This is a genomic window from Weissella viridescens (genome assembly GCF_001437355.1).
GTDB classification, from domain to species: Bacteria; Bacillota; Bacilli; order Lactobacillales; family Lactobacillaceae; genus Weissella; species Weissella viridescens.
This window is the reverse complement of the sequence record NZ_JQBM01000005.1, coordinates 1-57,671: the sequence shown is the minus strand read 5'-3', so window position 1 is coordinate 57,671 and position 57,671 is coordinate 1. Positions and strand designations below refer to the sequence as shown.

The 57,671-nt window shown below is 42.0% G+C and carries 56 protein-coding genes and 1 pseudogene (1 of these 57 running past the window's edge); 56 read left to right on the top strand and 1 reads right to left on the bottom strand.

The annotated features are described in order from the left end of the window. From IV50_RS07055 to IV50_RS06960, 20 genes and pseudogenes are all read left to right on the top strand, one after another. Positions 1–418, top strand: partial view of a DUF1054 family protein gene (locus tag IV50_RS07055; RefSeq protein ID WP_057747021.1) — the 3' portion only. Its footprint begins 200 nt before the window's first position; only the last 418 of its 618 coding nucleotides appear in the window; its start codon lies off the left edge, out of view; it ends in the stop codon at positions 416–418. Between the two features lie 19 nt (positions 419–437). Next, a complete protein-coding gene (locus tag IV50_RS07050) occupies positions 438–2,489 on the top strand; it encodes a DNA topoisomerase (protein WP_057747019.1) in 2,052 nt (683 codons plus the stop codon). A gap of 158 nt (positions 2,490–2,647) precedes the next feature. After that, entirely contained in the window at positions 2,648–3,610 is a 963-nt protein-coding gene (locus IV50_RS07045) for a GRP family sugar transporter (protein WP_057747017.1), read from the top strand. Between the two features lie 171 nt (positions 3,611–3,781). Further along, entirely contained in the window at positions 3,782–5,125 is a 1,344-nt protein-coding gene (locus tag IV50_RS07040; RefSeq protein WP_057747015.1) for a glucose-6-phosphate isomerase, read from the top strand. 139 nt (positions 5,126–5,264) lie between these two features. After that, entirely contained in the window at positions 5,265–5,831 is a 567-nt protein-coding gene (gene efp, locus IV50_RS07035) for an elongation factor P (protein ID WP_057747013.1), read from the top strand. A 111-nt stretch (positions 5,832–5,942) separates the two neighbouring features. Beyond that, positions 5,943–6,377: an Asp23/Gls24 family envelope stress response protein gene (locus IV50_RS07030; RefSeq protein ID WP_057747012.1), complete on the top strand. Its 435-nt coding sequence runs from the start codon at positions 5,943–5,945 to the stop codon at positions 6,375–6,377. Next, positions 6,367–6,801 carry a transcription antitermination factor NusB gene (gene nusB, locus IV50_RS07025; RefSeq protein ID WP_233119708.1) on the top strand — a complete coding sequence of 145 codons (435 nt, stop codon included), beginning with the start codon at positions 6,367–6,369 and terminating at the stop codon, positions 6,799–6,801. Before IV50_RS07030 ends, nusB begins: the two co-directional genes overlap by 11 nt. A gap of 195 nt (positions 6,802–6,996) precedes the next feature. After that, positions 6,997–7,536, top strand: coding sequence for a translation initiation factor IF-3 (gene infC, locus IV50_RS07020; RefSeq protein ID WP_057747008.1), 540 nt, complete (start codon positions 6,997–6,999; stop codon positions 7,534–7,536). A 25-nt stretch (positions 7,537–7,561) separates the two neighbouring features. Continuing rightward, positions 7,562–7,756, top strand: a complete 195-nt coding sequence (gene rpmI, locus IV50_RS07015; protein WP_057747006.1) for a 50S ribosomal protein L35 — start codon at positions 7,562–7,564, stop codon at positions 7,754–7,756. A 70-nt stretch (positions 7,757–7,826) separates the two neighbouring features. Beyond that, positions 7,827–8,240, top strand: a pseudogene (rplT, locus tag IV50_RS08005) (50S ribosomal protein L20); the annotation flags it as partial. Beyond that, a complete protein-coding gene (locus IV50_RS08035) occupies positions 8,235–8,387 on the top strand; it encodes a HeH/LEM domain-containing protein (RefSeq protein WP_374111334.1) in 153 nt (50 codons plus the stop codon). The pseudogene rplT and the gene IV50_RS08035, both read left to right, overlap by 6 nt. A gap of 747 nt (positions 8,388–9,134) precedes the next feature. Beyond that, on the top strand, positions 9,135–9,548 hold the full coding sequence (gene rpsL, locus IV50_RS07000) for a 30S ribosomal protein S12 (RefSeq protein WP_057747000.1): 414 nt from the start codon (positions 9,135–9,137) through the stop codon (positions 9,546–9,548). A gap of 16 nt (positions 9,549–9,564) precedes the next feature. Next, the gene (gene rpsG, locus IV50_RS06995) at positions 9,565–10,035 is read left to right on the top strand and encodes a 30S ribosomal protein S7 (RefSeq protein ID WP_057746999.1); all 471 of its coding nucleotides are present in this window, start codon (positions 9,565–9,567) and stop codon (positions 10,033–10,035) included. Positions 10,036–10,166: 131 nt separating this feature from the next. Further along, the gene (gene fusA, locus IV50_RS06990; RefSeq protein WP_057746997.1) at positions 10,167–12,287 is read left to right on the top strand and encodes an elongation factor G; all 2,121 of its coding nucleotides are present in this window, start codon (positions 10,167–10,169) and stop codon (positions 12,285–12,287) included. Between the two features lie 215 nt (positions 12,288–12,502). Then, complete coding sequence (locus IV50_RS06985) at positions 12,503–13,573, top strand: ABC transporter ATP-binding protein (protein ID WP_057747087.1); 1,071 nt, start codon at positions 12,503–12,505, stop codon at positions 13,571–13,573. Beyond that, positions 13,566–14,375 carry an ABC transporter permease gene (locus IV50_RS06980; RefSeq protein ID WP_057746995.1) on the top strand — a complete coding sequence of 270 codons (810 nt, stop codon included), beginning with the start codon at positions 13,566–13,568 and terminating at the stop codon, positions 14,373–14,375. The genes IV50_RS06985 and IV50_RS06980 overlap by 8 nt, the downstream gene beginning before the upstream one ends. After that, positions 14,372–15,187: an ABC transporter permease gene (locus IV50_RS06975; RefSeq protein WP_057746993.1), complete on the top strand. Its 816-nt coding sequence runs from the start codon at positions 14,372–14,374 to the stop codon at positions 15,185–15,187. Before IV50_RS06980 ends, IV50_RS06975 begins: the two co-directional genes overlap by 4 nt. Before the next feature lies 1 nt (position 15,188). Then, positions 15,189–16,286, top strand: coding sequence for an ABC transporter substrate-binding protein (locus tag IV50_RS06970; RefSeq protein WP_057746991.1), 1,098 nt, complete (start codon positions 15,189–15,191; stop codon positions 16,284–16,286). Between the two features lie 13 nt (positions 16,287–16,299). Continuing rightward, entirely contained in the window at positions 16,300–17,097 is a 798-nt protein-coding gene (locus tag IV50_RS06965; protein WP_057746989.1) for a peptidylprolyl isomerase, read from the top strand. A gap of 196 nt (positions 17,098–17,293) precedes the next feature. Further along, positions 17,294–18,013: an MIP/aquaporin family protein gene (locus IV50_RS06960; protein WP_057746987.1), complete on the top strand. Its 720-nt coding sequence runs from the start codon at positions 17,294–17,296 to the stop codon at positions 18,011–18,013. 46 nt (positions 18,014–18,059) lie between these two features. Here the strand turns inward: IV50_RS06960 and IV50_RS06955 are convergent, their stop codons facing one another. Then, on the bottom strand, positions 18,060–18,413 hold the full coding sequence (locus IV50_RS06955) for a hypothetical protein (protein ID WP_057746985.1): 354 nt from the start codon (positions 18,411–18,413) through the stop codon (positions 18,060–18,062). A gap of 491 nt (positions 18,414–18,904) precedes the next feature. On the opposite strand from IV50_RS06955, the gene IV50_RS06950 reads away from it, so the two are divergent. The 36 genes from IV50_RS06950 (at position 18,905) to IV50_RS06775 (ending at position 57,400) form a co-directional block, all read left to right on the top strand. Further along, a complete protein-coding gene (locus IV50_RS06950) occupies positions 18,905–19,276 on the top strand; it encodes a phage holin family protein (RefSeq protein ID WP_057746984.1) in 372 nt (123 codons plus the stop codon). 29 nt (positions 19,277–19,305) lie between these two features. Further along, positions 19,306–20,265 carry an HPr(Ser) kinase/phosphatase gene (gene hprK, locus IV50_RS06945; protein WP_057746982.1) on the top strand — a complete coding sequence of 320 codons (960 nt, stop codon included), beginning with the start codon at positions 19,306–19,308 and terminating at the stop codon, positions 20,263–20,265. A 12-nt stretch (positions 20,266–20,277) separates the two neighbouring features. Then, complete coding sequence (locus tag IV50_RS06940) at positions 20,278–21,294, top strand: NAD(P)H-dependent glycerol-3-phosphate dehydrogenase (protein WP_057746980.1); 1,017 nt, start codon at positions 20,278–20,280, stop codon at positions 21,292–21,294. A gap of 6 nt (positions 21,295–21,300) precedes the next feature. Continuing rightward, positions 21,301–22,176, top strand: coding sequence for a UTP--glucose-1-phosphate uridylyltransferase GalU (galU, locus tag IV50_RS06935; protein ID WP_057746978.1), 876 nt, complete (start codon positions 21,301–21,303; stop codon positions 22,174–22,176). A 159-nt stretch (positions 22,177–22,335) separates the two neighbouring features. Then, the gene (gene trxB, locus IV50_RS06930) at positions 22,336–23,274 is read left to right on the top strand and encodes a thioredoxin-disulfide reductase (RefSeq protein ID WP_057746976.1); all 939 of its coding nucleotides are present in this window, start codon (positions 22,336–22,338) and stop codon (positions 23,272–23,274) included. A gap of 3 nt (positions 23,275–23,277) precedes the next feature. Next, a complete protein-coding gene (locus tag IV50_RS06925) occupies positions 23,278–23,463 on the top strand; it encodes a hypothetical protein (protein ID WP_057746975.1) in 186 nt (61 codons plus the stop codon). A gap of 130 nt (positions 23,464–23,593) precedes the next feature. Further along, complete coding sequence (locus tag IV50_RS06920) at positions 23,594–23,860, top strand: phosphocarrier protein HPr (protein WP_057746973.1); 267 nt, start codon at positions 23,594–23,596, stop codon at positions 23,858–23,860. Between the two features lie 89 nt (positions 23,861–23,949). Beyond that, positions 23,950–25,683: a phosphoenolpyruvate--protein phosphotransferase gene (ptsP, locus tag IV50_RS06915; RefSeq protein WP_057746971.1), complete on the top strand. Its 1,734-nt coding sequence runs from the start codon at positions 23,950–23,952 to the stop codon at positions 25,681–25,683. 91 nt (positions 25,684–25,774) lie between these two features. Then, positions 25,775–26,551, top strand: a complete 777-nt coding sequence (gene tpiA / locus IV50_RS06910; RefSeq protein ID WP_057746968.1) for a triose-phosphate isomerase — start codon at positions 25,775–25,777, stop codon at positions 26,549–26,551. 117 nt (positions 26,552–26,668) lie between these two features. After that, complete coding sequence (eno, locus tag IV50_RS06905) at positions 26,669–28,003, top strand: phosphopyruvate hydratase (protein ID WP_057746967.1); 1,335 nt, start codon at positions 26,669–26,671, stop codon at positions 28,001–28,003. 158 nt (positions 28,004–28,161) lie between these two features. Next, positions 28,162–28,398, top strand: a complete 237-nt coding sequence (gene secG / locus IV50_RS06900) for a preprotein translocase subunit SecG (protein ID WP_057746965.1) — start codon at positions 28,162–28,164, stop codon at positions 28,396–28,398. A 96-nt stretch (positions 28,399–28,494) separates the two neighbouring features. After that, positions 28,495–30,837 (top strand): ribonuclease R, encoded by a 2,343-nt coding sequence (gene rnr, locus IV50_RS06895; protein WP_057746963.1) that lies wholly within the window; start codon positions 28,495–28,497, stop codon positions 30,835–30,837. A 24-nt stretch (positions 30,838–30,861) separates the two neighbouring features. Then, complete coding sequence (gene smpB / locus IV50_RS06890; RefSeq protein WP_057746961.1) at positions 30,862–31,326, top strand: SsrA-binding protein SmpB; 465 nt, start codon at positions 30,862–30,864, stop codon at positions 31,324–31,326. A 131-nt stretch (positions 31,327–31,457) separates the two neighbouring features. After that, complete coding sequence (locus tag IV50_RS06885; protein ID WP_057746959.1) at positions 31,458–32,906, top strand: ABC transporter substrate-binding protein/permease; 1,449 nt, start codon at positions 31,458–31,460, stop codon at positions 32,904–32,906. Then, positions 32,906–33,643 (top strand): amino acid ABC transporter ATP-binding protein, encoded by a 738-nt coding sequence (locus tag IV50_RS06880; RefSeq protein ID WP_057746957.1) that lies wholly within the window; start codon positions 32,906–32,908, stop codon positions 33,641–33,643. The genes IV50_RS06885 and IV50_RS06880 overlap by 1 nt, the downstream gene beginning before the upstream one ends. A gap of 74 nt (positions 33,644–33,717) precedes the next feature. After that, positions 33,718–34,386 (top strand): uracil-DNA glycosylase, encoded by a 669-nt coding sequence (locus tag IV50_RS06875; RefSeq protein ID WP_057746955.1) that lies wholly within the window; start codon positions 33,718–33,720, stop codon positions 34,384–34,386. 94 nt (positions 34,387–34,480) lie between these two features. Next, a complete protein-coding gene (gene pta, locus IV50_RS06870) occupies positions 34,481–35,467 on the top strand; it encodes a phosphate acetyltransferase (protein ID WP_057746953.1) in 987 nt (328 codons plus the stop codon). 98 nt (positions 35,468–35,565) lie between these two features. Continuing rightward, on the top strand, positions 35,566–36,051 hold the full coding sequence (tsaE, locus tag IV50_RS06865) for a tRNA (adenosine(37)-N6)-threonylcarbamoyltransferase complex ATPase subunit type 1 TsaE (RefSeq protein WP_057747085.1): 486 nt from the start codon (positions 35,566–35,568) through the stop codon (positions 36,049–36,051). Continuing rightward, positions 36,035–36,553: a GNAT family N-acetyltransferase gene (locus IV50_RS06860; protein ID WP_057746951.1), complete on the top strand. Its 519-nt coding sequence runs from the start codon at positions 36,035–36,037 to the stop codon at positions 36,551–36,553. The genes tsaE and IV50_RS06860 overlap by 17 nt, the downstream gene beginning before the upstream one ends. 3 nt (positions 36,554–36,556) lie before the next feature. After that, positions 36,557–37,096 carry a 3'-5' exonuclease gene (locus IV50_RS06855; RefSeq protein WP_057746949.1) on the top strand — a complete coding sequence of 180 codons (540 nt, stop codon included), beginning with the start codon at positions 36,557–36,559 and terminating at the stop codon, positions 37,094–37,096. Positions 37,097–37,109: 13 nt separating this feature from the next. Then, a complete protein-coding gene (gene murB, locus IV50_RS06850) occupies positions 37,110–38,006 on the top strand; it encodes a UDP-N-acetylmuramate dehydrogenase (protein ID WP_057746946.1) in 897 nt (298 codons plus the stop codon). An 18-nt stretch (positions 38,007–38,024) separates the two neighbouring features. After that, a complete protein-coding gene (locus IV50_RS06845) occupies positions 38,025–40,091 on the top strand; it encodes a Na+/H+ antiporter (RefSeq protein ID WP_057746944.1) in 2,067 nt (688 codons plus the stop codon). A 9-nt stretch (positions 40,092–40,100) separates the two neighbouring features. Then, entirely contained in the window at positions 40,101–40,928 is an 828-nt protein-coding gene (gene cdaA / locus IV50_RS06840; protein ID WP_057746942.1) for a diadenylate cyclase CdaA, read from the top strand. Between the two features lie 3 nt (positions 40,929–40,931). Beyond that, entirely contained in the window at positions 40,932–41,921 is a 990-nt protein-coding gene (locus IV50_RS06835) for a CdaR family protein (RefSeq protein WP_057746940.1), read from the top strand. 2 nt (positions 41,922–41,923) lie between these two features. After that, positions 41,924–43,282, top strand: a complete 1,359-nt coding sequence (gene glmM, locus IV50_RS06830) for a phosphoglucosamine mutase (protein WP_057746938.1) — start codon at positions 41,924–41,926, stop codon at positions 43,280–43,282. A gap of 68 nt (positions 43,283–43,350) precedes the next feature. Next, positions 43,351–43,668 (top strand): hypothetical protein, encoded by a 318-nt coding sequence (locus tag IV50_RS06825; protein WP_057746936.1) that lies wholly within the window; start codon positions 43,351–43,353, stop codon positions 43,666–43,668. A gap of 236 nt (positions 43,669–43,904) precedes the next feature. After that, the gene (locus tag IV50_RS06820; protein WP_057746934.1) at positions 43,905–44,804 is read left to right on the top strand and encodes an aspartate carbamoyltransferase catalytic subunit; all 900 of its coding nucleotides are present in this window, start codon (positions 43,905–43,907) and stop codon (positions 44,802–44,804) included. Position 44,805: 1 nt separating this feature from the next. Beyond that, positions 44,806–46,095 carry a dihydroorotase gene (locus tag IV50_RS06815; protein WP_057746932.1) on the top strand — a complete coding sequence of 430 codons (1,290 nt, stop codon included), beginning with the start codon at positions 44,806–44,808 and terminating at the stop codon, positions 46,093–46,095. A gap of 9 nt (positions 46,096–46,104) precedes the next feature. After that, positions 46,105–47,187, top strand: a complete 1,083-nt coding sequence (locus tag IV50_RS06810) for a carbamoyl phosphate synthase small subunit (RefSeq protein WP_057746930.1) — start codon at positions 46,105–46,107, stop codon at positions 47,185–47,187. Beyond that, positions 47,180–50,359 (top strand): carbamoyl-phosphate synthase large subunit, encoded by a 3,180-nt coding sequence (gene carB, locus IV50_RS06805; protein WP_057746928.1) that lies wholly within the window; start codon positions 47,180–47,182, stop codon positions 50,357–50,359. Before IV50_RS06810 ends, carB begins: the two co-directional genes overlap by 8 nt. A gap of 55 nt (positions 50,360–50,414) precedes the next feature. Then, positions 50,415–51,131, top strand: a complete 717-nt coding sequence (gene pyrF / locus IV50_RS06800; protein ID WP_057746925.1) for an orotidine-5'-phosphate decarboxylase — start codon at positions 50,415–50,417, stop codon at positions 51,129–51,131. A 3-nt stretch (positions 51,132–51,134) separates the two neighbouring features. Next, entirely contained in the window at positions 51,135–51,779 is a 645-nt protein-coding gene (pyrE, locus tag IV50_RS06795; protein WP_057746923.1) for an orotate phosphoribosyltransferase, read from the top strand. Between the two features lie 127 nt (positions 51,780–51,906). Continuing rightward, positions 51,907–53,151: a glycosyltransferase family 4 protein gene (locus IV50_RS06790; RefSeq protein WP_057746921.1), complete on the top strand. Its 1,245-nt coding sequence runs from the start codon at positions 51,907–51,909 to the stop codon at positions 53,149–53,151. Further along, entirely contained in the window at positions 53,144–54,166 is a 1,023-nt protein-coding gene (locus IV50_RS06785; RefSeq protein ID WP_057746918.1) for a glycosyltransferase family 4 protein, read from the top strand. Before IV50_RS06790 ends, IV50_RS06785 begins: the two co-directional genes overlap by 8 nt. After that, positions 54,166–55,185 (top strand): lysylphosphatidylglycerol synthase transmembrane domain-containing protein, encoded by a 1,020-nt coding sequence (locus tag IV50_RS06780; RefSeq protein ID WP_057746917.1) that lies wholly within the window; start codon positions 54,166–54,168, stop codon positions 55,183–55,185. The genes IV50_RS06785 and IV50_RS06780 overlap by 1 nt, the downstream gene beginning before the upstream one ends. A gap of 64 nt (positions 55,186–55,249) precedes the next feature. Next, positions 55,250–57,400, top strand: a complete 2,151-nt coding sequence (locus IV50_RS06775; protein ID WP_057746915.1) for an LTA synthase family protein — start codon at positions 55,250–55,252, stop codon at positions 57,398–57,400. Positions 57,401–57,671 lie beyond the last annotated feature (271 nt).

The window sequence follows — 57,671 nt, the reverse complement described above, 5'->3', positions numbered from 1 at the left end:
GGTGGCATTTGCCCCAAATAAGCGTGGGTACAAGATGCTACCACATTTTGAATTAGGGCTTTGGGATGATTGTTTGTATTTATATTTAAGCTTTTTAGAGAATTTGAAGCAGGATGCAACGCAGCAAGCCTTGTGGACTGAACGTATCCAGGCGCAACAAAGCCATTTTTTAGATTTGCCACAAAACTTTGTTATTAGCCCAAACCATATGGAACCTGCGGTCATATCTTTGGATGCCACCAATTTTGAACGTACCGTGATGCAATTCGGGCAGAAAAAGCATACCGAATTTTCAGTTGGTCTTAGAATTGCAAAAGGGGACCCTCGCTTTGGGACGGCTGATTTGGATTATGCTCTGTGTGAGGCACTTCGAAAACTACAAAACGTATATGAATGCATAAGAGTACAATCAGAATAAATGAAAAAGGATGTTGAAGATGCCTAAATATCTTATTCTGGCGGAAAAACCGTCAGCAGCTAAAAATTTTGCAAAGGCATTAGGAGGTTCGGCAGGACATTTCGCTGATTTTGATTACCGGATTATGAACCTACGCGGACATCTCATGACTTTTCGGGAGCCAGAGGAGATGGTTCCTGAAACGTTAGCCAAAAAATATAAATCATGGAAGTTAGCCGATATGCCTTGGCAACTCAATGATTTGAATTGGCAAAGGACCTATATTCGTACCCGAACAAAAGGAACAACAAATAAGCAATTGCTTGATCAAATTAAAGCAGAACTTAAACAAGGCTACGATGGCATTATTATTGCGACTGATACAGATCCATCCGGTGAAGGTGATTTACTTGCCTTTGAAGCAATTGATGCAATGAAGTGGCAAGGGGCAGTTCTTCGAGCTAACTTTATGGATGAAACGCCGCAATCAATTCAACAGGCAATGCGTCAGTTAGTCCCTATTGCCGATAAATGGCAATATGGCCCATACCTTAAAGGTGAGAGTCGCAGTCGATGGGATTTTGCGTCGATGCAGTTAACTCGGATTGCGACAACTTTAGTGAAAGGGGCCGGCTATGCTGTTGTAGCCCGAGAAGGGCGTTTAAAGTCTGTTATCATTTGGAAAATTTATGAGCAATGGCAAAAGATTAATGCCTATGTCCCAGTGCCTTATTATGAAGTAAAGTTTAAAGATCCCGCGGGGCATGTCTTTGCGCGTAAGGTGGATCCTAAAGCTGAGCAAATTGCATGGCGGCACGCGCAACGCAGTGAAGGTGAAGCTGACGTGGCAACTTACCATGAGAGTGCCGTAGCCAATGAGAAACACACGACGAAACGCCAAGCGCCACCTAAATTAATCGATTTGGCAGGGTTGGCAGCACTACTTGCGCCTCAAGGTTTATCGGCAAAGCAGGTTTTGAGCACGTATCAAAAGCTGTATGAAGCACAATATGTTTCTTATCCGCGTACCGAGGATCGCAATGTAACTCCTGAACAATTCAATGAACTTTTGCCGGCAGTTGATCAGATTGCGGATTTAGTTCAAGTTGATCGCCAACTGCTAAGTCATCGCCAACCACGTAAAACCCATGTGAAGCCACAGGGGAGTCACGGGGCTAACCGACCAGGGACTAAGGTACCGGTTTCACTGGATCAGCTGGAGAAGTATGGCCCTGGTGCGCGCCAGATTTATACGACGTTAGCTAAGAACTATTTGGCGATGCTGGCGGAAGACTATGTTTATGATCACGTGACAGCAGATTTATTAGACTATCCTGATTTTAAGACAGCTTTTAATGTGCCGATTGCGTTGAATTATAAGGCAATCTTTAATGTTGAGACGGATGATACAGAGAGTCAAAGTGCGACCTTGGGGCCGACGGCCCAACCAGAGTTAGCTGAGGGAAAGAATCCCAAACCACAAACGCCAACAACTAAATGGATTATGGCTTTCTTGGAAAAGAATAATGTGGGGACTGGGGCGACCCGTGTCTCAACTTTGTCCGATATGAGTCAAGGTACAAAGGGGATGCTAAACGAGTCACGGGGTAAATTAACGCCGACTCAAACCGGAAACATCTCAGCGATAATGGTAGAAAATACGTGGATTGCCTCGCCTAAAATAACGAAACGGCTTTTTGAGATGATGGACGAAGTGGAACAATTTAAGATGCCGATGGCGCAGCTATTGGATTCCGTGACGCAGGTGATTGCCCACGATATGCCACAAATGGAAGCGAATGTTGCCAATCTGACCCAACGTCTTGGACCACCACCAAAGAAACGTAAAGTCAAAGCGAAGCCAAAAGCGGAACAAGTGACAGGAATCTTTAAGGGGCAAGAAGTGCATTTTGCAAAAACTTGGGGGAACCATACATTCACTGAGACGGAAATAGCAGATTTATTAGCGGGTAAAACAATTACTTTTGAAACGACCACCAAACAAAAAAAGCCTTTTACAGCAAAAGGTCAGTTAGGAAAAAGAACATTTCGCGGAAATGAATACACGGGTTTCAAACTATTGAAAGCATAAAATAGAGGTCTAAAGTGGTGCTGTAGTGCTACTTTAGACCTTTTTATATTTTTTATGATTGGTTTTATGAAAACGCTTGCATAAGCAATTTTCATATGCTATTATTATTCATGTACCAAAGAGAACGATTTATTTAGAAATTTTGAGGAGAACTAATTATGGCAATTTTAATTGCGTTGATTCCAGCTTTAGCTTGGGGATCAACAGGTATTATTACAACAAAGATGGGTGGATCAGCCGCTCAAGGAACATTAGGAATGACATTGGGGGCCTTAATCTTTGGTCTTTCAACTTTGCTCTTCTACGTGATTCCATCAGCAGGGCTTGATTTTGCCTTTAACCCGCGTGTTTGGGTGGTTGGTTTTGTTTCAGGTTTGTTCTGGGCGATTGGAACGGCTGGACAATTCGTTGCGTTCAAGAAATTAGGGGTATCAGTTGGTAACCCAGTTTCAACTGCTAGTCAAATTGCCTTAAACGCATTGATGGCCGCTTCTGTTTTGGGAGAATGGACGAATGGAAAGATGTGGTTCTTCGGACTACTAGCCATTATCGCGGTTGTTATCGGAGCCGTTTTGACATCATTGCCAGATCCTAACTCTAAGGCAACGCCAAATCCTGAAGCTGATCCTAAAGGTGGTTACATGGCGATTGCCCTTTCATCATTGGGATTCATGATGTACTTCGTCTTCCCTAACTTGTTGAATAAGTTTGGCTTTATCTCAGATGCCGTTCACGGAGCACCTCATGGTAGTGGCTTGCACTACATGACTGCGATTGTTGGACCACAATCAATTGGACAAGTGATTGGTGCCTTGATTATTGTTGTCTTCGTTATGCATCAAGGTAAGACAATGTGGCAACCAGCAACCTTCCGTAACATCCTTACAGGATTGGTTTGGGGTATCGGTAACATTGCAATGTTCATCTCAGCTGCAAATCCACAAATCGGACAAGCAACTGCAGCAACTTTGTCACAACTAGGAATCATCGTTGGAACATTTGGTGGAATTTACATCTTGCATGAGAAGAAGACATCTCGCCAAATGCTTTATATCTCAATTGGAACAATCTTAGTTGTTGTTGGATCAATTATCATTTCAAACTTGAGTAGCTTAGCTTAATAATAACCAAAGCACTGAATGATTTCAGTGCTTTTTTATTATCCTGCGTGTAGGTGGGGGTGTGCTAAAATAAAGGGTGAAGTTAGAAATTCTTACAGGAAAACGATTTCTTTTTAATCAGAACATGTTATAATCGGTATATACCAATTTGAAAAGGAGTGTTAAGACAATATGACGACACTAAAATTTGATGCAAGCAAGTTATCAACCTTCGTAAATGATGATGAACTGCAATTGATTCAACCAATGGTTGATGCAGCTGATAGCCTACTACATAAGGGAACTGGCGCTGGTTCAGATTACTTAGGCTGGCTTGATTTGCCTGTTGATTATGATCAGGATGAATTTGCGCGAATTAAGCAAGCTGCACAAAAGATTCAATCAGATTCAGAGGTCTTGGTTGTGATTGGAATCGGTGGATCATATCTTGGCGCTCGTGCCGCAAATGATTTTTTGAATGATTATTTTGATTCAGCTTATCCAGCTGATCAACGTAAGATGCCACAAATCGTTTTTGCTGGTAACTCAATTTCACCACAATATGTTAATTCATTAATCAAGTTGATTGGTGACCGCGACTTTTCAATTAATGTGATTTCAAAATCTGGAACGACAACAGAACCAGCGATTGCTTTCCGCGTCTTCAAGGAACTGCTTGAAAAGAAGTATGGTGAAGCCGAAGCGCGTGAGCGTATTTACGCAACTACGGACGCCCATAAGGGTGCCTTGAAGCAAACGGCTGATGAAGAAGGTTATGAAGAATTTGTTGTGCCAGATAGTGTTGGGGGACGTTTCTCAGTCCTTACAGCAGTTGGCTTGCTACCAATCGCAGCAGCTGGACACGACATTGACCAACTAATGGCTGGGGCAGCACAAGCCCGTGCTGATTATTCAGACACCGATGTCACAAAGAATGATGCCTATGCATATGCGGCTTACCGTAACATTCTTTATCGCAAGGGATATACAACTGAATTACTTGTAAACTATGAACCAACGTTGCAACAATTTAGCGAATGGTGGAAACAATTGCAGGGTGAATCAGAGGGTAAGGACGGTAAGGGTATCTTCCCAGCGTCTGGAAACTTCTCAACTGACTTACACTCATTTGGACAATACATTCAAGATGGTCGTCGCAACCTCTTTGAAACTTTGGTGCGCATTGATGCGCCAGTTTCAGATGTGACAATTCCTGTCTCAGATGCTGATGATGGATTGGGTTACCTTGAAGGTAAGACAATGTCATACGTTAATAAGACTGCATCTGATGGCACATTGTTGGCCCACGTCGATGGTGGCGTACCAAACATGGTTGTTGAATTGGATCAACAAAATGAGTTTGCCTTGGGTTATATGATTTACTTCTTTGAGCTAGCCGTTGGTATTTCAGGTTACCTCAATGGGATTAACCCATTTAACCAACCAGGGGTTGAAGCTTACAAGTCAAATATGTTTGCCTTATTAGGTAAGCCAGGCTACGAAGAGAAGACTGCCGAGCTGCGCGCCCGTCTATAAAGCTAAATTAAAGATGTTAAAAACCCGTCCCAAATGGAATGGGTTTTTATTCATGATAAAAAATAAGTTCTGCCTGTTCCAAGACGAAAGAACTTATGGTAATATTAGACGAAAGACAAAAATTGAGGAGATTTCAATCATGGCAACTATTGGTATGAATGATTTAAAGACTGGTTTGACAATCTTGTACAACCAATCAATCTGGCGTGTGTTGGAGTTCCAACACGTTAAGCCTGGTAAAGGTGCAGCGTTCGTGCGTTCAAAGTTGAAGAACTTGCGTACAGGAGCTGTTAACGAAGTAACTTTCCGTCCTGGAGATAAGTTTGAAACAGCTAACATTGTTTCAGCTGATATGCAATATTTGTATGCTGAAGGTGATTCACACGTCTTCATGGATACAGAAACTTACGAACAAGTTGCAATTCCAGATGATAAGATTCAAGATGCATTAAAGTTCTTGCTTGAAAACATGGTTGTACGTGTGACAACTTATGATGGCGAAATCTTAGATGTTGAAGTGCCAAAAACAGTTGAATTGACTGTTGCTGAAACACAACCTGGTATCAAGGGTGCGACAGCAAATGGTGGTGGAAAGCCTGCAACAATGGAAACTGGTTTGGTTGTTACTGTACCTGATTTCATTAATGCTGGCGATAAGCTAATCATTAATACTGATGATGGTGGATCATATTCATCACGTGCTTAATCATGCCGGTGAGTTGGACTTACCGTAACGTTAAGGACAGCACAGTGATATGATAAGTGATAGTGCCGACCGGTTGCCGGCCGGCACTTTTATGTTTTAAGGAGGAAATCCATGGCAGAAGAAACAATTGTATTAGACCAACCAACTGGTACCGAAGGCACAACTCGTGTAAACGTACGTGTCCTAGATATCATCGCTGCCCTTGCAACACAAGAAGTTGAAGGTGTTGCAAGGTTGCGTGGATCATTTTCTGATCGTGCTCAAGAAGCCTTTGGTCGCCGTGTGCGTGGTAAGGGTGTTGAAGTCGTTCAAGATGATGCCGGCTTGACTATCGATTTGTACGTTTATCTTAACTACGGGGTGAGTGTGCCAAAGTTGGCGGTACAAATCCAAGAACGAGTTAAGATGCAAATTGCAGCCATGACCGAACTTTCAGTTAATGCTGTTAATGTGCATGTTGAGGGGATGATTTCACCTAAGGTAGCCAGCACAATTGATCCAAATAACCTATTTGGAGAAGAAGAGACGCTGGAGGATGGCCAATAGTATGACGACTTTAAATCGACACCAAGCCCGGCAAGCGGCATTCCAAACTTTATATAGTTTAGGAATCAACCCGGATGCTGACATTGATACGGTGCTACGTCAGGTATTATCAGGTGATCCAGAAGTTTTGTGGGAAGGCGACTTGCCACAAGATGTTGGGACACTTGTGACTGCAGTCCGAGATCATCAAGATGAGCTAGATTTACAAATCTCAGATTACTTGGCTGATGGTTGGACAATTGATCGTTTGAATGTTGTTGATCTTGCTTTGATGCGCTTAGCTATCTATGAAGGTCAGTCAACCGAAACACCAAAAAATGTTGCCATTAACGAAGCATTGCAATTGGCCCATGAATTTACCAATGATGATTCACGTAAGTTTATCAATGCGGTCTTGAATAAGGCCTTGACGGAAGAACAATAATCATATATAATCAATATTTGTTAAGAAATAAAGTAACGGCAACCCGCTGTTCACCTTGGTAAGCGTACTTATCGGGTTAATCATTTATAACTATCTATTAGTTTTGATGTTTACAGCGGGTTATCGTATGCAAATACGGTAAGCCGCTTTTATTATACATTTATTTCATGCCAAGTTTTATCGGAGGTAAGGACCATAGCAAACGCACGTCAACCACAACAACAACAGCAAAAAGATTTAATCAATGATCGTATCCGCGCTCATGAAGTTCGTTTAATTACGGATGATGGTGATCAAGGTGTCATCCCAAAGGATGAAGCCCAAAAGATGGCCGATGACGCAGAACTTGATTTAGTATTGGTGCAGGCAACCGCCAAGCCACCAGTTGCAAAAATCATGGACTACGGTAAGTTCAAGTTTGATTCTCAAAAGAAGCAACGTGAGCAACGAAAGAATCAAAAAACTGTTAGTGTTAAAGAGATTCGTTTAAGTCCAACAATTGATGACAACGACTTTAATACCAAAGAAAAGGCTGCAACTAAGTTCTTGGAAAAGGGTAATAAGGTTAAGGTTTCAATTCGTTTCCGTGGGCGTGCTATCACGCACAAGGAAATCGGACGAGAAGTAATGAACCGATTTGCCGAAGACTTGCAAGGAATTGCAAAAGTTGAAGCAAGAGCAAAGATGGAAGGGCGCAGCATGTCTATGGTGCTTGCACCCAAAGAAACTAAGTAACTAAACCAGTTTGGAGGAAAATACAATGCCAAAGTTTAAGACACACCGCGCTTCAGCAAAGCGTTTTAAGAAGACTGCTAATGGTGGTTTGAAGGGTGCCAACGCGTACACATCACACCGTTTCCACGGTAAGACAAAGAAGCAACGTCGTCAATTGCGTGGGACTTCAATGATGAACCACACAACTTTGAAGAACTACGTTCACATGATGGGACGTTAATCTGTACTTTTGTACATTTTCGAAATCTAAATTAGCTATTTTATAAAAAGAATTACTGGAGGAATTATCCATGCGAGTTAAAGGTGGAACAGTTACGCGCGCACGCCGTAAAAAGATGATCAAGTTGGCCAAGGGTTACCGTGGTCAACGTAGCATTAACTATCGAGTTGCCAAGGAACGTGTTTGGAAGGGTTGGACATACGCCTTCCGTGACCGTAAGCAAACAAAGCGTAACTTCCGTAAGTTGTGGATTGCACGTATTAACGCTGCAGCCCGTATCAACGGTTTGTCATACTCAAACTTCATGCACGGTTTGTCATTGATGGGTACAACTGTTAACCGTAAGATGCTTGCTGACCTTGCTATTACTGATCCTGAAGCATTCGCTGCTTTGGCTGAATCAGCAAAGAAGGCATTGTCAGAAGCTGGTAAGCACGTTGCCACAAAGACACCTGCTACATCAGAAAAGACTGTTACAATCAACGCAGCTGCTCCTAAGGCAGCTAAGAAGTCTTCAGATGCAAAGCCATCAGAAAAGAACACTGTTGCAGAAATCAAGGAATACTTGACTGCTAACGGTATTGACTTCCCAGCATCAGCTAAGAAGGCTGAATTGTTGGCATTGGTTTAATAATCAATTAATGCACTTACCTTTCGGGTGAGTGTATTTTTTTATATAAGCGAAGCAGTTAACGTCCACCCAATGGCTAGACTCGGGACGAACGGGGCCTGACGTTGGCGATAATAGAGAATTTGAAGGGCAAACTGAACGCAGCAAGCAGCATTTAACCAAGTAAACCACATAAGGTTGGGAGCAACGCATAAGCCGCAAGCGAGAACGTCAAAATCACCGTAACCAATCCAGTTTTCATGACTAATGTGATTAAGTAAAATGGCGCATAAATACCCGAAAAGTACAAAAAGACAGGTTTTTGGGTGTATTAAAAAGGCTAGGACCAGACTCGGTATGAGCCAAAGGCTATTAATTAATTTTGTAGAAAAATCTTGGCGACCTAAATAAAATAAAGTTATTAAAAAAACGTAAGTGATACAAATTTGCATAAGCTTGCTCCTTTCGTGACGTAGATATAGACGCTATTTAAACGCGTATTCACACTTTTGACACGCCCGGGATTGTGTGCAAAATGAATCGCTTAAGACCGCTCTTAAATTGCATAGAAAAAACTTGCATCTGATTCGAATAGATGATATATTATTGATTGTGCTTTAAGTGAGCAAGGGTGTTTACGTGTTCAACGTGACGTGCTGAACTCTTAAACGAAAAGTACCATTTATGCATTATTACGCGTATTTAAGCGATACGCCTGGTAATGTGGACTAGACACTATATAGAAAAATTGAAAGGGGACTCTAGGACATGCCTACTATTAACCAATTGGTTCGTAAGTCTCGTAAGTCACAGAGCACAAAGTCAAAGTCACCAGCTTTGAACTTTGGTTATAACTCACAATTAAAGAAGGCCACTCGTGTTTCTTCTCCACAAAAGCGTGGGGTTGCAACCCGTGTTGGAACAATGACACCAAAGAAGCCTAATTCAGCTTTGCGTAAGTATGCACGTGTACGTCTTTCAAACTTGATTGAAGTTACTGCATATATTCCTGGTATCGGTCACAATCTTCAAGAACACTCAGTTGTCTTGATTCGTGGTGGTCGTGTTAAGGACTTGCCTGGGGTACGTTACCACATCATTCGTGGTGCCCTTGATACAGCCGGTGTTGAAGGACGTATGACTTCACGTTCTAAGTATGGAACTAAGCGTCCAAAGAAATAAGGGGAGGACATAAATAATGCCACGTAAGAGTTATACAAAACAGGCTGAAGTTTTGCCTGATCCAATTTATAATTCAAAGCTTGTTTCACGTTTGATCAACCGTTTGATGATTGATGGTAAGCGTGGAACTGCTTCAACAATTTTGTACGATGCTTTTGATCGTATTAAGCAAGAAACTGGTGAAGAACCTTTGACAGTTTTCGAAGAGGCTATGAACAACATCATGCCTGTTTTGGAAGTTAAGGCTCGCCGTATCGGTGGATCTAACTACCAAGTTCCAATCGAAGTTCGTCCAGAACGTCGAGTAACACTTGGTCTTCGTTGGTTGGTTCAATACGCACGTTCGCGTGGAGAGCACACAATGGACGAACGCCTTGCTAAGGAAATTATGGATGCTGCCAACAACACTGGTGCATCTGTTAAAAAGCGTGAAGACACGCACAAGATGGCTGAAGCCAACCGTGCCTTTGCACATTACCGTTGGTAATATTACAAAATTTGGCTACAGCCCAATAACAGGCTATAGCCATTTTTGTGTATTTTGCGGTATAATGGTTACAAGACAGATTGATGTCGTTTTCTGACGTTAATCGTTAAATTTAAGGAGATATTATACTCATGGCTAACAAGCGTGAATACCCACTTAACCGTACGCGTAATATCGGTATCATGGCCCACATCGATGCTGGTAAGACAACTACAACTGAGCGTATTTTGTACTACACAGGTAAGATTCATAAGATTGGTGAAACTCATGATGGAGCTTCACAAATGGACTTCATGGATCAAGAAAAGGAACGTGGAATCACAATCCAATCAGCCGCTACAACTGCTGTTTGGCATGGTTTCCATGACCAATACAAGAATGATCCATTCCGTATCAACATCATCGACACACCAGGTCACGTGGACTTCACAATCGAAGTTGAGCGTTCATTGCGTGTGCTAGACGGTGCCGTTGCTGTTTTGGACGGTTCTGCTGGTGTTGAACCACAAACTGAAACTGTTTGGCGTCAGGCTGAAACTTATGATGTTCCTCGTATTGTTTTCGTTAACAAGATGGACAAGATGGGTGCCGACTTTGGTATGTCAGTTGATTCATTGAAGGATCGTTTGGATGCCAACGCTAAGGCTGTTCAATGGCCTATCGGTGCTGAAGATGACTTCGCTGGAATCATTGACTTGATTACTAAGGAAGCTTGGTACCCAACAACAGAACTTGGTGAAGAATGGGAAGTTCGCGACATGCCTGCTGACTATGCTGACCTTGTTGAAGAAAAGTATAACGAATTGGTTGAAGCCATTGCTGATGTTGATGACGAAATCATGGACAAGTACCTTGGTGGAGAAGAAATCTCTGCTGATGAATTAAAGGCTGCTATCCGTCGTGCAACTTTGAACTTGGAATTCTACCCTGTCTTTGCTGGATCAGCATATAAGGATAAGGGTGTCCAAATGGTATTGGACGGTGTCGTTGACTACCTACCATCACCTTTGGAAGTTAAGCCATATGTTGCTACAGATCCTAAGACTGGTGAAGAAGTTGACTTGACCGCTAACGACGAAGATCCATTCGCCGCTTTGGCCTTTAAGGTTATGACTGACCCATTCGTTGGACGTTTGACATTCTTGCGTGTCTACACTGGTAGTTTGGAAGCTGGTTCATACGTTATGAACACTTCACGTGACAAGCGTGAACGTGTTGGACGTTTGCTACAAATGCACGCTACTAGCCGTACTGAAATCCCTGAAGTATTCTCAGGTGATATCGCTGCTGCGATCGGTTTGAAGGCAACGACTACTGGTGATTCATTGACTGCACCAGATCGTCCATTGGTTCTTGAATCAATGGAATTCCCTGATCCCGTTATCCAATTGGCTATCGAACCTGCTACTAAGGCAGACCAAGATAAGATGTCAAACGCTTTGCAAAAGTTGGCCGAAGAAGATCCTTCATTCCGTGCCGAAACTAACGAAGAAACTGGTGACACTTTGATCTCAGGAATGGGAGAACTTCACTTGGATATCATCGTTGATCGTTTGAAGCGTGAATTCGGTGTTGACGCCAATGTTGGTGCACCTCAAGTTGCTTACCGTGAAGCATTCACTAAGACTGTTCAAGCTCGTGGATACTTCAAGCGTCAATCTGGTGGTAAGGGACAATATGGTGATGTTTGGATTGAATTCTCACCTAACGAAGAAGGGGCTGGATTCGAATTCGAAGACGCCATCGTTGGTGGAGCTGTTCCTCGTGAATACATCCCTTCAGTTGAAGCTGGATTGCGTGATTCAATGAACGCTGGTCCTATCGCCGGATTCCCATTGGTTGATTTGAAGGCTAAGTTGTATGATGGATCATACCACGATGTCGACTCATCTGAAGCTGCCTTTAAGATTGCTGCTTCATTGGCATTGCGTGAAGCTGCCAAGACTGCTGGTGCCGTTATCTTGGAGCCAATCATGCGTGTTGATATTACTGTTCCTGAAGACAACTTAGGTGATGTTATGGGACACGTTTCAGCCCGTCGTGGTTTGCTTGAAGGTCAAGAACAACGTGGAAACTCAATGATTATCCACGCTAAGGTTCCTTTGTCAGAAATGTTCGGATATGCAACTACTTTGCGTTCATCAACGCAAGGTCGTGGAACTTTCCAAATGCAATTCGATCACTACGAAGCTGTTCCTAAGAACGTTCAAGACGAAATTGTTAAGAAGTATGGAAAGCATGACGAAGACTAAGCTTTTGCTTAGGGCTTCTCAGCTTTAAATAAAACCCCGTAAGGTTATGCCTTGCGGGGTTTTATTGTGTTCTAAAGTTAAAGCAATCATAATTTTTTACGGACTAGTCATAAAAACATTTCGCTCAAAATAGAAATTTTGTATAATTTAAGGCATGCGAAGAAAGGTGGTGGAGACAAGTGACTCAACCAATAATCGAGTTTAAGAATGTTGCCATGCAATATGGTGATACAACTGTTTTAAAGTCCATTGATTTAGAAATTGAACAAGGTAAATTCTATACCTTACTAGGATCATCTGGTTCCGGAAAGACAACCATTTTACGTTTGATGGCGGGCTTTTTGACACCGACTTCTGGAGATATTTATTTTAAGGGTCAACGGATTAATGATGTCCCACCTGAGAAACGCCAAATTAATACTGTTTTTCAAAATTATGCCCTATTCCCAAATATGAATGTTTATGAAAATGTTTCGTTTGGAATGGTATTAAAAGGAAAGAAGAAAAGCGATATCAAGGCAAAGGTATCGGAAATGCTCGCACTGGTAAAACTCTCTGGCTATGAAGATCGTGAGATTTCAGAGCTTTCTGGTGGACAACAACAGCGTGTTGCGATTGCTCGCGCCTTAGCAAATGAACCTGAGGTTTTGGTGTTAGATGAGCCTCTTTCGGCCTTAGATTATAAATTGCGTAAGACGATGCAGTATGAACTACGAGATATTCAGCAACGTCTTGGCATTACGTTTGTTTTTGTGACGCACGATCAAGAAGAAGCGCTGGCGATGTCGGACTGGATTTTTGTAATGAATGATGGGAAAATCTTGCAAAATGGGACGCCGGTTGATATTTACGACGAACCGATTAATCACTATGTTGCTGAATTTATTGGTGAATCAAACATTATTCCTGGGGTGATGCGTCAAGATTACGTTGTTTCATTTGCAGGTAAGGAGTTTGAAAATGTCGACGCCGGTATGCGACCAAATGAACCAGTTGAAGTGGTATTACGTCCTGAGGATCTGGATTTAGTTGATGTTGCAGACGGTAAGTTGACTGTTACGATTGATGATGAATCCTTCCGGGGTGATTATTATGAAATTACCGCACATGATGATGATCAAAACCCATGGCAAATTCAAGCCACGAATTCTGCAACGATCGGTAAACGCTATGGTTTGTATTTTGATCCAGAAGATATTCATATTATGCGTTTGAATGAATCCGAAGAGGATTTTGATGCGCGTCTTGAACAATATGAAGATGAGGAGGATGCTGACAATGAGTGAAAAAAGGACGATTAATTTTAGTGTGCCGTATTATCTTTGGCTCGTCCTCTTTGTGATTGCACCGGTTATCCTCTTAGTCTTTCAATCATTTACAAACTTGCATGGTCAATTTACTTTGGCTAACTATAAAACGTATTTTGGTTCTGGAACCTATTTACGGATGACCTTTAATTCGGTGTTCTTTGCGCTTGTTGTCACCTTAATTACCTTAGTCATCAGTTATCCAATGGCCTTGATTATGAGTCGTTTAAAACATGCTCAGTTCTGGTTGATGCTAGTCATTCTGCCCACGTGGGTGAACTTATTGCTCAAAGCTTACGCCTTTATCGGTCTATTCGCACAAAAAGGGACCATCAATGACTTTTTGACTTTTATTGGGGTGGGACCACAACAAATGATGTTTACCAATGGTGCATTCTTGACCGTGGCAGCCTACATTGAAATACCATTTATGATTATGCCAATTTTCAATTCATTAGTTGAGATGGATCAATCGTTAGTCAATGCTGCGCGTGATTTGGGTGCTACCAAATGGCAAACCTTGTGGCGTGTTATTGTTCCATTGTCAATGAATGGCGTGCGTGCTGGTGTTCAGGCTGTTTTTATTCCGACATTATCACTTTTCATGATTACACGTCTGATTGGTGGGAATCGGGTGATTACACTTGGTACTGCGATTGAAGAGCACTTCATGGTTACGCAAAATTGGGGCATGGGTTCGACCATCGGTGTTGTTTTGATTGTTGCGATGGCCATTACTATGTATGTTACCCGTGATCGTAAACGAGGAGGTAAAGCATGAAGAAATTAAAACCTAGCTATCTTTATTTAGCCTTTGTCTTTGCATTAATGTACCTACCTATTTTCTACCTCATGTTTTATTCATTTAATGCGGGGAGTTACATGAATGGTTTTGCGGGATTTTCACTGAAACACTATGCAACGTTGTTTTCGGATTATCGCCTGATGGGGATTTTGGCAAACACCTTTATTATTGCCTTACTGTCTGGTTTGTTTGCCACACTAATTGGTACATTTGGCGCTTTGGCGATTTATCGGACACGACGGATTGGCTTGAAAAATACGCTACTTTCTTTGAATAATATTTTAATTGTGTCGCCGGATGTCATTATTGGGGCAAGTTTTTTAATTTTGTTTACATTGATTGGTTTGAAGTTAGGCTTTTTCTCGGTTCTTTTGGCACACATTGCTTTCTCAATTCCGATTGTCGTGCTGATGGTTTTGCCACGGTTGAATGAGATGAATCCGGCGTTGATTGATGCTGCCCACGATTTAGGTGCCACTGACTTTCAAGTTCTGAGTCGAGTTATTTTACCTTACGCGTGGCCAGGAATTTTAGCAGGCTTCTTTATGGCAATAACGTATTCCTTGGATGATTTTGCAGTCACTTTTTTTGTGACCGGAAATGGTTTTTCAACTTTATCTATCGAAATCTATTCGCGTGCGCGGCAAGGAATCGACTTGTCTGTTAATGCGTTATCAACCCTTATGTTCTTAGTATCGTTGGTTCTGGTCGGAGTGTATTATTACATTTCATTGCGAACGAATAATGGTAGTAAGAAAAAGCGTCAGATGCGAACGGCGGTGCGTTAAGATGAAAAAATTAATGCATTTAAGTTTAGCGATTCTGATTGTTGTTGCGGCCTTGTTTGGTATGCGAACTTGGTTTACCCACTTGGAGAACAAATCCGTCGGGAACTCTGATCAACCACAAGGAAACCGGACCCTAACTATTTATAATTGGGGTGACTACATCGATCCAAGTATATTGAAAGCATTTCAAAAAGAAACGGGTTATCGTGTCGATTACGAAACCTTCGATTCCAATGAAGCGATGTACACAAAGGTTAAACAAGGGGGGACACATTATGATATTGCCATCCCTTCTGAATACATGGTTGAGAAGATGCGCCAGGATAATATGTTAGAACCACTTGATCATCGCAAGTTGACAGGCCTAAAAAATTACGATCCGACTTTTATGAATGAACCGTTTGATCCTAAAAATAAATATTCTGTGCCATATTTTTGGGGAACTTTAGGAATTGTCTATAATGATAAGTTTATTAAGCCAGGTGAGATTAAGTCTTGGAACGATTTATGGCAACCTAAGTACAAACAACAAATTATGTTGGTTGATTCTGCACGAGATATTATGGGGATGACCCTGGCGTCGAATGGTGAATCCGTTAATACCAAGAGCCTCCCAGAACTTGCTGCGGCTCGGGGGAAATTAACCACCTTGATGCCAAATGTGAAAGCAATTGTTGCTGATGAAATAAAAACATACATGGCGCAAGATGAGGCAGCTCTGGCAGTGGATTATTCAGGTGATGCAGCTGAAATGATGAGCCGTAATAAGCACTTGCACTATGTGGTGCCCAATGATGGAGGCAACCTCTGGTTTGATAATATCGTTATCCCGAAGACCGTTAAAAATAAAGATGCGGCGTATGCCTTTATTAATTATATGAGTCGACCTGATATCGCAGCAAAGAATGCTGAATACGTTGGTTACGCCACACCAAATCAAGCTGCTTGGCAGCGTTTACCACGTACGACGCGTGAGAATCCATCGTGGTATCCATCTAAAGCAGTCTTGTCAAAACTTGAAACTTATCAAAACCTTGGCCCAACTTGGACGCAAAGGTATAATGATGATTTCTTAGAGTTTAAGATGACGAATCAATAACAGTGAGGCAAATATGAAAAAAATAAAACCAGAAGTCTGGATGGCGGTCGCGGTCGCCGTGCTAATTGCGTTATTTATTGGTGTTAGCGCTTATCACAATCAGCAACAAGCGCAACAACAACAGCAGGCAAAAAAATTAACGAAAAAGCAAATTCAGGCACAAAAGGCAAAACTAGACAAGTTAGCATTACCACAACTGCAAAAAGGTGTTGCAAGTAACGAGTCAGAGGTGCGGATTGAAACGACTGCTGGACCAATTACGGTTAAATTATTTAACCAAGAAGCGCCATTGGCCGTTCAAAACTTTATGACCCATGCCAAACAAGGTTATTACGATGGGACGAATTTCCACCGAGTTGTGAAAGACTTTATGATTCAAGGTGGTGATCCCAAAGGGACTGGTGCGGGCGGTCATTCTATTTGGTATCAAAAAGATTCAAAAATTGATGCCGGAAATGGCTTTAAAAATGAAACAAGTCCAAAACTCTATAATATCCGTGGCGCGCTGGCCATGGCCAATGCTGGTGCTGATACAAATGGTTCGCAATTTTTCATTGATCAAAACCATGACAACCAGATGAAGAAAATTGATCGTAATCAGTATCCCGAGAAAATATACAAGGCTTACCGTAATGGTGGTAATCCAAGTTTAGATGGAAAGTATACGGTCTTTGGTCAGGTGACTGATGGCATGCAAGTTGTTGATCAAATTGCAGCTGGAAAAGTAAAAATGAGTGAATCAAATGAGCAATCGAAGCCGGTTAATCCGGTCAAAATTAAAACAATCACTATCCTAAAAACTGCGAAATAGCGCGGTATAATTGTGTTTTTTAAAAAGTTGTGTTCCCTTATTAGGCGGCACAACTTTTTTTGTTGTTTTTTTGTGAAAAAAGCTACAAAGTAGATAGTTTTTTACGTGTGGTTTGGCTATAATGAAAGGGTTGAACAAGATTGCTTAGCATAAAAAGGTACAAATGTACCAGTAGGTCTTATATAGGAGAATATTTATGGAACATGCATTAACAGTCCGACTGTTTGCAGAATTTTTTGGGACAATGTTTTTGATTATTTTAGGTAATGGTGCGGTCGCCAATACCGAGCTTAAAAATACCAAAGGTAACCACACGGGGTGGTTGAATATTGCCTTTGGATATGGAGCTGGAGTCGGTGTACCGGTCATTGCGTTTGGCGCAATTTCAGCACACATTAATCCGGCGTTTACGTTAGGGTTAGCCATTGTGGGTGCATTCCCATGGGCTGAGGTGGTCTTTTACATTGTTGCGCAGTTGGCTGGAGCGATGATTGGGCAATTGATTGTGGTTGGCGTTTATAAGCCTTACTTTGATGCAACTACAAATCCTGATGAAATTTTTGCACCATTCTCAACCGATGATGCTGCGGGATCACGTTTAAATGGCTTCCTAAATGAAGGATTTGGAACCTTTGTTTTGGTTTTTGCGGCAATGGCAATTGGTGCGACGCCACAAAATAAGCCGATTGAAGGGCTTGCTTTGGGAATTCTGGTGGCTAGTTTGGTAACATCACTCGGTGGAGCCACTGGACCAGCTTTGAATCCAGCACGTGACCTTGGATCACGTCTCATGCATGCGGTTTTGCCATTACAACATAAGGGCAGTTCACATTGGGACTATGCATGGGTACCAGTTGTTGCGCCAATCGTAGGTGCAACCGTTGCCACAATTTTGTATACACTTATTTTTAAATAAATAAAAAGTTCAGAACCAATAAGTTGGTTCTGAACTTTTTTGTAGATTAGTTTTCCGTCTGGTGTTCAGCAGCATAGGCTTCAGCTGTATTCTGAACTAACATTTGGAAATAATTGTCAAAGCCAGGTTGGTTGTAGCTTTGTTTTAAACCGATAATATCGGTTGCATGCCAAGCGCTAATAACAATTGCACCGTCATTGTATTGCAATGAGTGGGCTATCGCACTGGAAGCGTCAACTAGATAGTACGTGTCATTGGTATCTAAATAGAGTAAGCTTAATTGAGCGTAGGGATTCTTCACTACTGAAGATTTTGTGGGTAATATTCCAGAACGTTTGTCGCGAATGTTTTCGTGGCGAAATTTATGAATATTTTCCAAAGTGTTACCGATAACTTTCATACACGTGTCCTCACTTTTATTCGACTTAAGAAATATCTCATGCTTATTTAATAAAACATCATTAATAACTATAATAACATGTTTTTAGAAAAGAAACAGGGGCAGAAAAATAGATAATGTTGCTTACCTTAAATGAGGTGAACCAAATAAAATGATTTGCAAGCCAACCGTAGTTATGTTATATTTATTACATGCGATGAGTCGAGAGAATCTTCATTTAGAAGATTTTTACAAACGGCCTATATTAACAGCCGCATGCTGGTAGGTGATTAAACGTGTTGTGGAACACGTTGATCTGCACATGACTAACAGTTAGCAATTACTGGTGTACGTTGACTGATGGGTAACCATCACCTGCGTTAGGACAGGTCATTCCTAACATTGCCAAACTCAAAACGTCGATTATTGATCGGCGTTTTTTGTATACATAAAGATATTTTGGCTAATACTCTAAATCTTGTTATAATAGGAATTAAAGTGGAGGAAAACGCATGAAAGTTTATACTGTGCGCCAGCTTGGGTTTTTTCAACGGCTCATCATAAACACAATTACCTTCTTGGCATTAGCGGGGCTATTGCCACAAGGCATTTACGTTAAGTCCGTTTGGACCGCCTTATTAGCATCTTTGCTCTTGGGGTGTTTGAACGCACTAATCCGACCAATTTTACAGCTGTTGGCTTTACCGCTTACATTACTAACCTTCGGTCTTTTTGGCTTTGTGGTAAATGCAGCGGTCTTATGGTTAACTGCCAGTATGATTGGGAGTGACTTTCACTTTTACGGATTTGGATGGGCGCTTTTGATCTCAATCATTATGTCGATTGTAAATCTAATTATTTCTAGTTTTTTGAATCGTGAGTAACGATAGAATGCATAAATGGGGAAATAGACATGGCTAAAAGCATAACCGTAAAAGATTTATTGAGTAATACACATCTTCGTGTTGTTACAGGAGAAGAGTATCTCCAACGCATCATTAAGACCGAGGATATTTCACGTCCGGGCTTAGAAATGACCGGATATTTCAACTATTATGCAGCAGAACGGATTCAGCTAATGGGTATTACTGAAACGTCATTTGCCAAGCGTATGTCACATGATGAGTTGATGATGGTTGCCCGCAAGATGATGCGACCAGAAACGCCAGCCTTTGTTGTGTCAACTGGCTTAGAATTACCACAAGAATTTATGGATGTGGCTGCTGAAACACATATTCCTGTTTTAGCCACTGAGTTAACATCTTCAAAAATTTTGTCAAATATGACTTATTTCTTGAGTGGTAAATTGGCTGAACGTCAATCAGTGCATGGTGTGCTAGTCGATATTTACGGTCTGGGTGTACTCATTACTGGAGACTCTGGGGTTGGTAAATCTGAAACGGCGCTTGAATTAGTTCAACGCGGTCACCGATTAATCGCTGATGATCGTGTTGATGTCTATGCGCAAGATGAAGAACGGCTGGTGGGTGAACCACCGGCAATTTTGCGAAACTTGATGGAGATTCGTGGTATTGGTATTATTGACGTATTGAATTTATTTGGTGCCGGTGCCGTGCGTTCCCATGCAACAATTGCTTTTAATCTCCACTTAGCAAAGTGGAAAGATGATCAAGATGTTGATCGTTTGGGCAATGGTGAAGATATCACTCGCATTCAAGGGGTTGATTTGCCACGCCTAGTCGTTCCCGTACAAACTGGACGTAATCTGGCGGTCTTGATTGAGACAGCGGCTAAGAATTTCCGTGCTAAGAAGATGGGATTTGATGCCACTGAAACATTCAATAATAATTTGAATCAATTAATTGAAGAAAACTCTGTGCACTCAGATGATTCAGCTGAGCCACAAGCGTAGGGGCGAAAGAGCATGACAAAAATAGCTATCTTGGGTGCGGGTTCATGGGGAACGGCATTGGCCACAGTTGTCGCTGAAAATGGCCACACAGTAGCCCTTTGGACGCATAAACCAGCCCAAGCAGAATTCATAAATACAAATCATCTTAATCCGGATTATCTTGGCGATAACCCAATTAATCCAGGCGTTGTTGCAACTGCGGATATGCTTGATGCAGTGACTGGTGCCGAAATTGTGGTTAGTGTGGTTCCGACCAAAGCAACGCGTGAAGTTGCTGCCAAACTAGCAGATGTCTTGAAGGAACTAGGTGATCAAAAAATCATCTTGGTGGGTGCAACTAAGGGATTAGAACCTGTGACGTTTAAGCGCGTTTCAGAAATGCTAGCCGAAGAAGTACCAGAACAATATCGAAGTGGTGTGGCCATAATTGAAGGACCATCACATGCCGAAGGGGTTGTTAAGCATGATCCGACATTAGTGACGGCTGTGAGCGAGAACTTAGCAGTAGCGGAAGCAGTGCAAGATGTATTCACAAATACACATTTTCGTGTGTACACTGGTTCTGATATGATTGGCGCTGAAGTCGGGGCTGCCTTGAAGAATGTTATTGCCATTGGAGCTGGGGCCTTAGATGGACTTGGTTATGATTCGAATGCCAAGGCAGCATTATTCACGCGTGGTTTAGCAGAAATTACCCGCTTAGGACAAGCTTTTGGAGCTAATCCTTTGACGTTTATGGGCTTGTCAGGCGTTGGTGACTTATTCGTCACAGCGACCTCGGTACATTCACGTAATTTCAGAGCAGGTCAACAATTAGGAACCGGTAAAACATTACCTGAAATTGTTGAGAATATGGGAATGGTCATTGAAGGAATTTCAACAGCTAAAGTGGCATATGAACTTTCACAAGCCAAGCATGTTACAATGCCAATTACAGAGTCAATTTATAAGGTCCTTTATGAAGACCTAGATATTCAAGTGGCGATTCAAGATTTGATGAGTCGACCAGTTAAACAGGAAGGAAAATAAAAATCAATGAAACGTGTTAGAAAAGCGATTATCCCGGCAGCAGGGTTAGGAACTCGATTCTTACCAGCAACGAAGGCGTTAGCTAAAGAAATGTTACCTATTGTTGATAAGCCAACAATTCAATTTATTATCGAAGAGGCTTTGGCTTCAGGAATTGAGGAAATTCTGATTGTCGATGGTAAGTCAAAGCGTTCAATTGAAGATCATTTTGACTCAAATCCGGAACTTGAAAATAATTTACGTGAAAAAGGTAAGACTGAGTTGTTGAAGTTGGTTGAAGAAACAACTGATATCAATCTTTACTTTATTCGTCAATCACACCCGCGTGGACTTGGAGATGCTGTCCTAACTGGTAAGGCCTTCATTGGTGATGAACCATTTGTGGTTATGCTAGGTGATGACTTGATGCAAGATGAAGTACCGTTGACCAAGCAATTGATTGATCGCTATGAAGCAACCGGTGATTCAACTTTGGCGGTTATGGACGTACCACATGATGAGGTTTCATCATATGGGGTCATTAATCCTGAAGAAGAATTATCAGACGGGTTGTATCGCGTCTCAAATTTTGTTGAGAAGCCACAACCAGAGGATGCACCTTCAGATTTGGCGATTATTGGTCGTTATCTTTTGACGCCGGAGATTTTCGAGGAACTTGAAAGTACAAAACCTGGAAAAGGTGGCGAAGTGCAACTTACAGACGCTATCGACAGTTTGAACAAGCGTCAACAAGTCGACGCACATGAATTCAAGGGTCGTCGCTATGACATTGGGTCAAAGATTGGTTTCTTGACAACAAACGTTGAATTTGGGTTGAAGCACCCACAAACTGGGGAAGCACTTAAAGCATATATCAAGGAACTTGCCAAAACATTAGATTAAGTTTCATTAAGGCACCGTGGGTGCCTTTTTGTTTACAAAAAACGTCAATTGTCTTACAATAAGTAAGTGGGATGGTTTCTTTAGACGCCTGATTTTGCATAGTAATTCAGTAAAGAAACGGGTAGAATAGCATAAGGAAAAGCACAAGGAGGAAGCATGATGACTGAAAAATTTGATGTAGTAATTATTGGGGCCGGTCCTGGTGGAATGACGGCTGCAACGTATGCCTCACGTGCCAACTTATCGGTTGTGATGTTAGATCGTGGTATTTACGGTGGTCAAATGAATAATACAGCTGAGGTTGAGAATTATCCTGGATACAACTCAATCATGGGAGCTGATTTATCTGAAAAGATGTATGCTTCTTCAACGCAATTTGGTGCCGAATATCAGTTCGGAACCGTAAAACATATTGAAACCAATGCCGATAATACCTGGCATGTGGTCACAGATATGAATGATTACCAAGCAAATTCAGTTATTGTCGCAACGGGATCTGAATACAAAAAACTGGGCGTGCCTGGTGAATTAGACTATGCCGGTCGAGGTGTTTCATATTGTGCCGTTTGTGATGGGGCTTTCTTTAAGGGACAAGAGGTTGTTGTCGTTGGTGGTGGTGACTCAGCTATTGAAGAAGCAACGTATTTAGCTGGAATTGTCGATCATGTGACAGTCGTTCATCGAGGCGACACGCTTAAAGCACAACCTATTTTGCAAAAGCGTGCGTTTGATGCGGATAATATTGATTTTATTTGGAATACCGAAGTGCAATCTATTAATGGTGATGGTACAAAAGTGACCTCTGTGACCCTTAAAAATAATGTTACTGATGAGGTTCAAGACTTCGCAACAGCGGCTACCTTTATCTATATCGGACTTTTGCCAGTTTCTGATTCAGTTGACGGACTAGGTATCACGGATGATCAAGGCTGGATTTTGACGAATGATCAGATGGAAACGACCCAACCAGGTATTTTTGCGATTGGTGATGTTCGTCAAAAGCAGCTCCGCCAGATTACAACGGCGGTTGGGGATGCTGCTATTGCAGGACAAAATGCTTATGCTTATAACGAAACGCTGAAAGATGGAGTTGAGTAGACCATGGACTACAATCAAATCTTGGAAGATTTACGAACCGGAGAACTGTCTGAGTACATCTTAGAAGCAGAGCATTTTCCAGAATTCTTTGAAGTATGGCGAAATTATCCATATCAAAGTGCGATTGTTGGTGAAGCTGGTCGGAAAGGGCAAGTGACCTATCGTAAACGCCCTGAAAATCAAGAATAGGATTTCTATGTAAGCGCTTGCCAACTTACATGGAAGCTGATAAAATAACAAGTGTAGAAAAGGCATGGTGTTGCATTTAGCCACCATGTGAAAACACGATAAAATGACAGACATATAAGGAGATTTAATCATGGAATCACGCGACTTTAAGATCGTAGCAGAAGCAGGTATTCATGCACGTCCAGCAACTTTGTTGGTACAAACTGCCTCAAAGTTTTCTTCAAACATTACACTTTCATACCAAGGTAAGGAAGTTAATTTGAAGTCAATCATGGGTGTGATGTCACTTGGTGTTGGTCAAGGTGCCGATGTTACCATTACTGCTGACGGTGATGATGCTAGTGCAGCTATCGATGCAATTGCAGAAACAATGGCATCAGAAGGTTTGACAAAGTAATTTTTCGAACCGGCAATACAATTGGGGAAGTGTGAGTTAGCAATAAAACTTAATACAAATAAGTTGAACTTCGAGGGGAACGAACAGCTATGGCAAAACAAATCAATGGAATTGCAGCTTCAAATGGGGTTGCTATCGCAAAAGCTTACAAGCTGATTACTCCGGATTTGTCTTTTGATAAGCGAACAATCGATGATGTTCAAGTCGAAAAAAGTCGCTTAGAGGCGGCTTTTTTGGCATCAAAGGCAGATTTAGAGAAAATCCGTGATAAAGCAGCAGCATCAATGGGAAATGAAGCGGCCGAGGTTTTCACAGCACATATTATGGTGCTTGAAGATCCTGAATTTACTGGGGGCATTGAACAAGCCATAGAATCAGACGCAATTAATGCCGAAGCGGCTTTGCAACAAGTTGCGGATATGTATATTGCATTATTTGAAGGAATGGCTGACAGTAATGCCTATATGGCTGAACGTTCAGCTGATATTCGTGACGTAACAAAGCGTATTTTGAGTCACTTGTTGGACAAGCGTTTGCCAAATCCAGCCCTAATTGACGAAGAAGTGATTATTGTTGCGCATGATATGACACCGTCTGATACTGCGCAACTTGATCGTCGTTATGTTAAAGGCTTTGTGACGGACGTTGGTGGCCGAACAGCACACGCAGCCATCATGGCGCGAACGCTTGAGATTCCAGCGGTTGTCGGAACAGAAGTAGCGACTGATTCAATTAATGAAGGTGATACGTTAGTTCTTGATGGTATGGATGGCGTTGTGATTCAAGACCCAACTGAGCAAACGGTAGCTGAATATCAAGCCAAAGCGGATGCTTATGCTGAGCAGAAGGTTGAGTGGGCAAAATTAAAGGATCAAAAGACTTTATCTGCTGATGGACAACACTTTACTTTAGCAGCCAATATTGGAACACCAAAAGATTTGACGGGTGTCTTAGAAAACGGTGCTGAAGGGATTGGACTTTATCGAACTGAGTTCCTTTATATGGACTCACAAGAATTACCAGATGAAGAAGCGCAATTTGAAGCTTATAAGTCAGTCTTAGAAGGGGTGGAACCTGATGAGAATGTGACTATCCGAACGATGGATATTGGTGGGGATAAAAAGTTACCATATTTGCCATTACCGGAAGAAGAAAATCCGTTTTTGGGATATCGTGCCATCCGCTTGTCATTGGGACGGTCTGATATTTTCCGGACGCAACTCAGAGCTTTAATTCGTGCTTCAGCTTTTGGAAATTTGTGGATTATGTTCCCAATGGTTGCGACGTTGCCTGAATTCAGAGCCGCTCGTGATATCTTCAATGAAGAGAAGGCGAAGTTGGTTGCTGAGGGTGTTGCAGTTAGTGATAATATCAAGCTTGGTATTATGGTTGAAGTTCCAGCAGCGGCGGTCTTAGCAGACAAGTTTGCTCAGGAAGTTGACTTCTTCTCAATTGGAACTAACGATCTCATTGGTTACACAATGGCAGCTGATCGTGGAAATGATAAAGTTTCTTATTTGTATCAACCATACAATCCATCAATTTTACGACTTGTGGATAGCGTCATTAAAGCTGCTCATAAATATGGTAAGGTTGCGGCGATGTGTGGCGAAATGGCTGGCGACCCAATTGCTGTACCAATTTTGATGGGGATGGGGCTCGATGAATTTTCAATGTCAGCCACATCAGTGTTACCAACGCGTTCTTTGATGCGTCAACTAGATGCTTCTAAGTTACAAACGTTAGCTGAAAAAGCCATTGAAGCTGATACAAGCGAAGATGTTGTTGCTTTAGTTAAGGCCAATGTTCCAGAAATTAAATAAACCAAAAAACAGTTAAGTTGCGACTTAACTGTTTTTTTGTATCTACATAATCAATGGTATAATGGGGGTACTATAAAAAAGAGGTGAAGCTATGGGACGCCGACCAATCGTAATGGCTAATTGGAAAATGAATAAATTACCTGATGAAGCGCGAGCGTATATAAAAGACGTAGCTGCTGTGGTACAAGCATATCCAGATGTTGAGCCTATTTTAGCAGGCCAAGATGTCTTACTCCAAACAATGGTAGATGCAGCTGAAGGCACGCATATTGAAATCGGTGCTGAAAACGTCTACTGGAAAGAAGAAGGCGCTTATACTGGTGAAACGAGTCCTAAAGTGGTGGCGAGTCTAGGGGTTCAATACGTGATTATTGGGCATTCTGAACGCCGACACTATTTCCGTGAAACGGACGAAATGGTCAACCTAAAGGCTTTAGCGGCTTTAAAAAATCATTTGAGTCCGATTATTGCCTTAGACGAATCAATTCAGGTTGTGTCGCCAAATGCGCATATGCATTGGATTGTTAATCAAGTAATTGAAGCCTTGAAAGGGGTCACTAACGATCAAATGGCGCAAGTCGTTTTGGCCTATGAACCGACGCAAGCGATTGGTAGCGGAATGGCGATGAATGCAGACCTCGCGCAAAAAGATTTATACATGATTCGTGAAACCGTATCTGATATGTTCAATGCCGAAATTGCTGAAAATCTACGCATTTTATATGGTGGTTCGGTTAAACCCGAAAATGTTTATGAAATTATGCGCCAGACCGATATAGATGGTGTTTTGGTGGGAAATTCAGCTCTGGACCCTGATAATTTCGCGGAATTAGTGAAGTTAGCCCATCAAGCTCAGAAGTTAAAATAAAATTCACGCACATCGATGTTAAAAGCGTGCTCATAGTTCGTGATATATGTTACAATTAAACATGTAAAGGACCTCGTTAGGTTCTAAAATCTTTCGTAAAGAACAAGGAGAACAACAATGTCTGCAATTACTGATATTTATGCACGCGAAGTGTTGGATTCACGTGGAAATCCTACTGTTGAAGTTGAGGTTTATACTGAATTAGGTGGATTCGGTCGTGGAATCGTGCCATCTGGTGCTTCAACTGGTGAACACGAAGCTGTTGAATTGCGTGACGGTGACAAGAACCGTTTCGGTAGTAAGGGAACTTTGAAGGCTGTTGACAACGTTAACACTAAGATCGCTGAAAAGCTTGTTGGCTTGGAAGTTACTGATCAAGTTGCCTTGGATCAAACAATGATCGCTTTGGACGGTACTGAAAACAAGGGTAAGTTGGGAGCCAACGCTATCTTGGGTGTTTCAATTGCCGCTGCCCGTGCTGCTGCTGATGAATTGGAAACACCATTGTACAACTACTTGGGTGGATTCAATGCTAAGGTTTTGCCAACACCAATGATGAACGTTATCAATGGTGGTGCTCACGCAAGCAACGATGTTGACTTCCAAGAATTCATGATCATGCCTGTTGGTGCTAAGTCAATTGCTGAAGCTGTTCGTATGGGTTCAGAAACTTTCCACGCCTTGCAAGCTTTGTTGAAGGCTGCTGGTCACTCAACTGCTGTTGGTGATGAAGGTGGATTTGCCCCTGACTTTAAGTCAAACGCAGAACCATTCGAATTCTTGTTGAAGGCCATTGAAAAGGCCGGTTACAAGCCTGGTAAGGATATTGCCATTGCCTTTGACGTTGCTTCTTCAGAATTCTACGATGCAGATCGTGGTGTATACGTATTGGCAGGGGAACCTGACAAGAAGGAATACACAACTGACGAATTCATCGATTACTTGGAAGCTTTGATCAACAAGTACCCAATCATCTCTGTTGAAGATCCTTTGGATGAAAACGAATGGGATGCATGGGTTAAGTTGACAAACCGTCTTGGAAACCGTGTTCAAATCGTTGGTGACGACTTCTTCGTTACAAACACACAATACCTACAAAAGGGTATTGAGATGGGTGCTGCTAACTCAATCTTGATCAAGGTTAACCAAATCGGTACTTTGACTGAGACTATGGACGCCATCGAAATGGCTAAGGAAGCTGGATACACTGCCATCGTTTCACACCGTTCAGGTGAAACTGAAGACACGACTATCTCTGACTTAGTTGTTGCAACTAACGCCGGACAAATCAAGACTGGATCATTGTCACGTACTGACCGTATTGCTAAGTACAACCAATTGATGCGCATCGAAGACTTGTTGGGTGAAAACGTTGCACAATTCAAGGGAATCAACAGCTTCTACAACATTGATAAGGCTGCCCGCGAAGCAATTACTAACTACGTTGGTTAATTTCAAATTTAATTAAATTAAAGAGTTTAGCATGGTGACATGCTGAACTTTTTTTTTATGTCTGAGTGGTTAGTTGAGTTATCACTGTATATATGCTATCCTAGGTAAGTATATTTAATCGAAATTAATGAGTATTTAGAAAAATGGAGGCGCCAAGTATGTATAATATTTTGTTGATTGCAATGATTGTTGTTGGCTTTTTATTGATTGTTGCCGTACTAATGCAACCATCAAAGCAACAAGATGCTTTATCAGCACTTTCTGGTGGCGCAGGTGATTTATTTGCAACGCAAAAGGCACGTGGATTTGAAGCTGTGATGCAACGGCTTACTGCGATTTTGGGTGCAATTTGGTTTATCTTAGGTTTGGCGCTTGTCTACCTATCAGCACATTAGACCATTTATGAAAAGACCTCTCGTGATTTTTTATGCGGGAGGTCTTTCTTCGAATAGAGACAAATTAATACGGAACATAGAAAAGAGAGAGTTTTAATGGCAGAAAATAATTTACAAGACCAGTTATATGGTTTTTTAAAGGCGAACCCTTCGCAAGCCTTTCCCGCCCAAACGCTGGTCGATGGCTTGCACTTGCCAGGTGATAATGCCTTTACGAAAGTCGTTCAAGCATTAGCAGCGCTTGAACGCGATGAAAAGATTAAAGTGAATGACGACGGTGCCTTCCAATATAATGCGGAAAAAGAAGGTGTGATTGGTGAATTCCGTGCGAATGAACGTGGATTTGGGTTTATTCGTTATGACGATAATGCTGATGACATCTTTGTTAACCCGGATAACACCATGTTAGCTTTACAAGGTGATCAAGTCCGCGTTAAGTTGTTGAACAAAGGTGATGGCAACCGTGGCTCAGAAGGACAAGTTGTTGAAATTATGCACCGTTCACGTGAACGAATGGTGGGTGAATTTAAACTAGGATCTGAGTATGCTGGTTATATTGGTCGAATTACTTTAACGGATAAGAAATTTGCAACATACGAATTCTTAATTAAAGAAGGTGGTATGGCTGCTTCTGATGGCGAAGTCGTTGTTGCGACGATTGATGCCTATACAACAATTGATGCACCTAAACAGATGACTGGAACGGTTGTCCAAAAAATTGGTTATAAAGATGCCCCCGGCGTTGATATCATGCAAATTGTCTATAACCACGACGTACCGCATGTCTTCCCTGATGATGTGATGGAACAAGCTGAAGCAATTCCTGATCACGTTTTGGATGAGGAACGTGAAGATCGTGAAGATATCACGGATCAACCACTTGTTACGATTGACTCAATCGAGTCAAAGGACTTGGATGATGCCGTGACTGTTTGGCGCATGGATAACGGTAATTTCCATCTAGGGGTCCATATTGCTGACGTTTCACATTATGTTCCTGAAGGTTCTCCGCTAGATAAGGAAGCTTATAAGCGCGGTACATCAGTTTATTTGACTGATCGCGTGATTCCAATGTTGCCCCGTAACATCTCAAACGGAATTGCATCATTGAACGAGGGTGTTGACCGTTTGGCGATGTCAGCTGAAATGGAATTTACGCCAGATGGTACTTTGGTGAACCATCGTTTGCATAAGTCCGTGATGCGTTCACATGCCCGCATGACTTATATTGGTGTGAACGATATTTTGGCTGGTGATAAAGAAGCTCGTGAAAACTATCGTGAATTAGTGCCAATGTTTGAAGATATGCAACAATTGCACAATGCTTTAGCTGAAAAACGTAAGCAACGTGGGGCAATTGAGTTCGATGCGCCAGAAGCGAAAGTGATTGTGGATCCACAAGGAAAGCCGGTGGATATTGAACTTCGTGAACGTGGCACATCTGAACGCATGATTGAGTCATTTATGTTGGCTGCTAATGAAACGGTTGCCATGCACTATGATTTGGCCAAGGTACCATTCTTGTATCGTATTCACGAAGCGCCAGATAGTGAACGTGTTGAGAAATTCTTTGACTTTGTGAAAGCTTTAGGTTGCCCAGTTAAGGCAGACCCAAACCATGTTAAGCCCGCTGACTTGCAAAATATTCACCAATACTTTGTCGGCAAGCCTGAAGAACAAATGGTTTCAACAATGATGTTGCGTTCAATGCAACAAGCCAAGTATTCTGATCAACCACTAGGACACTTTGGAATTGGCGCGGATTATTACACGCACTTCACGTCACCAATTCGTCGTTACCCGGATTTGACAGTTCACCGTTTAATTAAGTGGTATGAGCAGGCTGGCTTTGGCTCTGATGCGCAGACGAAGTATCGTGAACAATTGCCCGTGATTGCTGAAGATACATCTGTTCGCGAACGTCGTGCCGTTGATACCGAGCGTGATACGGATGCCATGAAGAAGGCACAATACATGGAAGACAAGGTCGGTCAAGAATTCGACGCTGTCGTCAATGGCGTCTTGAAGTTTGGGATGTTCGTGTCGCTTGAAAACACCGTTGAAGGTTTGATTCATACGTCAAACTTAACGGATGATTACTATGCCTATGATGAATCACATATGGCCCTAATTGGTCGTCGATTCCACCACATCTACCAAATTGGACAGCCGGTTCGTGTGAAGTTGATTCGCGTTGATACAGAACAAAGTGCTTTGGACTTTATTCTAGTGGATCCTGATGCTGCACCGATTACGGATATTAAGGTCGCCGATGATCGCCGTGGTTCATTTGGTGGTAAGGGTGGTAACCACAAAAAGCCAGGTCAACAAGGCCGTGGTCGTCAAGGTGACAAGAACAAACAGGCTGGTAAGCCTAAAGATCACCGTGCGCCTAAGCCACGTCAAAATGGTTCAGCACAAAAGGGTCAACATAAATAAGTTTGATTAATTGGAGGGACCAACATGCCCAAAAAGAAAAAAGTTGTCAATGATGCTCTAGCAACCAATCGTAAAGCCCGTCATGATTATAATATTGGCGAAACGATGGAAGCAGGGCTTGAATTGACCGGAACTGAAATCAAGTCAATTCGAGCTGGTCGCATTACGATTGCCGATGGATTCGTGCAAATTCGAAATGGTCAAGCTTGGTTGGATAACGTGAATATTAGTCCGTTTGAACAAGGGAATCAGTTTAATCATGAACCTTTACGTTCACGCCGGTTATTGCTGCATAAACAGCAGATTCGACAGCTGGAAGCTGAAGTTTCACAAAAAGGGAAGACGATTATTCCGTTGAAAGTGTATATTAAACGCGGATTTGCCAAAGTTTTGATTGGCGTCGCGACCGGTAAACATAATTATGATAAACGTGAGACCTTGAAGCGTCGTGACCAAGAACGCGACTTACAAAGGGCATTAAAACGTTAAACCAAAAAACCACACGTGCGCGTGTGGTTTTTTTGTATGTCAGGAAAGTTAACATAATTTCGCGCAAAGTTTTTTTGGCGGTGTATGCTAGACAGGAAATTTGTAGAACACTTATCTCAGGAGGAAATGTCATGAATAAATGGCTAAAGGGTTTGGTCGCGACCGGTATCATGCTACTTGGTTTGGTTGCGGTACCGCACAGTATTTCAGCTGATGCGAAACCAAACTATACAATTGCAACGGATACCACTTATCCACCATTCGAATTCCAGACGCAAAATGGGAGTTACCGGGGAATCGATATGGATATGTTAAAGGCCATCTCAAAAGAAGAGGGCTTTACCTATACGTTAAAGCCAATGAGCTTTAACGCTGGCGTACAAGCTGTCCAAGCAGGGCAAGTCGATGGACTCTTAGCTGGTATGTCAATTACCCCTGAACGTAAGCAATCATTTGACTTTAGTACACCGTACTATAAGACAGGTGTGGTTGTGGCCGTCGATGGTAAGAACAAGTCAATTAAGTCTTTAGATGATTTAAAAGGTAAGAAGGTTGCGGTTAAAACTGGAACTGCAGGTGCGCAATACGCGCAAAGTATTCAAAAGAAGTATGATTTCAAACTCTCATTCTTTAATGATTCTAATACCATGTATAACGATGTGACTGTTGGTAATACCGTCGCTTGTTTCGAAGATCAACCGGTGATGGGATATGCGATCAAGCAAGGGACCACTTTGAAGGTGATTACTAAGCCTGCCAATACAGGAGGCTATGGTTTTGGTGTTAAGAAGGGTCAAAATGCTAAGCTCTTAAAGAGCTTTGACGATGGCTATGCCAAAATTGTTAAGTCAGGTGAATATGACAAGATTGTTAGCCATTATGTTGGTAAGGGTGCATACAACTATAAGGCTAACGCCGCTAAGAACGAGAAGCCAACGATCTGGAATATCATCAAGGATAATAAGTCAGCCTTACGTGATGGTTTGATTAAGACGATTGAGTTAACGGTCTTTGGAATCCTACTAGCCGCTTTATGGGGACTCTTCTTGGGTGTCTTGGGTGTTATGCCAAGCAAGTTGCTACGTGGACTATCAACGACAATCATCTATCTATTCCGTGGACTACCTATGTTGGTCCTAGCTTTCTTCATCTACATTGGTTTGCCGAACTTGACGGGCCAAAAGATTCCAGCCTTTACTGCTGGATTGATTACCTTAATCTTAAACGAAGGAGCTTATATCGGATCATTCGTTAAGGGTGGTTTCTTGTCAGTTGACAAGGGGCAACTAGAAGCTGCACGTTCATTAGGTTTGCCATACGGGAAAGCAATGCGTAAGGTCGTGATGCCACAAGGAATTCGTTTAACGATTCCAAGTTTCATTAACCAATTCATTATTACGTTGAAGGATACATCAATCCTTTCAGCCATTGGAATTGTCGAATTGACGCAAACGGGAACCCTTATTATTGCACGTAATCTACAAGGTTTCCGTGTTTGGTTGATTATCGGAGCAATGTACTTAATTGTAATCACGCTATTAACTTGGTTATCAAATTGGATTGAAAAGAGGATTAAGTAATGACAGCCATTGTTGACGTAACAGATGTGCATAAGAGCTATGGAAAAAATGAAGTCTTAAAAGGCATTGATTTACAAGTGCAAGAAGGTGAAGTTGTTGTGATGATCGGACCATCAGGGTCTGGTAAGTCAACTTTCCTCCGAACTTTGAATCACCTTGAACCCGCCGACAGTGGTAAAATCGTTATCAACGGTTGGGATATCAGTGACAAGAAAACCAACATCGATAAGACGCGTGAAACAATCGGCATGGTTTTCCAACACTTTAATCTTTTTCTACATTTAACGGTATTGGAAAATATGACATTAGCCCCAGTTCAGTTGGGAAAGCTGTCACAGGCAGAAGCTGATGAAAAAGGTTTAGCATTGTTAGACCAAGTTGGTCTACGTGATAAAGCTGATGTGAAACCAACGACCTTATCTGGAGGACAAGAACAACGTGTGGCGATTGCGCGTGCGTTAGAAATGAACCCCAAGATTATGTTGTTTGATGAGCCAACGTCAGCGCTTGATCCTGAAATGGTTGGGGACGTTTTACAAGTGATGAAGGATTTGGCAAAAGAGGGGATGACAATGGTTGTCGTCACCCATGAAATGGGTTTTGCCAAGCAGGTTGCTGACCGCGTTGTCTTCTTTGCTGATGGTAAGATTCAAGAACAAGGAACGCCTGAGGCCGTTTTCGAACATCCACAGAATCCACGGACCCAAGATTTCTTGAACAAAATTCTAAATGCTTAAGGTTTTTAAAAAAGGTAATGCTACAATATGTAGGATTACCTTTTTATTTTTAGAGACAATGAAATGGAGTAAATATGGCAGATTTTTTTGACACAGATTGGGCGGCTCCTTTGGTCGAAAGCTTACCAGATGCCTATTTTGAACAATTGAATACGTTTTTAACAAACGTATACGCAACTGAAACCGTTTATCCAGCGCGAGAAAATGTCTTTGCGGCCTTGGAAAATACACCATTAGCGCAAATTAAAGTTGTTATTTTAGGTCAAGATCCGTATATCAACCCGGGACAGGCACAAGGATTGAGTTTTTCGGTTCCGTCTGATTTCCCATTGCCGCCTTCATTAAGAAATATCTTTCAAGAATTGGCTGATGATTTACAGGTGTCGGCTCCAGTTAATGGTGATTTACATCCGTGGGCACGCCAAGGCGTTTTGCTTTTGAACGCGGTATTGACCGTACCAGCGGGAAAGTCGAACGGACATGCCGGTAAAATTTGGGAGCCTTTTACTGACGAAGTGATGCGGTTAGTGGCCAGTCAAGATCAACCAGTCGTCTTTATTTTGTGGGGGAAGTTTGCCCAAAAGAAAGCCAAGCTATTAGTGGGGCCGAATAATCTCATTTTAACGGCGCCACATCCTAGTCCATTATCAGCTTACCGTGGTTTTTTTGGATCAAAACCTTTCAGCCAAAGTAATGTTTTTTTGCAAAACCATGGCGTCCAGACGATTAATTGGAGTTTGTGAATAATTTAATTAATGCTAGCGTAAGCGCTAACAAGTATGCGATAATAGAAGTATAATATTTAGAAATAAACAAATTTTTTTGGAGGCTGACATAATGGAACTTTTTGAACAATTATCAGAAAAAATCAAAGGTCAAGGAAAGCGTATTGTTTTCCCAGAAGGAACTGATGAGCGTGTCCTCGGAGCTGCTGTTCGTTTAGCAGATGAGGCATTAGTTGAAGTAACTGTCCTTGGAGATAAATCAACAATTGAAGAAGTTGCTGCCGCCAAGAATTATGATTTGCAAACAATCAAAATTCTTGATCCAGAAGATTGTGACGAAAACTTGATGAATCTCATGATTGAGGAATTGGTTAAGCGTCGTAACGGTAAAACCGATGAAGTTACAGCCGAAAAGTGGTTGAAGGACGAAAATTACTTTGGAACCATGTTAGTTTACCTTGATCTTGCCGATGGTATGGTTTCTGGAGCAACACATCCAACCGGTGACACGGTTCGTCCAGCCCTACAAATTGTTAAGACAAAGCCAGGTTCATCGCGCATTTCGGGTGCCTTTGTTATGCAACGTGGTGAAGAACGTTATGTTTTTGCTGATTGTGCGATTAACATTGACCTTGATGCCCAAACGATGGCTGAGGTCGCGGTTCAATCTGCCGAAACAGCACAAGTCTTTGGGATTGATCCAAAGGTTGCAATGCTTAGCTTTTCAACTAAAGGTTCTGCGAAGGCACCACAAGTTGATAAGGTCGCTGAAGCAACAGAAATTGCCCACAAGTTGGCACCAGACCTTGCCGTTGATGGTGAATTACAATTTGATGCAGCGTTTGTTGAATCAGTTGCAGCTTCAAAGGCGCCGGATTCAGATGTAGCCGGTCAGGCTAATGTCTTTGTCTTCCCTGATCTTCAATCAGGAAATATTGGTTATAAGATTGCCCAACGTTTGGGTGGTTTTGAAGCAATTGGTCCTGTTTTGCAAGGTCTTGCTAAACCAATCTCTGACCTTTCACGTGGCTGCAATGAAGAAGATGTTTACAAGGTAGCCATTATTACTGCTGCGCAAGCTGTCGATGCTGATAAGTAAACATTAAAACTAGTGAAGCGAGAAATTGCTTTGCTAGTTTTTTGTTGATATGAGTGAAAATGGCGCCCAGTTTACAAAAAAATGATATACTAAAAATTATGATAGTGAATAGTGAATCTGTCGAAACGACACAAAAATTAGCAAAAACATTAGCACAAATTGTGACACCTGGCACCACCATTTTATTGCATGGTGATTTAGGCGCGGGGAAGACGACCTTTACGCAAGGCTTTGCCCGTGCGTTGGGGATTAAGCGTCCAGTTAAAAGCCCAACTTTTACTTTGGTACGAGAGTATCAAACGCCGGACTTTATGTTATATCACTTAGACGTTTATCGTTTAGGTGAGGAAGGTGGAGCCGACGACCTAGGTTTGGCTGAATATTTCAACGCAAGTAGCGTTAGTTTAGTTGAATGGTCTGAGTATATTCAGGCGGATTTACCTAGTGACGTTTTAAACGTGACCTTAACGCGAACCGATACGTATGACAAAATTGATCAAAGAAAAATTGAAGTGACTGCAACTGGGAGTCATTCACAACAAATTTTAAACCAGTTGGAGCAAACTTATGGACTTGATAATTAGGTTAGCAGAGCCAACCGATAGTGCCAATTTATTGGCTTTATTACGGCAATTATCTCAAGAATCGGATACTTTTTGCATTACGCAAGATCTTGAAACGATTGATGCCATCACGGAAGCACAAAATATAACGGCCATTCAGCAAACGCGTAATAACTTAATGTTGGTGGTGGCAGATGAGGATGATAATTTATATGGCTTAGCCACCGCCACTGCTTTGCTAGATAACCCCGAAGTAGCTGAAGTAGGTGTTGCCATACTGAAAACCTATCAAGGCTATGGATTGGCGCAGGGGTTGATTGCAGAACTCATTGACTGGGGTGAGACTTTTAGTACCATCAACCAATTGTGGTTAACGGTACAAAAACGGAATACGCCAGCGATACATATCTATGAAAAGTTCGGCTTTTCAGTTGTATTAGATGCCCAAAGCAATGGGCAAGATGATGAGGCAACAGCATGGCCAACACAGGCGATGCAACTAAATATGACTGGGGGAGAATAACGAATGAATTTTATTGCAATGGATTTCGAAACGGCAAGTGGTCAACGACATAGTGCGGTTTCTTTGGGAATCGCTGTCATTCGTGACAATCAGTTGGTTGATGAATTTTATAGCTTAATTAAACCAGACGCTGATGTCACTTTTGAGCGGCGTAACATCCAGATTCATGGTATTCATCCCGAGGACGTGGTAGATGCGCCAACTTTTCCAGAGGTTTGGCAACAGATTAAACAATTTTATACACCAGAACAATTGGTAATTGCCCATAATGCCCCATTTGATAATGGCGTCTTAAAGGCAAGCTTGACGCATTATGGTTTGCAACCCGCACACTATCTTTCATTAGACACGGTGCGAACATCGCGAAAATTGTACCCACAGTTGCCCAATCATAAATTGGATACTGTCTCGCAAGCCTTGAACATCGACTTAATGCATCATCACAATGCGTTAGATGATACGGTGGCGGCTGCACAAATTTTAGTACATGAAGCAAATGAATTTGGGGTTGAACAAATTAAACCCCTTGTTAAAGTGATATAGGAAAGGTTGTTGTATGCAAGAGATAAACTTAATCCGGGAGTTTCCAGGATATGACATTAAGCAGAATCAAGCTTTGTCGACCTATACGAATACTCGCGTTGGTGGGCCAGCGGATTGGATTTTTTGGCCCCGTAACTTAGATGAATTGAGCGAAGTAACACGTTATGCCCGCAATCAAGCGTTACCGATTACAGTATTGGGGAACGCATCGAATCTAATCATTACGAATCAAGGACTACGTGGGTTAGTCATTTTCTTGACGCGCTTAACAGAAGTTTCTGTCAATGAAAACACAGTCACTGCAGCTGCAGGAGCGGCAATAATCGATACAGCACAAGTTGCCTGTGAGCATGATTTAGCAGGGTTAGAGTGGGCTGCTGGAATTCCTGGGTCGGTTGGCGGCGCAGTTTACATGAATGCTGGTGCCTACGGAGGACAAGTCGATGACTGTCTCTTGGAAGCAGTTGTTCTAACACCAGAAGGTGCTCTAAAAACTTACAGTAAGCAAGCCCTAGATTTTGGTTACCGCCATTCAGCGGTCCAAGGAACCGGCGAGATTATTGTCAGTGCAACGTTCCAGTTGGTTCCCGATGCAAAGGTGAACATTGCGGAACGTATGGAAGACTTCAATGATCGCCGTGCCAGCAAGCAACCTTTAGAGTACCCATCATGTGGGTCGGTCTTTAAGCGTCCGGAAGGTTATTTTGCTGGAAAGTTAATCATGGATGCTGGATTACAAGGCTTTCAAGTTGGTGGTGCACAAGTGTCGACGAAACATGCTGGCTTCATTGTGAATAAAGGACAGGCAACTGGTTCTGACTATGTGGCAGTCATTAAACACGTGCAAGCGGTCGTCCATGAACAATTTCAAGTTGATTTAGAACCTGAGGTACGCATTCTAGGTGAATAAAGTAAGGAGAGCTACTGCATGGCAATACTGGAGACAATTATTGGGTTAACCCTCTTAGTCGTGATTGGAAATGTGCTGTCACATTTTTTAAAGCGTGTCCCGGTTAGTTTGATTCAAATTACCCTGGGGTTATTTATTGCGGTTTTCTTTGGTGTCAAAATTAACTTAGATAGTCACTGGTTTATGCTATTGTTTGTTGCCCCGTTGTTGTATTCGGATGCCTGGAATTTTCCAAAACGTGAACTTTGGAATTTAAAAGGTCCTATCTTTGGGAATGCGATTCTGCTGGTGTTCTTAACGACAATTATTGGTGGTTATGGTATCTACTGGTTAATTCCATCGATGCCATTGTCGGTTGCATTTGCGATTGCGGCCATTCTTTCGCCAACTGATCCTGTAGCGGTGGCGTCAATTGGACAAGAAACTAAGTTACCACCGGCTTTAATGCATCTTGTTTCAGGTGAGAGTTTGATTAATGATGCGAGTGGGCTGGTGGCCTTTAAATTTGCGATTGCTGCGACTGTTTCCGGCACGTTCTCATTAGCCCATGCGACCTCGGATTTCTTATATACCACGTTAGTTGGCGCAGTGGTTGGAATTGTACTGGGCTTGTTGATGACGCGGTTACAAAGCTGGTTGATGCAGGAGCAAGCAACCAATGCCGTGGTGAATGTGGTAACGAATATTTTAACCCCCTTCTTGATTTATCAAATTGCAGAAGGGGTGCACGCGTCGGGAGTGATTGCGGTCGTCATTGCGGCAATTGTTCAAAACTTACAAGTTAAAGGTAATCGGGCGACTAGTGGTGAGTATTATTTGGTTAATCGGACGACGTGGCAGGTCTTTAGTTACTTGATGAACGGATTTATTTTTATCCTGTTGGGGATTGAATTACCGGTTGCCATTAATGTGCACGCGGACAATAATCAGCTTGTACCGATTTCGATGTTATTCCTGTATGCGTTCCTAACTTGGTTCTTAATCTTTATGATTCGAGTCGTTTGGTCATATTTGAATCAAATTTGGGAAAAGCGACGGGTTAAAAGTACGGTCCTATCATGGAAGAATGCCTTTATGGCCGGTCTGACCGGTGTGCGTGGGGCTGTGACGATGGCCGGAGTACTTTCGGTGCCAGCGTTCATTGATAGCGGAGCGCCATTTCCTGAGCGGAGCATGATGCTCTTTATTGCGGCGATGGTGATTGTCATTTCATTATTAGCAGCGATTGTTTTACTACCGTTGCTTGCTAAATCAAGCAAGCCGAAGAAGAAAATGACCGTGCCTTTGGATGTTGCCAAACACATGTCAGAGCCACGTGCCTATACCTACGTTTTACAAACTGCGGTTGGGGAATTAGAACACGAGCTTAAGGCAAGTAATGCTAGCATTGTCTATGATGTTCTGACAGCCTATTACACGAAAATTCGACGCATTCAAATGCGCTCTTTACAGGAAGAAAAATTACAAAAGATTTTACGAACCGAATTGAAGTTCCGGATGATTGCGCTGAATGCACAGCGTGAGTCATTGACGCAATTACATGCGGAGCATCAAATTAGTTCGTTGGTTTACGATAGTGAAAACCGACGGTTGGACCGTATCGAAGATGACTTATCACAAACCGTACGAGTACGTTCGCAAAGGCAAAATAAATTTAATCTCGAACACCTTTGGCGTAAAGCTGTCCGAGCGATTCGTGTTTGGGTGAGCCACACCGATTCGGATGCCTTGCGCGCTGAGTATGAATTGGCTGCTCAGGCAACAGCTCAAGCAGGCTTAACAGCGATGACTGATTACGCTCAGTTACATGCGGGATCAATGAATCGAACAGAGACAACCGCCATTAAACATCTCAAAGTGCTGTTCCACTCACGGTTGGCCAATCAGCATCGTAATGTAAAAACGGTTAATAAAAAGAGTACAAAAGTCTTACGTCGTGAACTGGCGCTAAAAGGGTATACAACGCAACGTTCAGCGCTGGAACATCTGTACGAAGCTGGATTTATCGATGATCAAAGTGCAGTTAAAATTCGGCAAAATATTAATCTAGATGAAGCGAGTTACTTAGCACAAGATAGCGAATAGGGGCAAATGATGACACAAATTCTGGACTTTTTAAGTGAAATAAAAGTCACACAAATCGTTGATGTCTTAATTGTATGGTGGTTAATTTATCGACTCTTTATGATGATTCGTGGGACAAAAGCAATCACCTTGCTGCGTGGTGTAGGGATTGTGGTTGTGGTTAAGGTAGTGAGTTGGTATTTTGACTTAAGTACCATTTCATGGCTGACGGATCAAATTATTAATTGGGGTGTGATCGCGATGGTGGTCATTTTCCAACCTGAAATCCGTCGTGGGCTCGAACATTTGGGACGCTCGGCCTTGTTCAAGAATCGTGCGAACGATAACGATGAACGCAATTTGATTACATCACTAGACGAAGCCATTCAATACATGTCAAAGCGTCACATTGGTGCGTTAATTACGATTGAGATGGAGACTGGCTTAGAAGAGTATATGGAGACGGGAATTAAAATTGATGGTGATTTATCAAGTCAACTTTTGATTCAGACCTTTATTCCAAATACGCCATTGCATGATGGCGCAGTTATTATCAAGGATTTACGTTTGGCTGTTGCGGCGGCCTATTTCCCACTTTCGGACAATCCTATGATTCCCAAAGAATTGGGAACGCGACACCGAGCAGCTGTTGGTATTTCAGAAGTGACTGACGCATTGACCATCGTTGTTTCTGAAGAAACCGGTGGCGTCACGATCACACGAAACGCTGAACTGATGCAGGACTTGTCTCGTGATGACTATATGAAGTATCTGGAACGTCAATTGCTACCAGATCAAGATGGTGAAAAACAGACATGGCTTTCACATTTCTTGAATGGCTTTAAGCAGGAGGATTAGCGCATGAATACGAAATTAAGTAAATTTGGTTATCTCATCACCAGTCTAATCTTGGCCATTTTATTGGCTGCGTATGTCAATGGTCAGCATGACACAAGCATTACTCGAAATGTACAGTCAGCACAAAAAACACCCAAGGGTCTTAAAGATGGGGCTGTCGGGTTGATTTCAAAAAAACGCGAAACAATTTCAGTCCCTTTACAGTTAAATGGGATTAATACTGATGATTATTATGTTTCTGGAGCACCTGAAACGGTTAAAATCACCGTTTCAGGGTCACCAGCTTTGGTGACTTCCGCCAAGAATACAAAGAACTTTCAGGTATACGCTGATCTCAAACACTTAAATGAGGGTCGGCACACGATTAAACTGAAAGCATCGGGTATCAGTAATGATTTAACGTACACGATTGACCCAACCGACATTTCAGTAGATATTGCAAAAAAAGCGATTTCAAACTATACTGTTCAAACCAAGTATGATAGTCAGGCTATTGCTAATGGCTATCATGTTGGTAAAGTGACTTCAAGCGTACATAACGTTGAGGTGATGGGAACAGCAGATGTCGTGCAAACGGTTCAAAGTGTTGTTGCAGTGGTCAACTTGCCCCGTGATACTAAGAAAAGTATCCGACAAGATGTCACCTTACAAGCGTTAGACGAACATGGTAAGCCAGTTAACGTGGCAATTTCACCGCAAGTTACAACGGTTGATTTGCCGGTAATTGGCGGTGAAGGTAGTCGTCAAGTGCCAATTAAATTCCGTACTGAAAACGGGGATGCTAAGAACTTTGAGTTTTCTGCAAACGTGAATGAAGTAACGATTAATGGTAAAATGAAAGATATTGAAGGAATTAAGTCAATTACGGTGCCAATTGATGTGAAAAACATTCACACTAAGCAATCCTTGACGGTTAAACCAACCGCAATCAAGAACGTTAAAATTGACCCAGAAAAAGTTAAGGTGCAAGTGACACCTAAGGAGCAAAATTAATTATGGTAGATTTACATTATTTTGGAACAGATGGGGTACGTGGGATTGCCAATAAGGAACTCACGCCAGAACTTGCTTTTCGACTAGGTCGAATGGGCGGGGCCGTTTTGACACAACATGCACAAGATCGCCAAGCACGTGTCATTGTCGGACGTGATACACGTATTTCAGGTGAGATGCTTGAATCAGCCTTAGTTGCAGGACTATTGTCTGTTGGTATTGAAATTTTACGTCTTGGTGTAATTTCAACACCGGGTGTTTCTTACCTTGTTCAAGCGCAACAGGCCGATGCCGGTGTGCAAATTACAGCGTCACATAATCCCGCTGAAGACAATGGAATCAAGTTCTTTGGTGCTGATGGTTTCAAACTTTCAGATGAATTAGAAGGTGAGATTGAAAAGTTATTAGATGCACCAGTTGATGATTTACCACGTCCATCTGCTGAAGGACTAGGGTCAGTTTCGAACTTCCCTGAAGGTGCTGGTAAGTACTTGTCATACTTACAAACAACAATTCCTGACAATCTTGATGGATTGCATATTGCGATTGATGCGGCTAATGGAGCGACATCTGGTTTGGTAACAAGTCTATTTGCTGACATGGGTGCTGAATTTGATACGATGGCGACAAGTCCTGATGGATTGAACATTAATGATGGCGTTGGTTCAACGCATCCAGAAACGATTTCGGCATTTACTGTTGAAAAGGGTGCTCAAGTCGGATTGGCTTTTGATGGTGATGGTGACCGTTTGATTGCTGCCGATGAAAATGGTGACATTGTTGACGGTGATAAGATTATGTTTATCATTGGAAAATATCTTGATGAAAACGGTCGTTTGAAGCAAGATACAATTGTTACAACAATCATGTCTAATATTGGTATGTACAAAGCCATGGAAGAAAACGGCATTAAGTCAGTTAAAACTGATGTTGGTGATCGTTACGTGGTGGAAGAAATGGTTAAGTCAGGTTATAACCTTGGTGGTGAACAATCAGGACATGTGGTGTTCTTGGATTGGGCCAATACAGGGGATGGCTTATTGACTGCTTTGCAGTTGTTGCATGTTATGAAGGCAACTGGTAAGCCATTGTCAGAATTGGCTGGCCAAATGACGTCATATCCACAGGTTCTTATTAATGTTCGTGTTCAAGATAAGAAGGTTGCTTTGCAAAATGAAGAAATTCAAGCAAGCATTGAAGCTGTTGAAAAAGACATGAACGGGAATGGTCGTGTATTGGTACGTCCTTCTGGAACACAAGACTTATTACGTGTGATGGTCGAGGCACCTACTGATGAAGCAGCACAACAATATGCAGAACAAATTGTGGCCGTGGTTGAACAAACTGTTGGTGTTGCATAAACACATTTGATTAAAAATAAAAGCTGAGTGCTTCTCAGCTTTTTTATTTAGGGTAGAAGAGGCAGAAGATGACAAAAGCAGGTTTTCAAACTTTGAATATCATTGAAGAAATTACACGTCTAGATGGTTCGAAGTACAAAGAGATTGGGAATCTATTGCATAACGGACAGGCTGAGTATGCAGTAGAAGAAAAGATGATTCAAGAAGTGCGCATTTTAAAGTTAAATATTCCACACTCAAATAGTGTTCAGCAGTATGAAAAATACGTCAATGAGCATTTTGAAATCCCAGCGGAAATTGCGATTGATCATTATCAGGAATGGGAACGCACACCAGAAGTGGAACAACTGGTACAACAAATTTTAATTGAAAATAAAGTTAGTTAAAAAGTTTTACGTCTTATTTTTTACTGTTAAAACGTTTACTAATGTTAGTAAAGGTGTTATATTTAATACAACAACGATTGACCTTTTAATATCGAGTCCAGAGAGGCTAACAAGGGTTTGGTTTTTGAATCAATTGACATAAATAATTCCCACGTAACTGGGACATTTTTACTGCAATTATTGAAAAGTCCGGGAACTCTTATGTTCCCGGACTTTTTTGCATAGGAGGATAAAGGATGCACGATTTTGTGAACTTAAATGATTTATCAACGGATGCGATTATGAGTCTCATCCAAAACGGATTGGCTTATAAGTCGGGAGAAGCGACGCCAACGGCGCCATCAAAATTGGTTGCAAACTTATTCTTTGAAAATTCAACGCGAACGCAGTCAAGCTTTCAAGTTGCGGAAGTTAAAATGGGTTGGGAACGGATTATGATTGATCCTGGTAGTAGCTCAACGCAAAAAGGTGAAAGTCTCAGTGATACTCTGAAAACACTTGGTGCGTTAGGAGTTGAAGTTGCAGTCATTCGACACAGCCTGAACGATTGGTACGAGCCACTATTGGCAGAACACTCAGACTTGATGCCACATTTAGTTAATGCGGGCGATGGAAACGGGCAACATCCATCACAAAGTTTACTTGATTTAATGACGATTTATGAAGAGTTTGGTCATTTCGAGGGGCTTAAGGTGCGAATTATTGGTGATTTGTCACATTCACGAGTTGCCCGTTCAAATGCAGAGATTTTGAAACGCTTAGGTGCCGTTGTGACATTCTCGGGTCCTGAAAACTGGTATCCAGCTGAATTTGATCAATTCGGAAGATATGTGGACATTGATGACGGATTGGATCAACAGGATGTTGTCATGTTCCTACGTGTCCAACACGAACGAATCGAAACAGTTGAAAATACTGGCTTCTCGGCGATGAATTACCACTTTAATTATGGATTAACGAAAGAACGCTACAATCAATTAGCACCACAAGCCATTATCATGCATCCAGCTCCGGTCAACCGCGATGTTGAGATTGCCGATGAATTGGTCGAATCGGATAAATCAAGAATTTTCGAGCAAATGCGCAATGGTGTGTTCGCACGAATGGCAATTTTGAACGCAATTGGGGAGGATTAGAATGTCTAGCTTAAAGATTAAAAATGCGCGGGTTGTGCTACATGATAACGATTTAATTCAAACTGATGTTGTTATTCGCGATGGTAAAATTGCTGAAATGGCACCAACCTTAATGGTTAAGACTGATCGTGTGATTGATGCGAAGGGGCAACTTTTGATGCCTGGACTGGTAGATGTCCACGTCCACTTCCGTGAGCCTGGTTTTGAATATAAGGAAACCATTAAGACGGGGTCGCAAGCGTCTGCGCGGGGCGGCTTTACAACAGTATTGGCAATGCCAAATCTGAACTCCGTGCCAAGTACTGTAGAAACTTTTAAGCAAGTGCAGGCTTTGAACCAACAAGATGGTGTCATTAACATTGACCAATATGCCGCAATTTCTGCAGGCTTAACGTCTGAAGAAGTTGATGACATTCAAGCTTTGGCAGATGCGGGCGCTGTTGCCTTCACAAATGATGGTAAAGGTGTGCAAAATGCGAAGACCATGCGCGACGCAATGCGCGCTGCGGCTAGCGTTGATCGCCCATTGGTTGCTCACGTCGAAGATGAGAGCTTGATTGATGGCGGTGTGATGAACCTTGGGCAACGGTCAGCCGAACTTGAATTACCAGGTATGGATCCATTGGGTGAATCTTCACAATTAGCACGTGATTTAGTTATTGCAAAGGCTACAGGGGTTCATTACCATGTGGCTCACTTGTCTACTAAAGAATCAGTCAACTTGGTGCGTATCGCTAAGCAAAACGGGGTGAACGTAACAGCCGAAGTATCACCACATCACTTGCTGCTGGACGAAACTGATATTCAAGGTGACAATGCTTTGTATAAAATGAACCCACCACTTCGGGCACCGCAAGATCGCATGGCGGTCATCGGTGGTTTGCTGGATGGTACCATCGATATGGTTGCAACTGATCACGCGCCTCACGCGGTGGAAGAAAAGGATCGTACTTTTATGGGAGCGGCCTTTGGTATCACTGGTATTGAAACAAGTTTCCAACTCATCTACACCCACTTGGTTCGTTCAGGTGTGGCGACACTAGAGGAATTGACAAACTGGATGGTTAAAAATCCAGTCGCTGACTTTAACTTAGCTGCCCCAACCAAGGTAACGGTTGGCCAAACTGCCGACTTAGCATTATTTGATATCGACCACGCACACACGATTAGTGCTGATGAATTCCTTTCAAAGGGTGTTAATTCACCGTTTATTGGGGAAACTATCTATGGTCAAACAAGCATGACTTTCTTAAATGGGGAAGTTGTTTACGACGCTGCAAACGACAAATAAGGAGCAAACATGAAACGTTATCTCGTACTTGAAAATGGATCAGTTTATGAAGGTGAAGGCTTTGGTTCAACGAAGCCCGTTGTTGGAGAATTAGTTTTCAACACTGGTATGTCAGGTTACCAAGAATCAATTACTGACTTGTCTTACCATGGTCAAATTTTGACATTCACGTACCCATTGATTGGAAATTACGGTATTAATCGTGATGATTTTGAATCATTTAAGCCAGCCGCTTCAGCGATTGTGACTCATGAAATTGCGCGCCGCCCATCGAACTGGCGTTCACAAATGTCAATCGCCGAATGGGCTGAACGTAATGACTTACCTGGGATTACAGGGGGTGATACACGTGCCTTAACGAAGGAACTCCGCGACTATGGTGTGTTAAAGGCAACCATTGTCAGTGAAGTTAACGAGGCAACTTTGCTTGACTTGAAATCAGCCGAACTATCAAAGGAACAAGTTGCTGAAGTCGGAAGCAAGAACATGTATGTTAATCCAACTGATGGCGTGACGATTGCTTTGATTGACTTTGGATTGAAGAACTCAATTCTACGTTCATTGGCGCGTCGTAACGTTAATGTATTGGTTTTCCCTGCAACAGTTGATGCACAAACGATTTTGGATGCAAATCCTGATGGGGTCTTGCTTTCAAACGGACCTGGAGATCCAGAGTCCGTTGAGGGAATCTTGGATGTTATTCGTGAACTAGAGGAACAATTACCAATCATGGGAATTTGTTTGGGACACCAACTATTTGCCCTAGCCAATGGTGCCACAACGAAGAAGATGAAGTTTGGTCACCGTGGATTCAACCACGCGGTTAAGGACAACATTAGTGGTAAGACTAACTTTACGTCACAAAATCATGGTTACGTGGTTGATGGTGACTCAATTCCAGGGACAAACCTTGAAATTACGCAATATGAAATTAATGATGGTTCTGTTGAAGGACTACGTCTTAAGAATCACCAAGCCTTTTCGGTTCAATATCACCCCGATGCAGCACCGGGTCCACATGATGCCGAATACCTATTTGATGAATTCCTAGAAATGATTGCCGCTCACAAGGAGGAACAAACACATGCCTAAGCGCGATGATATTCACAAGATTTTAGTAATTGGTTCTGGACCAATTGTGATCGGACAAGCCGCTGAATTTGATTATTCAGGAACTCAAGCAGCCATGTCTTTGAAAGAAGAAGGTTACGAAGTTGTTTTGGTTAACTCAAACCCAGCAACGATTATGACAGACACGGAAATGGCTGACCAAGTCTACATCGAGCCGTTGACATTGGAATTCTTAGAACGCATTTTGCGTAAGGAACGCCCAGATGCTATTTTGCCAACACTTGGTGGGCAAACTGGTTTGAACATGGCGAAGGATTTGGCCGAAGCTGGTGTCTTGGATGAACTAAGTATTGAACTTTTGGGAACTAAGCTTTCAGCGATTGAAGAAGCCGAAGATCGTGAAGAATTTAAAGCGTTGATGGAACGTTTGGACGAACCAGTTCCAGAATCAACGATTGCAACCACGGTTGATGAAGCTGTTGATTTTGCTGAAACACATTCATATCCTGTTATCGTCCGTCCAGCCTACACATTAGGTGGAACGGGTGGTGGAATTGCCAACAACTACCAAGAATTAGTTGAAATTGCCGAAAATGGACTTGAATTGTCACCAGTAACGCAAGTGTTGATTGAACGTTCAATCGCTGGATTCAAGGAAATTGAATTTGAAGTGATGCGTGATGCTGACGATAATGCGTTGATTGTCGCTTCAATGGAAAACTTTGATCCAGTCGGTGTCCACACTGGGGATTCAATTGTTATGGCACCGGTTCAAACGTTGTCAGACCGCGAATACCAAATGATGCGTGATGCGGCCTTGAAGATTATCCGTGCGTTGAACATCGAAGGTGGTGTAAACATCCAAATGGCTTTGGATCCAAAGTCATATAAGTATTACATCATCGAAGTGAACCCACGTGTGTCACGTTCTTCAGCATTGGCCTCAAAGGCAACTGGATATCCAATTGCTAAGATGGCCGCTAAGATTGCGGTTGGGTTGACTTTGGATGAAATCACCAACCCAGTTACGGGAACAACAATGGCTGAATTCGAACCAGCTTTGGATTACGTTATCGTTAAAATTCCACGTTGGCCATTTGATAAGTTTGTAACGGCTGATCGTCGTCTTGGAACGCAAATGAAGGCGACTGGTGAAGTTATGGCCATTGGACGTAACATTGAAGAGGCGATGAACAAGGCTGTTCGTTCGCTTGAAATTGGTGTTACTGGTCTCGATGACATGCGCTTTGAAGGAACAACTGATGCTGATCTGTTGGATGCTTTGATGCCAGCACGTGACGATCGTCTCTTCATGATTGCTGAACTCTTGCGTCGTGGCGTAACACCAGAAACGATTCACGATCGTACTGAAATCGACTTATTCTTCCTTGATAAGTTACTACACATTATTGAAATTGAACAAGAATTGCAAACAAGCGTTGGTGATATCACCGTTTTGGAACAAGCCAAGAAGAATGGTTTTGCTGATAAGATCATTGCTGGACTTTGGGGGATGACTGAACGCGAAGTCAAAACTTTGCGTGAACGTAATAATGTGACGCCAGTTTATAAGATGGTTGATACGGTGGCAGCTGAATTCGAATCACAAACACCTTACTTCTATTCAACATATGAAAAGGTCAATGAATCAGAAAAGTCAGATCGCGAAAGCGTTTTGGTTTTGGGTTCAGGTCCAATTCGTATCGGACAAGGTGTGGAATTTGATTATGCGACAGTGCATGCAGTTAAGGCGATTCAAGCTGAAGGCTACGAAGCCATCATTATGAATTCAAATCCTGAAACTGTTTCAACCGACTTCTCTGTTTCAGACAAGCTCTACTTTGAACCATTGACACTTGAAGATGTCATGAACGTGATTGAGCTTGAACAACCTAAGGGCGTTGTGGTTCAGTTCGGTGGTCAAACAGCGATTAACTTGGCGGCACCACTAGCTCAAAATGGCGTTAACATTTTGGGAACAACGGTTGCTGACTTGGATCGTGCGGAAGACCGCGAAGAGTTTGATCAAGTTATCAAGTCATTAAACTTGCCACAACCAGTTGGTAAGACTGCAACAACTGTACCAGGTGCATTGGCTGCTGCGGAAGAAATTGGTTACCCAGTTCTTGTCCGTCCATCATATGTTCTGGGTGGTCGTGCCATGGAGATTGTTGCTAATGCTGATGAATTAGCTGACTACATGGATCGTGCAGTACAAGTATCAAATGATCATCCAGTTTTGATTGACTCATATTTGGTTGGGCAAGAAGCTGAAGTTGATGTTTTGTCTGACGGTGAAACTGCAGTGATTCCTGGAATCATGGAGCATATTGAACGTGCTGGGGTGCACTCAGGTGATTCAATGTCAGTTTACCCATCACAGTCTTTGTCACAAAAGGTAAAGGATGAGATGACAGCAGCTTCAATCGCTTTGGCTCGCTCATTGAATACGGTTGGCTTGATGAATGTCCAATTCGTTATTCATGATGACACTGCATACGTGATTGAAGTGAACCCCCGTGCTTCACGAACAGTACCATTTATTTCAAAGGTAACGCACTTGAAGCTGGCACAATTAGCAACACGCGTCATGTTGGGCAAAAAGTTGTCTGATATGGGCTTTGAGACAGGTTTGATTCCAGAGACAGACGATGTGCACGTTAAGGCACCTATCTTCTCATTCACAAAGTTGCCAATGGTCGATTCATTGCTTGGACCTGAAATGAAGTCAACTGGTGAAGTTATGGGGTCTGATAAGACTTACGAAAAGGCCTTATATAAAGCCTTTGAAGCATCAAATATCAAGATTCCTGAATTTGGAACTGTACTCTTCACTGTGGCTAACGACGATAAACCAGAAGCCTTGGCCTTGGCAAAGCGCTTTGATTGCCTAGGCTACATGTTGGTAGCGACTGAAGGAACGGGAAAGTTATTTGCTGACAATGACATGCGAGTTGAAGTTTTGGACAAGATTTCTGAATCTGAAAACAACCCAGTCACAGCTATTCGCGACGGTCGCTTGCAAATTGTGATTAATACAACGCAAGCTGATGAGTCAGCTGAAAATGACGGACGCATGATTCGTAATACTGCGATTGAAAATGCTATCCCATTGTTCACGAACCTCGATACAGTTTCAGCCTTGCTACGTGTGCTTGAAACGCGTTCATTCGATGTTGAATCTATGAAATAATGCTTAAAACAGCCGGTTTCGACCGGCATACATACCAAGAGAATGGAGCTTGCTGATGAATAACATATTTATTGCCCTTGATTTTGAAAATGAAACTTTAGCTTGGGAATTCTTAAATCAATTTCCAGAAGATGTTCGCCCGGCTGTAAAGATTGGAATGGAACTCTTTTATCGGGAAGGTCCGGCTTTCGTAGAGGCAGTCAAAGCCGCAGGATTCACAGTCTTCTTAGACTTAAAGTTGTATGACATCCCCAATACAGTGGGCCATGCTGTGCGTAACCTAGCACGTTTGGATATTGACTATTTAACGATTCACACGGCAGGTGGCGTTGAAATGATGCAAGCCGCTGTCGCGGGTGCAGCCGAAGGTGCTCAATCCGTAGGCGTGCAAGCGCCTAAGTTATTAGGTATTACGCAATTGACTTCATTTTCGGAAGCTACAATGCAAGCTACCCAGTTGGTTGAAGCATCGATGGCAGAATCTGTGACGCATCTGGCTAAATTAGCTGACGAAGCAGGCCTAGCTGGAACAATTTCATCGGCGTTCGAATCACAAATGATTCACGATGCGACCCGAGCTGGATTCTTATCAATTACACCTGGTATTCGTTTAGCAGGCGATGCCATTGGGGATCAAAGTCGAGTCGTGACCCCAGGACGCGCGCATGAAATGGGTGCGGATGGTATTGTTGTCGGCCGTTCCATCACTCAGGCTGCAGATCCAGTTGCCGCCTATCAACAAGTTGTCGCAGAGTTTACACAAGGAGCCTAAATTATGACAGATTATAAAAAAGAAGTTGCACAAGCCTTATTGGATATTCAAGCAGTTAAGCTACAGCCAAATGATCCATTTACTTGGGCGTCTGGCTTAAAGAGTCCGATTTATACTGATAACCGTAAGACAATCAGTTTTCCAAAGGTGCGCCAATTAATTGCAAATGGTTTAGCTGACTTGGTTAAAGAAAAGTATCCTGATGCCACAGTTATTGGTGGGGTTGCCACAGCGGGAATTCCACACGCAGCTTGGGTTGCAGAAGTCTTAGACTTGCCAATGGTTTATGTTCGTTCAAAGCCTAAGGATCACGGTGCCGGAAAGCAAATTGAAGGCATTCTTTCAGATCAAGATCAAGTTGTTTTGATTGATGACTTAATTTCAACTGGTGGATCAGTTTTGGGAGCTGTTGATGCAGTGCGTCGCGAAGGAAGTCAAGTCGCGGGTGTACTATCAATCTTCTCTTACGAATTGCCAGCTGCTGACAAGAATTTTGCGGCGGCAAAGACTGACTTTGCACCATTGACAACTTATTCAGCACTTTTGGACGTTGAAAAGGCCTCAGGTCAAATGTCTGATGCTGATTTGGATGTCTTGCAAGATTGGCGTGTTGATCCAAGTGCCTGGAGTGAGAAGCATTCAAATTAATGCGTTAAACAGTTCTAGCGAACCGCTAGGACTGTTTTTTGTTTGGACAGCATTGAGTAACTATACCTTTAGGGCATTTACTGTTAAAATAGAACAATGAATGAATTTTTGTGAAAGGTGATTGTGTATGAATATCGGATTATTCACGGATACTTATTTTCCGCAAGTTTCTGGGGTTGCAACGTCAATTAAAACCCTCAAAGAACAACTTGAAGCACAAGGGCATCAGGTGTATATTTTCACATCTACTGATCCTAAAGTTTCAAAAAACGCTAACGAACCGCATATTTATCGCTTTTCAAGTGTGCCATTTGTCTGGTTTAAAGATCGTCGAATGACTTACCGTGGAGGTTTTCAAGCGCTCCAAATTGCTAAAGAATTAAAACTAGATATTGTGCATACACAAACAGAGTTCTCTTTGGGGATGATTGGTAAATTTGTGGCGCGACAGATGAAGATTCCAATTGTACATACTTTTCATACAAATTATGAGGATTATTTGCATTACATTGCGAATGGTAAAATTATTAAACCAGGTGGTGTGGCTGTGATTGCCCGATACTTTATGCATGGCATGACAGGCATTGTATCCCCATCTAAACAAACTTATGACACATTAAAAGAATATAAGGTTGATACACCAGTTGTGATTATCCCCACGGGTGTGCGAGTTGCGCACAAGCCTGAGGAGGATTACAGCCAGGATTTGTATAAGCAACTAGGGTTAACACCCAAAACGCCAATTGTGATGTCAATTGGTCGGGTTGCCTTCGAAAAGAATATTGATGATGTCATCACTGCTTTTGCACAAGTCGTAGAACGAATTCCAGAAGCTAAATTAGTGATTGTTGGTGATGGACCTGCACGTTCAGCGCTTGAAAGTCAAGCCAGCGACTTAGGCATTCGAGAAAGTGTTATTTTTGTGGGTGAGGTACAACACGAGGAAGTCTATAGTTATTATCGACTTGGTGATGTTTTTGCCTCAGCATCAACTTCTGAAACGCAAGGGATTACGTTTATTGAATCCATTACAGCTGATACACCAGTAGTTGCCATGCATAGCGACTATATGGATGGGATTGTCATTGACCCAAGTATTGGTACATTAGTTGAGACGCCGGATGCCTTAGCTGATCCGATTGTGCGATATTTAAAAGCCAAAGAAACAGGCGAAGTCATTGGCGACCCAAGTGAACGTGAGGCGATTCTTCATGAAATTGATGAGCGAACGTTTGGTCACCGAATGATTGATTTTTATCGCGAAGCTTTAACCATTTATCATGATGACGACGACGATGATATGGCAGAACAAAATAATGCTGCTTATGTTCGTTCATTTTTGCATCCGTTTAGGAGAGACCAAGATGATTAAAATTACCATGTTTTCAGCGGCAGAAACGGTTCCTGGTCAAGGAGTTGGATCCGCTTACCGTGAACTCGTTAATTTGTTGGAGGAAAAATTCCCAAACGAATTTGCCCTCCGCTTTAATAGTTATAAAAAAACAGATATTAGCCACTACCACACCATTAATCCGACATACTTTATGAGTACCTTTCTACCAGGCCGTGGTCGTAAGTTGGGCTACGTTCATTTTCTGCCGGAAACGTTAGAAGATTCCATTAGCCTACCACGTCCAATCAAAAAGCTATTTTATTGGTATGTAATGACTTTCTACAAGCGCATGGATCATTTAATGGTGGTTAACCCAACTTTTATTGATAAGTTGGTCAACTTAGGGGTGAAACGTGAAAAAGTGACCTATATCCCTAACTTTGTATCGAAGGATACCTTTTACCCATTGCCAACTTCTGAACGCGAAGACCTACGAAAAAAGCAGGGGTATCAACCTGATGATTTTGTGGTGCTAGGTGTGGGACAAGTACAAGAACGTAAGGGTGTGTTTGATTTTATTAAGCTGGCTGAAGCAAATCCACAATGGCAATTTGTTTGGGCAGGTGGTTTCTCATTCGGAGCGATGACTGCAGGTTATGATGAGTTGAAAAAGGTTGTGGAGAACCCACCAGCCAACTTGAAATTCCCAGGCATTGTCGATCGAAGTGAAATGAACGGTTACTATAATTTGTCTGATGTATTCTTGTTGCCAAGTTATACGGAACTGTTCCCGATGTCAGCCTTAGAGGCATTCAGCACTGGAACACCGACGGTACTACGTGACCTAGACTTATATAAAGCAATCATTGACGGATACTATTTACCGGCTAAAGATCGTACTGGCATGCAACAAGCTTTGCAGAATATTGACTCAGATACAGCCTTACGTGAAAAGCTATCATCAGATGCCTTGGCGGCTTCTGAACGCTATTCTGCTGACAATGTTGCCAAGATTTGGGAAAAATTTTATACAGAACAGGCTGAGGTAAAGTAATGTCTAGAAAAAATATCCTCGTTTTCTTTTGTATGCTGGCCCTAGGTGGGGTCATTTTCTGGTGGTCATTTCGTGATGTCAGCTGGGCTCAATTTGCTAGTAGTATTGCTGGCGCACATTGGGGTTGGCTGATTTTAGCGTTAGTGGCGATGATTGTTTATTTGTTATTGGAAGCAGTTGTGGTCAAGATTTTTGTGGATGATGCAAACGAGCAAATTACTTGGCGTGATGCCATCCGCGTACCGCTGGTTGAACAGCTTGGAAATGGGATTACCCCTTTTGCAGCTGGAGGTCAGCCAATGCAATTGGTTGCTTTAGCGCAATCCGGTATTGATGTCGGTCGTGGTGGATCAATTCTGACCATGAAATTTATTATTTACCAAGGCATGATTGTGATTAATTTCTTGATGGCACTGTTAGTTGGTTATCAGTATCTAATTGATAAAATCCACGCTTGGACGGTTGTGTTAATCTTAGGGTTTTTGATTCATCTATTCGTTATCGTGGGATTACTCATGATTATGTATTGGCCCAAGGCAACCGATACGCTTGTTAAGGTGTTTATCAAAATGGTGCATCCATTTTCACCAAGAAAAGCAGAAGAGTGGCAAGTAGTACTTGAAGATAAGATTACAAACTTCCATGAAGAAAGCGATTTAATGCGTAAAAATGTAAAGCCTGTAGTTCAAGCTATTTGTGTTACGTTTGTGCAGTTGTTTGTGTATTACTTGATTCCTTACTTTATCTTGTTAGGGCTGGGTGCAACACAAGTAAATATCGCCCTTGTTATGTCCTTAAACGTGTTAATCGTTATGGTTATTTCGCTTTTTCCAATTCCTGGTGGGGCGGGGGGAGCAGAGATTGGTTTCTCAGTGTTGTTTAGCCAATTCTTACCAACTCACGCGCAATTGGTGATTGCAATGATTTTATGGCGTTTGATTACCTACTACTTCGGAATGTTTGCTGGAATTTTTGCTTTCAGTGTGCCAACAACATCTAAGAAAATGGCAAAGCATTAGGTTCTTTTAAAACAAGTGCCTTAGAGTAATAAGTATTATTTAAATTGAATGGAGCAAAGTAAACATGGAACGTGTTGTACAAACCGCCAAAAAGAGCGGTGCATATCTATTTAATTCGACCATGGGCTTCTTCCTGTTAAACGTGTTCTTTGTTTGGCTTAAAACATACATGGTTTATCAGCATGACTTTAGTCTTGGGGCTAAAGGGCCGATGCAAGAATTTTTGTTATTCTTCAATCCAATTCCGACGGCAATTATTTTATTGAGTATTGGATTGTATTTTAAAGGGCGTGCGTCATACTGGACGATGCTTTTGATGAATTTGGTGCAATCAATTTGGTTGTTTTCAAATATTTTGTACTATCGTGAGTTCTCGGATTTTCTATCGCTTAATATCATTAATTCAGGTAGTTCAGCTGGAAATAATTTAGGAAAAGCCCTAGGCGGTATTATTGACCCTACGGATTTCTTAGTATTTGCTGACATTATTGTGCTAACGCTATTAATTGCGTTTAAGTTGATTCATGTTAATCGCCATGCGGTACGCCGGTGGGTGGCAGGATTAACAACGTTACTTGGTGTTGCACTTATGTTTGTAGGGTACGGACTTTCTGAAAGTGATCGTTCAGGTCTATTGGTACGTACTTTCGACAATAACTACATTGTTAAGTATCTCGGCTTGAATGAATATGCAGCTTACAATATTTACAAGACGCAAAAGACTGCTGAAGTCAAAAAACAGGCGACGCCTAAAAACCTTGAAAAGATTGAGAAGTTTGTTAAATCTAATAACACCATTCCTAATGCACAATACTATGGAACGGTTAAGGGAAAGAATGTTGTGATGTTCCATTTGGAGTCGTTCCAACAATTCTTGATTGATTATAAAGTGGATGGAGAACCGGTAACACCAAACATTAACCGTTTCTATCATGATCAAAATTCACTTTCTTTTGATAATTTTTATAACCAGGTCGGTCAAGGTAAGACGGCCGATGCAGAAAATATGCTTGAAAATGGGTTGTATGGTCTAGCGTCTGGAGCTGCCATGGTGAATTATGGTTCAACGAACACGTACCAAGCTGTCCCAAACATGTTAGATCAACGTGGTTACACAACGGCCGCCTTCCATGGGGATGTTGCTAGTTTCTGGAACCGTGATAATACTTATAAGAATTGGGGCTATGATTACTTCTTTAGTAAGCCATTCTATAAGGGAGCAAATAAAGATGACTACAATATTGGTTATGGTATGAAGGATAAGATTTTCCTTAAGGATGCCTCTCAATACCTTGATCAGTTGCCACAACCTTTCTATTCAAAGGTCATCACGGTTACAAACCACTACCCTTACGATCTTGACAAGAAGAATATCTCAATTAATAAGACTGATACGGGTGATAAGACTGTTGATGGTTATGTTCAAACAGCCCGTTACCTTGACCAGGCCTTTGGTGAATTTGAGCGATATTTAAAGAAGTCAGGAATGTATGATAATACGGTAATTGTGCTATACGGTGATCATTATGGTATTTCTGAAAATCACCCTAAGGCAATTGCTAAGTTAATGGGTAAAGATTCTGTGACACCATATGATCTAGCTAACTGGCAAAAAGTACCGTTAATTATTCACTCACCTGGATTGAAGGGTGGTATTAAGCATACTTATGGTGGTGAAATTGATGTTATGCCAACGTTGATGCACCTACTTGGTATTTCAACAGCCGATAATATTCAATTTGGACAAGATCTACTAGCTAAGAATAATAAGCAAGTTGTGCCTTTCCGTAACGGTAATTTTGTATCTAAAAATTACGTGAAGTACGGAGGTAACTACTATGTTACGTCAACTGGAACACAAATTAATCCTAAGGAAGATCCACGCGCTAAGGCGATCATTGATAATGATCAAAACTATGTTAACGATAGTTTGACTTATTCGGATCAAGTCCAAACGGGTGATTTGTTACGATTCCACAAATTAGCAGGATATAAGCAAGACGATCCTAAGAATTATTCATATAAGCAAGACGATCCTAAGAATTATTCATATAAGAAGAATGATACCTTGAAGTCGTTGAAGGATCTGGAGAAGAAAAAGCCAACCTCAGCAATGCAAAAAACAGGTGGTAAGATTCCAGAATATGAGACGAATGCACCAGAATTGGGTGGGGAACCACAAACAATTCCAGAAGCTATTTCAAGTAGTCAATAAATAAAAAAGCTCACACAATTATTGTGTGAGCTTTTTTTGTAAAAAACATTTGACCTGAAGCGCGTATTCAGGTATATTAATTGAGTTGGGTTTTTCAACAACGTTTATGCGAAGTGAGTTTCAAATTACTTCTAAATTAATGTTGACAAACAAACCGAACGCGTGTAATATAGTTTAAGTTGTCTGAGGGAAACAAATATTTCTTCTAAACAATAAGTAGATCATTGAAAACTGAATATCGTTTCGATATAAACAAATGTGTAGGGTCACC

Excerpts from the sequence above, each read along its gene's own strand:
- IV50_RS06775 (WP_057746915.1), top strand. The coding sequence starts at position 55,250 with ATGGAACGTGTTGTACAAACCGCCAAAAAGAGCGGTGCATATCTATTT.
- IV50_RS06785 (WP_057746918.1), top strand. The coding sequence starts at position 53,144 with ATGATTAAAATTACCATGTTTTCAGCGGCAGAAACGGTTCCTGGTCAA.
- fusA (WP_057746997.1), top strand. The coding sequence starts at position 10,167 with ATGGCTAACAAGCGTGAATACCCACTTAACCGTACGCGTAATATCGGT.
- rpmI (WP_057747006.1), top strand. The coding sequence starts at position 7,562 with ATGCCAAAGTTTAAGACACACCGCGCTTCAGCAAAGCGTTTTAAGAAG.
- IV50_RS06855 (WP_057746949.1), top strand. The coding sequence starts at position 36,557 with ATGAATTTTATTGCAATGGATTTCGAAACGGCAAGTGGTCAACGACAT.
- murB (WP_057746946.1), top strand. The coding sequence starts at position 37,110 with ATGCAAGAGATAAACTTAATCCGGGAGTTTCCAGGATATGACATTAAG.
- IV50_RS07050 (WP_057747019.1), top strand. The coding sequence starts at position 438 with ATGCCTAAATATCTTATTCTGGCGGAAAAACCGTCAGCAGCTAAAAAT.
- IV50_RS06960 (WP_057746987.1), top strand. The coding sequence starts at position 17,294 with ATGGAACATGCATTAACAGTCCGACTGTTTGCAGAATTTTTTGGGACA.
- IV50_RS06955 (WP_057746985.1), bottom strand. The coding sequence starts at position 18,413 with ATGAAAGTTATCGGTAACACTTTGGAAAATATTCATAAATTTCGCCAC.
- IV50_RS06880 (WP_057746957.1), top strand. The coding sequence starts at position 32,906 with ATGACAGCCATTGTTGACGTAACAGATGTGCATAAGAGCTATGGAAAA.
- pyrE (WP_057746923.1), top strand. The coding sequence starts at position 51,135 with ATGACAGATTATAAAAAAGAAGTTGCACAAGCCTTATTGGATATTCAA.
- rnr (WP_057746963.1), top strand. The coding sequence starts at position 28,495 with ATGGCAGAAAATAATTTACAAGACCAGTTATATGGTTTTTTAAAGGCG.
- IV50_RS06975 (WP_057746993.1), top strand. The coding sequence starts at position 14,372 with ATGAAGAAATTAAAACCTAGCTATCTTTATTTAGCCTTTGTCTTTGCA.
- IV50_RS06835 (WP_057746940.1), top strand. The coding sequence starts at position 40,932 with ATGAATACGAAATTAAGTAAATTTGGTTATCTCATCACCAGTCTAATC.
- tpiA (WP_057746968.1), top strand. The coding sequence starts at position 25,775 with ATGGGACGCCGACCAATCGTAATGGCTAATTGGAAAATGAATAAATTA.
- ptsP (WP_057746971.1), top strand. The coding sequence starts at position 23,950 with ATGGCAAAACAAATCAATGGAATTGCAGCTTCAAATGGGGTTGCTATC.
- hprK (WP_057746982.1), top strand. The coding sequence starts at position 19,306 with ATGGCTAAAAGCATAACCGTAAAAGATTTATTGAGTAATACACATCTT.
- IV50_RS06940 (WP_057746980.1), top strand. The coding sequence starts at position 20,278 with ATGACAAAAATAGCTATCTTGGGTGCGGGTTCATGGGGAACGGCATTG.
- IV50_RS06965 (WP_057746989.1), top strand. The coding sequence starts at position 16,300 with ATGAAAAAAATAAAACCAGAAGTCTGGATGGCGGTCGCGGTCGCCGTG.
- IV50_RS06790 (WP_057746921.1), top strand. The coding sequence starts at position 51,907 with ATGAATATCGGATTATTCACGGATACTTATTTTCCGCAAGTTTCTGGG.
- IV50_RS06950 (WP_057746984.1), top strand. The coding sequence starts at position 18,905 with ATGAAAGTTTATACTGTGCGCCAGCTTGGGTTTTTTCAACGGCTCATC.
- IV50_RS06875 (WP_057746955.1), top strand. The coding sequence starts at position 33,718 with ATGGCAGATTTTTTTGACACAGATTGGGCGGCTCCTTTGGTCGAAAGC.
- IV50_RS06810 (WP_057746930.1), top strand. The coding sequence starts at position 46,105 with ATGAAACGTTATCTCGTACTTGAAAATGGATCAGTTTATGAAGGTGAA.
- carB (WP_057746928.1), top strand. The coding sequence starts at position 47,180 with ATGCCTAAGCGCGATGATATTCACAAGATTTTAGTAATTGGTTCTGGA.
- IV50_RS06920 (WP_057746973.1), top strand. The coding sequence starts at position 23,594 with ATGGAATCACGCGACTTTAAGATCGTAGCAGAAGCAGGTATTCATGCA.
- cdaA (WP_057746942.1), top strand. The coding sequence starts at position 40,101 with ATGACACAAATTCTGGACTTTTTAAGTGAAATAAAAGTCACACAAATC.
- IV50_RS06980 (WP_057746995.1), top strand. The coding sequence starts at position 13,566 with ATGAGTGAAAAAAGGACGATTAATTTTAGTGTGCCGTATTATCTTTGG.
- tsaE (WP_057747085.1), top strand. The coding sequence starts at position 35,566 with ATGATAGTGAATAGTGAATCTGTCGAAACGACACAAAAATTAGCAAAA.
- IV50_RS06815 (WP_057746932.1), top strand. The coding sequence starts at position 44,806 with ATGTCTAGCTTAAAGATTAAAAATGCGCGGGTTGTGCTACATGATAAC.
- IV50_RS06860 (WP_057746951.1), top strand. The coding sequence starts at position 36,035 with ATGGACTTGATAATTAGGTTAGCAGAGCCAACCGATAGTGCCAATTTA.
- eno (WP_057746967.1), top strand. The coding sequence starts at position 26,669 with ATGTCTGCAATTACTGATATTTATGCACGCGAAGTGTTGGATTCACGT.
- IV50_RS06985 (WP_057747087.1), top strand. The coding sequence starts at position 12,503 with ATGCAATATGGTGATACAACTGTTTTAAAGTCCATTGATTTAGAAATT.
- pta (WP_057746953.1), top strand. The coding sequence starts at position 34,481 with ATGGAACTTTTTGAACAATTATCAGAAAAAATCAAAGGTCAAGGAAAG.
- IV50_RS07045 (WP_057747017.1), top strand. The coding sequence starts at position 2,648 with ATGGCAATTTTAATTGCGTTGATTCCAGCTTTAGCTTGGGGATCAACA.
- IV50_RS07030 (WP_057747012.1), top strand. The coding sequence starts at position 5,943 with ATGGCAGAAGAAACAATTGTATTAGACCAACCAACTGGTACCGAAGGC.
- smpB (WP_057746961.1), top strand. The coding sequence starts at position 30,862 with ATGCCCAAAAAGAAAAAAGTTGTCAATGATGCTCTAGCAACCAATCGT.
- IV50_RS06970 (WP_057746991.1), top strand. The coding sequence starts at position 15,189 with ATGAAAAAATTAATGCATTTAAGTTTAGCGATTCTGATTGTTGTTGCG.
- efp (WP_057747013.1), top strand. The coding sequence starts at position 5,265 with ATGGCAACTATTGGTATGAATGATTTAAAGACTGGTTTGACAATCTTG.
- galU (WP_057746978.1), top strand. The coding sequence starts at position 21,301 with ATGAAACGTGTTAGAAAAGCGATTATCCCGGCAGCAGGGTTAGGAACT.
- pyrF (WP_057746925.1), top strand. The coding sequence starts at position 50,415 with ATGAATAACATATTTATTGCCCTTGATTTTGAAAATGAAACTTTAGCT.
- IV50_RS07040 (WP_057747015.1), top strand. The coding sequence starts at position 3,782 with ATGACGACACTAAAATTTGATGCAAGCAAGTTATCAACCTTCGTAAAT.
- trxB (WP_057746976.1), top strand. The coding sequence starts at position 22,336 with ATGACTGAAAAATTTGATGTAGTAATTATTGGGGCCGGTCCTGGTGGA.
- nusB (WP_233119708.1), top strand. The coding sequence starts at position 6,367 with ATGGCCAATAGTATGACGACTTTAAATCGACACCAAGCCCGGCAAGCG.
- IV50_RS06885 (WP_057746959.1), top strand. The coding sequence starts at position 31,458 with ATGAATAAATGGCTAAAGGGTTTGGTCGCGACCGGTATCATGCTACTT.
- IV50_RS06845 (WP_057746944.1), top strand. The coding sequence starts at position 38,025 with ATGGCAATACTGGAGACAATTATTGGGTTAACCCTCTTAGTCGTGATT.
- secG (WP_057746965.1), top strand. The coding sequence starts at position 28,162 with ATGTATAATATTTTGTTGATTGCAATGATTGTTGTTGGCTTTTTATTG.
- rpsG (WP_057746999.1), top strand. The coding sequence starts at position 9,565 with ATGCCACGTAAGAGTTATACAAAACAGGCTGAAGTTTTGCCTGATCCA.
- IV50_RS06825 (WP_057746936.1), top strand. The coding sequence starts at position 43,351 with ATGACAAAAGCAGGTTTTCAAACTTTGAATATCATTGAAGAAATTACA.
- glmM (WP_057746938.1), top strand. The coding sequence starts at position 41,924 with ATGGTAGATTTACATTATTTTGGAACAGATGGGGTACGTGGGATTGCC.
- IV50_RS06925 (WP_057746975.1), top strand. The coding sequence starts at position 23,278 with ATGGACTACAATCAAATCTTGGAAGATTTACGAACCGGAGAACTGTCT.
- IV50_RS06780 (WP_057746917.1), top strand. The coding sequence starts at position 54,166 with ATGTCTAGAAAAAATATCCTCGTTTTCTTTTGTATGCTGGCCCTAGGT.
- rpsL (WP_057747000.1), top strand. The coding sequence starts at position 9,135 with ATGCCTACTATTAACCAATTGGTTCGTAAGTCTCGTAAGTCACAGAGC.
- IV50_RS06820 (WP_057746934.1), top strand. The coding sequence starts at position 43,905 with ATGCACGATTTTGTGAACTTAAATGATTTATCAACGGATGCGATTATG.